The organism is Azospirillum soli (assembly GCF_017876165.1).
GTDB lineage: Bacteria > Pseudomonadota > Alphaproteobacteria > Azospirillales > Azospirillaceae > Azospirillum > Azospirillum soli.
Genome location: NZ_JAGINQ010000009.1, coordinates 1 through 54,479 on the forward strand (window position 1 = coordinate 1; position 54,479 = coordinate 54,479).

Below are 54,479 nucleotides of genomic sequence, written 5' to 3' on the forward strand. Positions count from 1 at the left end.
GGAATACGGCTGGCCCATGGACGCAGACCCTTCGACGGTGTCTCACTCCAACAGCACGGGCCAGCCAAAATGCCGTCTACACCCAAAAACAATCCTCTTTAGCCCGCAGCTTATTTCCCCACCACCTGCATGGACGCAAGAATGCGTTCCACCTCCGGCATGAACTTCTGCTGGTAATGCAGCTTCGGCGCCTGATGGACGACCATGTAGAGCTTGCCGTCCTTTTGCGTGGCCACGGCGACGCCCTCGCGATCGACCTCGTCCTTGCCGACGAAGGAAAACTCGATGCGGACGCCGTCGCCGCCGGACACCGTCACCGGCTTGACGGCGCGGGTGGTGTAGACGGTCGCTGTGTTTACCTTCGTGTAGGCCGCCTCGAACAGGGACACCAGCTCGTCCGTCGTCATGCCCTTGCGGAAGGCCGGCGGTGTTTCCTTGGTGCCGGGTGCGGCGTTGAACAGAGGCTTGCCGTCCTCGACGCCGGACAGCAGCAGGAGGTTGTGCAGCCCCTCGCCGTCGACGGTCCAGACGTCCAGGCGTCCGGTGTCTTCCCAACCGAGTTGGTCGATGCGGTTCCACTCGATGCCGGGTTCGACGACCATGGCATTCTGGACGGTTCTTTTCGCCGGCTGAACCAGCGAATAACGCGCGCAGCCGGACAGCGCGGTGAGCGCCAGCGTCACGGCCAGGACGCGGACGAAGGTCTGCGGCATGCAGGTCAGCTCCCCATGGTGATGTAGCTTTGGATCAGTTCGCGGTCGGTGGCGTTCCGAGCGAGCGCGAGATAACGCTGCAAGGCGTCGGATGCCCGCGCCCCTTCCCTCTGCTGGCGCAGTACGAGCCCCAGCCCCCGCCAGGCTTCCGGCGGAGCGTCCTGCTGTGCGACGGATCGCTCATACCAGCCGCGCGCCCGCTCCAAATCCCCGTTCTCGGCGCGCAGCCGGTAGGTTTCGCCATAGAAATGCATGACGTCCGCGTCCGGCGGCACGTCGGCGCTGAGCCGGTCGAGCAGCACCAGCGTGCGCGGAAACTGCCGCAGGCGCAGTTCATCCTCGAACAGTGTGCGGCGCAACCCGCGCAGTTGCGCGCGGTAGGGCTGCGCGCCGTCGGTCTGCCCCGGCTGGACCAGCGTCTTCGCTTTGGCGCTCAAGGTCTGCTGCCGTTCCTCGGGCTCGGGGTGGGAGGCGAAGAACAGGTTGCGCTCGGCTTCCTCGGCCATCGCCTTCTTTTCGGCGATCAGCTGTTCCCAGACCCGCGCCGCCTCGCCCGGCGCGTAGCCGGCCTTGGCCATCAGAGTGATGCCGATGTCGTCGGCCTCCCGCTCTTGGTCCCGGTTGTAGGAGAAGGCGCTGGCGACCAAAGCCATCTGCGCCACGCCACCGGCAAGCGGCGCGCCGGCCAGCGCCAAGCCCAGCCCCAGGAACGCGGCGAAGTCGGCCTTGGCCCTGGCGTCGCGCCAGCGGTTCAGGGCGTGCTTGCGCAGGAAATGCCCCATCTCGTGGCCCAGAACGGCGGCCAGTTGCGCCTCGTTGCGGGTGCGCAGCAGCAGGCCGGAATAGACCTGCATCATGCCGTTGGGCGCCATGGACGCGTTGAACACCGGCGTGCGGACGACATAGACACGGACGTCCGGGCAGTGGTCGGCGGCCATGCGGCACACGATGTCGCGGATGTAACGGGTCAGCCCCTCATCGCGCACCAGACCGCGGGAACGTTTCAACTCCGCCTCGGTCTTGTCCATGATCTGCCAGAGGCCGCCCTCGTCGGTGGCCAGCGCGGGCTTGTATCCGGGCGCCGTTGCGTCGCCGCCCGTCGTCGTGCACCCGGCAAGCGCCAGCCCCGTGCAGCACCCGCAGCCGGCCAGGAGACTCCGCCGACTGATCGGCGTCATTTCGGGAATTCCGTCAGCAGCACCTTGGCGGTCTCGCGCGCCGGTTCCGCCGTGCGCAGGTCGCCCATGCCGCGCAGCAGACGGTTGAACCAGACGATGTCGCCGTTCTCCAGATCGACCAGCGATGCGAAGCCGATCTGCGAACCGCCCTGGACGCTGACGCCCAGAAGCGCCGCCGCCACCATTAGCGCAACCCGGCCGCCGGAGGAGTAGCTGTCGCGCACCCAGACGAACAGCGCGTAATCGGCCCCGGTCGCCTCCCGCAACGCTCGGGCCGACGGCCCCAGCGACCAGTCGAACTTGCCGCGTTTGCTGGGCAGCTTCAACGGTTCGAAGAAATGATGCATCAGGATCGCGTGCCCGACCTTCGCGTGCAGCTTCTGCAACTGGTGCAGCGTGTCCACGACCTCCGGCTTCATCGCCGCCTCGTCGAAGCCGGCAATCTGCAAACCCAGGTCGCTCTGTTCCGCCTGGAACGCGGCGGCAAGATGCGCGCGCCCCGCCTCCGTCCAGTCGGCCTTCGGTTCCTGCATGCCAGAGGCCGACAGCTCGGCCAATTCCACGTCGAGCGGCATCAGCACGATGCGGGCGTTTCCGCCGGGACGCTTGATCGTCTCCACCTGCTTGGCCGCCGTCTGACAGCCGGCAACACTCAGCGCAAGAAGCAGGACGGCCGCCATTCGGACGAGTGAGGGCGCCGGGCGGAACGACGGAACGGTTGACCACATGCTATCACCTGCGCGCGTTACAAGATTTCATACGCATGACACGCGCACTCTATAGCTGCAAAAATCAGCCTTTCAACCACGTCATAATGTTTCCTTCATGCGACCTTTTCGCACACAGCAAGGTCCCCTGTCCGTCTTCCCCCATGGACGGAGCGCAGACGGAGCCCCACTCTCATGCTACCGTTTGCTCAATTGACGCCGGCAAAGCCCAACAAGGTTAGAGAAAAGCCACCATGGACAAAGGCACGCCCAAGGCCATCCGCCTGCAGGACTACCGTCCGCCCGCGCACCTGATCGACACGGTCGATCTGCATTTCGACTTGGGCGAGGACGCGACCACGGTCCGCGCCGTCCTGTCCCTGCGCCGCAATCCGGCGCGCGACGACGCCGAGAATCCGCCCCTGACGCTGGACGGCCAGCGGCTGGAACTGGTTTCGGTCACGCTTGATGGCAAGGCGCTGTCGCCCGACGACTACACGGTCACGCCCGACCACCTGACCATCCCGCGCGTGCCGGATGCCTTCACGCTGGAAACGGTCGTCCGCATCAAGCCGCAGGAGAACACGGCATTGGAGGGCCTCTACAAATCCTCCGGCAACTTCTGCTCCCAGTGCGAAGCCGAGGGCTTCCGCAAGATCACCTATTTCGCCGACCGGCCGGACGTAATGGCCCGCTACACCACGACCATCACGGCGGACAAGGCACGCTATCCGGTGCTGCTGTCCAACGGCAACCTCGCCGATTCCGGAGAGACCGGCGACGGCCGCCACTGGGCGCGCTGGGAGGATCCGTTCCCCAAGCCCTGCTACCTGTTCGCGCTGGTCGCCGGCAACCTGCGCCACGTCGAGGACCGTTTCCGCACCGCGTCTGGGCGTGACGTGACGTTGCGCATCTACGTGGAGCCGGGGAACGAAGACAAGGTCGATCACGCCATGCGCTCGCTGATCAAGTCGATGCGCTGGGACGAGGAGGTCTACGGCCTCGAATACGACCTGGACATCTTCAACATCGTCGCGGTCGGCGACTTCAACATGGGGGCGATGGAGAACAAGTCGCTCAACGTCTTCAACACCAAATACATCCTGGCGAAGCCGGAGACCGCCACCGACCAGGATTTCCTGGGCATCGAGGCCGTGGTGGCGCACGAGTATTTCCACAACTGGACCGGCAACCGCGTCACCTGCCGCGACTGGTTCCAGCTGTCGCTGAAGGAAGGCCTGACCGTCTTCCGCGATCAGGAATTCTCCTCCGACATGAACTCCCGCGCGGTGAAGCGCATCGCCGACGTGCAGCGCCTGCGCACCGTGCAGTTCCCGGAGGATTCCGGCGCCATGGCGCACCCCGTGCGCCCGGACAGCTATGTGGAGATCAACAACTTCTACACCCCCACCGTCTACGACAAGGGGGCCGAGGTGATCCGCATGATCCACACCCTGCTGGGGCCGCAGGGCTTCCGCAAGGGCATGGATCTGTACTTCCAGCGCCACGACGGGCAAGCGGTGACCTGCGACGACTTCGTCGCCGCCATGGCCGACGCGACCGGCGTGGACCTCTCCCAGTTCAAGCTGTGGTACCGGCAGGCCGGCACGCCGGAACTGGACGTGTCCGGCGCCTATGACGACGCGGCCCGCACCTACCGCCTGACGGTGAAGCAGACCGTCCCGCCCACCCCCGGCCAACCCGACAAGCAGCCGACGCACATCCCGCTCGTCATGGGGCTGCTCGGGCCCGACGGCGCGGATCTGCCGCTCCGCCTGAAGGGCGAGGACGCGCCGGCCGGCACCAGCCGCACCCTGCACGTCACCCAGGCCGAACAGACCTTCGAGTTCGTGGACGTGCCCGCCCGCCCGGTGCCGTCTCTGCTGCGCGGCTTCTCCGCCCCGGTGAAGCTGAAGGCCGACCTGTCGGACGCCGACCTGACCTTCCTGATGGCCAACGACAGCGACGCCTTCAACCGTTGGGAGGCCGGCCAGATCCTGGGCACGCGCCTGCTGCTGTCCCTCGTCGCCGACCAGCAGGCCGGCCGCGAGCTGGTTCTGCCGCAGAGCTTCATCGACGCCGTCGCCGCCGTTCTGAAGGACGCCGACCGGGATCCGGCCTTCGCCGCCCAGGCGCTCGTCCTGCCGACCGAGGCCTATCTCGGCACGCAGATGGAGGTGATCGACCCCGACGCCATCCACACGGCCCGCGAGTTCGCCCGCCGCACGCTGGCCAAGGCGCTGCGCCCCGAATGGCTCGCCACCCATCGCCGCAATGCCGGCAACGAGCCCTTCACCGTGGACGCCGCCGCCATCGGCCGCCGCGCGCTGAAGAACCTGTGCCTCGCCTATCTGATGGCGCTGGAGGACGAGGAGGCGCTCGGCCTCACGCTCGGCCAGTATCACGGCGCGCAGGCGATGACCGACGTGATCGCCGCCCTCCAGTTCCTCAGCAACGCCGACGCGCCAGAGCGCGAGGACGCCATCGCCGGCTTCTACGAGCGCTGGAAGGGCGAGCCGCTGGTGGTGGACAAGTGGTTCGGCGTGCAGGCCACCTCCCACCGCGCCGACACGCTGGAGCGGGTGACCAAGCTTCTGGACCACCCGGCCTTCGAGATCCGCAACCCGAACAAGGTCTACGCGCTGATCGGCGGCTTCGCCGGCGGCAATCCTGTGCGCTTCCACGAGGCGGGCGGGGCCGGCTACCGCTTCCTGGCCGATCAGGTGCTCCGTCTCGACCCGATGAACCCACAGGTGGCGGCGCGGCTGATGGGCCCCTTCTCGCGCCTGCGCCGCTACGACTCCAAGCGCCGCGCCCTGATGCGGGCGGAGTTGGAGCGGATCGTCGCCACGCCGGGCCTGTCCCCCGACGTGTTCGAGGTGGCGAGCAAGAGCCTGGAGGCGGCGGGGTAACACCCCCCAAAACGAAACCGGGCCGGAGATCACCCTCCGGCCCGGCGCGTCGCGGTTATACCCGCGTCAGGCTCACTTCTGCTCGGACAGGAAGGCGATCAGATCGTCAACCTTCTGCGCGTCCTTCAGGCCGGCGTAGGCCATCGTGCCGCCCGGAACGACTTCCTTCGGGGCGGTGATGTAGGCCTTCAGGTTCTCCGGGGTCCAGGTGAGGCCACCGGCGGCCTTCTCCTGCATCGGCTTGGAGTACTTGAAGCCTTCGATCGAGCCGGCCGGGCGGCCGACGACGCCGAACAGCGACGGGCCGACCTTGTTCTTGCCCTGCTCGGTGGTGTGGCAGGCCATGCACTGCTTGAACACGTCCTTGCCGGCGGCGGCATCGGCGGCCTGCGCGGCGCCCGCGCCCATGGCGATGCCGGCGATCAGGGCGGCGCCCAGAAGCTGCTTCTTCATTTGGTTGGTTTCCCTTCCGGAATTTGTTGACCGGCACGAGCGGCCGGCGAGACGTGCGGCAGCATACACATTCTGGGATTTAGGCCAACCCCCCAACATGTGGCCGCAGCCTGATAAACAGCGAAATCGGGTTATTTCATCCATGCCAGCACGGCGAGCAACGCGGCAACGGCGATCAGCGCCGCCCAGGGCACATACAGCCCGCCGCGCCCGCCGGCGCTCTTCCCCTGAACCGCCGGAATCGGCAGCGGAATTTCCGGCGGCGCCTCGGCCACGGCGGGCGTAACGGCAGGCGCTACCGCCGCGCCGACCGGCCGGGCTTCCAGCGGTTCAGCCGATGACTCAGCCGGCGGTTCGGCCGGCGTTTCAGCGCGCGGCGGCTCCTGGGGCGCGGGCGCGCCGACCACGGCGGTGAAGCGCGTGAAGAAGTCGTCGGCCATCTTGCGCGCGGTGGCATCGACCAGACGCGATCCGATCTGCGCCAGCTTGCCGCCCACCTGGGCGTGCGCGGTGTAGGACAGCAGCGTCGCGCTGCCGTCCGGCTCCAGCGCCACCTTGGCCCCGCCCTTGCCGAAGCCGGCGGCGCCGCCCGATCCCTCGCCGGTGATGGTGTAGCCGTTGGGCGGGTCGATGTCGGACAGGGTGACCTTGCCGGAGAACTTGGCGCTGACCGGCCCGACCTTGGCGACCACCTTGGCGGTGAATTCGGTGTCGGAGACCTTATCCACCACCTCGCATCCGGGAATGCACTGGCGCAGGATCTCCGGATCGTTCAGCGCCTCCCACACGCGTTCGCGCGGCGCCTCGATGCGCTGGCTTCCGCTCATCTCCATGACATCGTCCCTCCCAACCCTCGGGGTGCGGCCCCACCCTTCCCGTGGGCGTTGCGGCCAAGCTTACGCCGGACGATACGGCATCCTGGCGTTGCGCGACACCCCCGTTCGATGCTCTGTCTGATGGCCCCCTGACGGCCCCCGTCGATGCGGTCCCGATCAGCGCGGCGGCAGGCAGTTCTGGACGATGGGCGTGCAGGCCGACAGCGGCGCGCTTGCCGGATAGGACAGCTGCTCCACCACGCCTCCGCCAAGCACGAAGGTCGCCTCGCAGCCGCTTCCCCCGTCGGTAAACAGCGGAAAACCGAAGCCGAGCCCAACCCCGACCCCGCTGGAACTGCCGCCGAACCCGCCGATGCCCAAGCTGGTGCTGGGGCTGGCGGCGTAGCTGGGGCGCTGCACGTAGGTGTAATACTCCTTGCCCTCCACGGTCGCCTGACGCTCGGGCACGCCGGCACAGGCGAGCAGGCGCTCCTTCGGCATGCCGACCATTTCAACGCGGGCGCGTTGCGCCAGCTGCGGATCCGGTCCCGTGGCGCACGCCACCAGCAGCGGCCCCGCCGCACCCACAACCAAGGCCGCAACACGCCTCACCGACATCGCCGTCACCCTCCCAAGCACATCGTCCGCGCCACAATGCTCCGTCAAGCACAACCCAGGCCATGGCCTCCCGGTTCCCGACCCGACCCGGAAGACTGCGGGTCGGCAATTCGGAAAACTATCACGCTTTGCCGATTGTGATCGGCCATGGCTGTTGGTATGAGTAGACATCCGTTGGTTTCGACTAACGACTTTTGACGCAAACGACTTTCGACGAAGCAGCGGTCCATTATGACGACGGTCTATCTCGCGCTGGGCAGCAACCTCGGTGACCGCGCCGCCAATCTTGCGGCCGCGCTGCGGCACCTGGAACCGAAGGTGCGCATCGACCGTCACTCGCGCGTCTACGAGACGGCGCCCATGTACGTCACCGACCAGCCCGCCTTCCTCAACATGGCGGTGCGTGGCGAGACGGAACTGGCGCCTTGGGAATTGCTGGGTTTCGTCAAGGAAATCGAGGCCGAACTAGGCCGCAGGCAGGGTGGCTTGCGTTTCGGCCCGCGTCCGATCGACATCGATATCCTGCTCTATGGCGCTCTGGTGATGTATGCGCCGGAGCTGGAAATCCCCCACCCGCGCATTTCGGAACGCGCCTTCGTCCTCTGCCCGCTGGCCGACATCGCGGCAACCGTCCGCCACCCGGCGCTGAACCGCACGTTCGGCGAGCTGCTGGCCGCCGTTCCCGGCAAGGACACGGTGGTTCCGCTGCCTGACGCCCTCCCCGGCATGCTGGCGGAGGCCGTGTAACGGCGATTGCCGTATGGTTGGCCCGTATAGTGGCAAATGCGGGCCGTTGCGCTATAGTGGCCTTCGTTAGAGCGACGATGCGGCCGCCCGGCCAGGGTCCGGCATCGCCAAGGCCGCCGTCCGCGTGGAGACCCGTTTTTGGCCAACGACACCGCTTCCCGACGCGCCGACGCCACCGGCGCGACACAGACCTACACCATCCTGCTTCGGGATTTCACCGCCACCGTGTCGATCGCCGGCCGTCCCGAGCGCTGCCCGGTGAGCATCAGCCTGGAGCTGAAGGTCAGCCATCCCGGCCGGGGCTTTCCCGACGACATCACCGCCGTCATGTCCTATGAGGACATCGTGGAGGATCTGCGCCGTCTCTGCGCCGAAGACGCGATTCCCGGCGCTGACTACCTCGCCGACCGCACCGCCGGCCTGTGCCTGGCCCATGACAAGGTTCGCCGCGTCCGTGTCGATGTGGAGCTTCCGTCCCTGCAACCCGACACCGCCGCGGCCGGCGTGTCGATCACCCGCACCCGTCTGGACGAACCCTGAACCCTACGAGGGGAAAAAGCCTGTAGGCCGTCCTTTGGTTGACCCTACCTCTGCACTTTGGTGTTCGGCGGGCTTTTGCTCATCGTCTTGTGGATGTCTGTTTGAGGCAAGCACCTCTTCTCATCGTCATGCCCGTGCTTGACACGGGCATCCACGCCGGATCGGGAACGCCTATCCATCGCCGTGGATGCCCGGATCAAGTCCGGGCATGACCGAAACGGAAAGCTCCCAGGCCCCTTGGACACAGCACGGCTGTGCTTAAGCCTGTTGTGGGTGCAGGCAAGAACTTTGCCGGATCGCCGTCGCCCAAAACCGGCCATGGCTTATAAAAGGACGGGCTTGCGGTTGAGGAGGCCCACCCCTATCTCCCGTAGGATAACGTCCGGCGGGTGTACCCCTCCTGGGCGGATGGACATTGGACCGGACGTTAGTGCACATAGTCCATAAGGCCGGTCGCCCAAAGCGCTAGTGACAGAATATTACGCAATACCGTATTATTGCGTAATTCTGTTCCGCACATAATCAAAAAGCCGGTGCCTATTCAACGGGATGCCCAGGGAGGGAAACATGGACCATCAGAAGGATCCGACGCTGTTCGAACTCCTGGAAGAGCCGATCGTCATTGCCCTGATGAAGCGTGATGGGATCAGCCGGGAAAACATGCATCAACTTCTTGAACAGGTCCGCCGCAACCTCCGCGCCCGAGAAGAGAGGATGGCCGCCTGATTCTCAAATTCCCCTCTCCCCGCCTCGCTGGGAGAGGGGTGAACACGCTCACTCCCCCAACACCTCGCGCACCGCGTCCATCACCTCCGCCGGGGTGAATGGCTTGCGCAGCGTCTTCTGCGCGCCGAGCGCCTCGGCCACCGGCAGCACGTCCAGCGAGGCGCGCGCCCCGCCGCCCGAAATCGCGATGATCTTGATGCTGGGAAAGCCGCGCCGCAGCTCCATGATGGTCGCCAGCCCTTCCTGATTGGGCATGAAGATGTCGGTGATGACGAGGTCGGCCGGGTTTTCGCGAAAGGCGGCCACCCCTTCGATTCCGTCCCGCGCGCCCACCGCCGTGTGACCGCCGCGTGTCAGCGTGCGCAGCAGCATGGTGCGGACCATGTCGTCGTCGTCGATGATCAGCACATTGGCCATCGCAGCGTGCCCTCCCTTTCCATCGTTACTCGCGCTTCTGCGCCAGCCGCTCGTCGACGAGCTGCCCGGCCAGGGTTACGAACAGATCCGGCACCACCGGCGTGCGCAGGATGCGCGTGACGCCGGCCGCCTCGATCGCGGCTCCTTCAAGGTCGCTGTCCGGGTCGCCGCACACCAGGATCGGGATGCCCGGCGCCGCCGCCGCGAAGGCGCGGGCCAGGGTCAGCAGCTTCCATACCTGGGCAACCGGGCTTTGCGCCAGCACCACGAGGTCGAACCGGTCCGGCGCGATGGTGAACAGCGCCAGGGCGCGCCGGCTGCTGGCCGAGGCGACCACCTGAAAGCCCTGCGACCGCAACAGCCGCCCGGCCATGCTCAGCATGGTCCGCTCGTCGTCGATCAGCAGAATCCGGCCGCGCTCCCGGTCCGCCGCGCGCTGCGGTCCGTTGGGATCGTGCAGCGGCAGGTAAACGGAAAAGGACGCGCCCTGCCCGGCCGTGCTGACCACGTCGATCACCCCGCCATGGTCGGCGACGATGCCGTGCACGGCGGCCAGCCCCAGTCCGGTGCCCTTGTCCACCGCCTTGGTCGTGAAGAACGGTTCGAAGATGCGGTCGATCATCGCCGGGTCCATGCCGGCGCCGGTGTCCGCCACGGTCAGGCAAACGTAGCGGCCGGGGTTCAGCCGCGCCCGCGCCAGCTCCTTCGTGGCGCCCACGGCGGCGTAGGACAGCGACACCACGATTTCCCCCATCGTGTCGCCGCCGCCGCGAAGGTCGTCGCCGCCGATGGCGTCCAGGGCGTTCTTGCACAGGTTGACCACGACCTGATGGATCTGCGTCGGCGCCGCCAGCACCATCATGGCCCCGTCGTCGCTGAGGAAGCGCAGCGTCACGTCCAGCGGCACCGTCGGCTGAACCAGCTGCAACGCCTCCACGACCACAGCGCGCAGGTCCACGACCTCCCGCCCCACCTTCTCCTTGCGCGAGAAGGTCAGCAGCTGCTGGACGAGTCCTTTCGCCCGTTCGGCGGCGATGGTCACCTGGGCGACGTCGTCGCGCACCTCCGACCCTTCGGGCAGGCTGTCCAGCGCCAGATGGCTGTAGCCGAGGATGGCCGTCAGGATGTTGTTGAAGTCGTGCGCGATTCCGCCGGCCAGCACGCCGACCGCCTGCATCTTCTGGGCGCGGCGGAGCTGCTCTTCCGCCTGCCGGCGCTCGGTCACGTCGTCGGCCGTGCCGATGAAGTTGGTGATCCGGCCCAGGGCGTCCTTCACCGGCGCGATGGTGACCGACGCCCAGTAGAATTCGCCATCGCCGCGCCGCGCCGGCAGTTCGCCGTACCACGTCTCACCGCCCGACAGCACGCGCCACATGGCGCGGAACTGGTCGGTTCCCGGTTCCGTGAAGCTCAGCGCGAAGGCCTCCAGATCCGGCACGGCGGTAAGGTCCAGCCCGGTCATGGCGGTGAAGCGCGGGTTGACGTAGGCGGTCTTTCCCAGCGCGTCGGTGATGACGACGGCGACCGGGCTCTGCGCCACCGCCAGCGACAGGGTGTGCAGCGATTCCTCGGCGGTCTTCAGTCCGGTGATGTCGGTGATGAAGCCCTCCACGGCCTCCAGCGCCCCATCCGCGCCCGGAACGCCGACACCCTGCTCCCACACGTGCTTCAGCTCGCCCGCGCGGTCCAGGATTCGGTAGGTCAGCGTGAAGCGGCGGTGACGCGCGATGGCCTCGCGCATCGCCCCGGCGATCCGCGCCCGGTCCTCGGAATGGACAAGGCTGCCGTAGCCCGCCGCCCCGCCGGTCAGTTCCTCCGGGCCATAGCCGGTCAACTGCCGGCATCCCTCGCTGGCGAACAGCATGGTCCAGGCGTCGTCGACCCGGCGGCGGTAGGCCATGCCCGACAGGTTGCCCAGCAGCGTGACGAGCCGCCGCTCGCTCTCGTGCAGGTCGCGCCGGGTGTCCGCCTTGTCGGTTTCCGGCGGCACTGGCCGCTCGTCGGAGTCTTCCGTGACGTCGAAGGCATGGCTGGTGCAGCGGACCGTCCCGCCCGGCTCCGGCCGCAAAAGCGTGACCGTCTGCCACCACGCGACCAGCCCACCGCGCCCGATCACGCGATGGTCGGCGTGCCGCACCCGATCGCGCCCACGCCGCCGCGCCGTGGCGATCTCGTCCAGAAAGCGTTCCCGGTCCGAAGGGTGGAGGATGTCGAGGACGCCGACGTGCTCCCCTTCCACGGCCTCCGCACCAATCCCCAGGAAGCTCAGCGCACCGGGCGAGGCGGCGTCGATCCGGTGACCGGGCGCATCGCGCCACTGGATCACCAGCAGCGCGTCGTCCGAGACCGGAAGGACCGCGTCACCCGCCAACCGCTGCATGCCCCGACCTTATGAAACGCCGGAGCGAACTCTATCCAGGAATGGAACGAATAGGAAAGGGGTGTCGCGGCGGTGGGGATGACCGAAGGCGCATTGTCGCAGCCGCCGCGCCCCCTCCTACTTCACCCACACCACGCGGAAGGGCCGCTGCACCCCGTCATGTTCGGTGATGGAGATGTATTCGCCCTGCACCAGCGTGTGGCGGTCGAAGCGGAAAATCGGCTCGTCGTCGTCCGGATCCTCCTCGTCGTAATCGAACAGCCAGCCCTTGCCACGATGAACCAGCCGGCCGGTCTGCTCGTCCTCGCCGCGCCAGAATCGGCGAACGGTGCAGGCGGTCTTGTGGGCGCGCCATTCCTCGGCGTCCAAATGGCCGTCGCCGGTCAAGGGGGCGGTGAACTCGTAGCCATGGTCGCTGCTGCCCTCCGGATGGTCGGAGGTGCGGGCGAGTTCGAGGCGGATTTTCTTGAGCGGCACGGGCATTCCCTCCAGCTTTTTAGGGAGCGGATGGCAGCGGGGGCGCCCGACGGCTGTTTGCCGGCGGCGCCCCCGCGTTTCCTCCCGAACCTTTAATTCTTCAGCGGCCCGGTTGTTCCTCCGTGGCTCGCCGGCCTCGCCACCTCCCTACATCGTCCCCGCCCGCATGACGGGGTGATGCGCCACGAAGTCCTTCAGGACCACGGTCAGTTGCTGCGCGTGCACCGACTGGCCGTGGCTCGTGGCGCGTTCGATGTCGTCGCGGATGAAACGGGCGATCCGGCGGGGACCGTCGGCGGTGTGGACCAGGCAACAGCCCAGCTCCACGGCCACCATCTCCGGCAGATGCTCATGCTCCGCGATGGCGTCGATTTCATCTTCGGTGAGGTCGCTGAGCGCGATGCAATCCTCGATCGTCAACATGGCGCGTTCCCTTCCCGAGTGCCGGGCCGCCCCGATAAGGGGCGACCCCTGTGGTTCTTGAACCACCGGCGTGGAGGGCGCCTTTAAAAAGACAGCGCCGCGCGTCGGATCTAGTGGGCCATCAGCACGGGCAACCCGGCGTGACTCAGCACATAGCGGGTGACACCGCCCAGGATCATTTCCCGCATCCGGCTGTGCCCGTAGCCCCCCATCACGAGGAGGTCGGACCCAAGCTGCGTGGCCTTGTTGATGATGGCTTGGCCGACGGGTTCCGATCCCGGTGAGACAATAGTTAACTGAACATTAACGTCATGCCAAGCCAGATATTCGGCCATGCGACGACCTGCCGCAGCTTGCGTGGCGGAGGTTTCGGCGGTCAGCACATGGACCACGTCGGCGCTCTGGATGAAAGGCATCGCCCCGGCCACGGCGCGGGCCGATTCGGCGTTTCCGTTCCAGGCCACGGTCACGGTGCGGCCGATCTCGGCCGGCAGGTCCCGGGGCGCCAGCAGCAGCGGCCGGGCGGCACCGAGCAGCGCGGTTTCCACCGTCACATAGCCCTGCGTGTCGCGGTCGAGCGAGGCGTGGGAGAAGACCAGCAGGTCGCTCAGCCGGCCTTCCTGCGGCACCACGTCCTCGACCCGGCCGACCACCTCGCGCCAGCGGACCGAGGGGCCTTCCACCGCCGACGGCGCGTCGCGCAGCTCGACCTGGGCGGCCTGGGCGGCGGCCTCGAAATGGCGGCGGGCGGTGGCCAGATGGACGTTCGCCTCGCCCTCGGCGGCGCGCATGATCTCCTCGACCATGGCGCCCGACATGCCTTCGCCCAGCATCGGGACCGCGTCGCGCGGGTCCAGCTTCACGAACAGCGCATCGACGTGAGCGTCGAAATCGCGCGCCACCTTCAAGGCGGCGTTCAACGCCAGGGTGTCGCTGTCGGTGCCGGCCAGCGGCACGAGAATCGTCTTGAGTGCCATGATCTCCCCCCGGGCCGTTCCGCCGGCCCTTTTGGACGGTGGTTGCGGTGCTCCGCCAGCATGATGTCGCAACATCATACCTCATCGGCGTGCGACGTGCCCGCTCCTCCAGGAATTACGCCAGTCTTTCCAGCGTGGCCGCAAGCGTTTCCCCTGCATCCCTGCCAGAATCGACGCGCGCCCACGACATGGCTCCAAGTTCATAGGATTCCTGGCGTTCCGCCACCTCGGCCGTCGCGTCGGAGGCGTCGCCGCGGCGACGGGACACGCGTGCCACCCGTTGCTCCAGCGGTGCGTCCAGCCACACCCCGTCGAATCGCACGCCCGCGCCGCGCGCGATGTCCTCGATGGCCGCGCGCTCCTCGGGCTTGGCGTAGACCGCGTCGGCGACGACCGCGTGGCCGGCCGCCAGCACCGCCCGCGCCCGCTCGGCCAGTTCGGCATAGACCCGTTCCGACGTTCCCGGCCCGTAGGCCTCCGGCGGCAGCCGCTCCATCTCGCCGACTCCGAACAGCCGCTTGCGCAGCACGTCGGAGCGCAGCACCACCGCCCCCGGAGCCGACCCCAGACCGGGCGCCACCGCCCGCGCCAACTGCGACTTGCCGGTTCCCGACAGGCCGCCGACCGCCACCAGCCGCGCCGGCAGGGGTTCCAGCGCCCGCAGGGCATGGTCCAGATAGGCGACGGCGTCCCGTTTCAGCCCTTCGGCCGCCCCGCGATCCTCCTCCATCGCCGCCATTGTCGCGGCGATCTTCGCCCGCACCGCCGCCCGCGTTGACAAAAACAGCGGCAGCAGCGCCAGCCCGCCGTAATCCTCCGTCGCTTCCAGATAGCGGTTCAGCACCGTGTTCCCGAGCGCGCGCAGCCCGCGATGCTCCAGGTCCATCAACAGGAAGGCCAGATCGTAGCCGACGTCGATGACCGCGAAGGACTCGTCGAACTCGATCCCGTCGAACAGGGTCGGCGTGTCGTCCAGCAGCACGATGTTGCGCAGGTGCAGGTCGCCGTGGCAGTGCCGGACGAAGCCCGCCCGCCGCCGCTCCTCGATCAGCGGCCCCCAGCGGTCCAGCGCCTCCACCGACCGCTGTGTCAGCCGCCCGACCCGCTCCGGCGCGAACAGATCCGGGCGGTCGCGCAGTTCCGCGAGGTTTTCGTCCACCACCGCGCGCATGGCCTCCACCCCGCCGCCGTCGCTGCGGGGCTCCGCCTCCGCATGGAAGGCGGCGATGGCATCGGCCAGATCGCGCATGGTTTCGGCGGTCAGCAGCCCGCGTTCCGCTCGCCGGTCGAACAGCTGGTCCGGCGCAAAGCGCCGCATCACCACCAGCCAGTCGACCGCAAGGCCCTCCCCGCCCAGCCCCAGCGTTCCATCCGCCCGCCGAACCACCGGCGTCACGCCCAGATAGAGCGAGGGCGCTGTGCGCCGGTTCAGCGCCAGTTCCGCCTCGCAGGCGGCCCGCCGCTTCTCCGCCGTCGAAAAATCCAGATAGGGATAGCGCACCGCGCGCTTCAGCTTGTAGGCGCGCTCGCCGGCCAGAAAGACCATGGCCGCGTGGGTGTCGATTCGCTGCACCGCCGCTCCGCCATGGGTGCGCGGGTCTTCAAGAAACGCAGCCACCTCCTGCTGCGTGGCGTGGGGGTCGGCGTGCTGCATGGCAGCATCATAGCACAGGCCAAGCCATCGCCCCCATGTCCCAACGGGGTGATGCGTCCAAATGCGGCGGCGTTAAAGCCACCCCTTCCCGCCGGACTTCCCCCATTGAACCCCAACCGCGCCAACACGACATCAAGGAGGTAGCACGAACAGGCGCTTGCGAAATCGTCGCGCGTGTTCGTTTTGACAGATTTGTAACAGGCCCCGGCGCAGTATATTGGATCAATATAGCTGGGACCGAACGATCGGGAGTGCCGCCGTGAGCCGCAGTTCCTGGTGCCTTTCCATGGTGGCGTTGGCCGTGAGCCTCGCGTTCGCGCACCCCGCGCGCGCGCAGGACGACACGTTGCCGAACGACCGGATCGGCAACTGGAAGATCGGCGCGCTCGCCTACACGACGGGCGAACTTCCGGAGATGAAGGTTTCCGACCTCCACAACAAGGTTCGCATCGGATCGTCCCTGGTGCCGAAGCTGGAGGGATATGCGGAGGTGCGGCCTTGGGTCGCGCTCGGCCCCACCGCCCCGGACGGAACGCTGCACGGCATGGGCGGCATCCTGATCGACGTGCCCATGGGCGCCTTCGTCTTCACCCCCAGCATCGGCGCCGGCACCCTGCCGCGCAGCACGCGGGAACCGGCGGGCGCCGTGGAGTTCCGCTCGCAGTTGGAATTGGGTTACGAGTTCGAGAACAAATCGCGCTTCAGCCTCGGCTACAGCCGCATCGACAACAGCGGTCCTCAGACGGATAGCGCGCCCACCGCGAACAACGTTTTCGGCCTTTACTACCGCCTGCCCTTCGGTGCCTTGTCCGGTCAATGATGAGTCGCCCGCCGCTTTGTTGCAGCGCAATATAAGCGTCATCGAATCACGACATCCCGCATCCATCGTCACGGCTGCACAAAGGGGCGGCCAATTCTCGTCTTAACCACTTCTTAACGACGGGCCGATCTATTGACCTCTGGAATACTGCCGGGGGATCCGATCATGGCCAAGCGCACCACCACCGCCGCGAACACCTCGACCGCCAAAACGGTGAAGCCGGCGGCCGCCAAGACCACCAGAATCTCCAAGGCCAAGGCCGGCGACGTCGCCGCCGAAGCCGCGCCGGCCGTCGAGGATGCGGAGGCGCTCGCCACCGAGACGGGGGCCGAGATCGTCCTGCGCACCAACTTCACGGCGATCGAAGAGGATGCGCTGGCCCTGCTGCACGCCGCCAGTCTGCTGGTCGAGGCCGACACGCCGGAGAAGGTGAACGTCGCGCTCGACCACAATCTCCGTCTCTGGGTCGCCATCAAGACGGTTCTCCAGAACGAGGAGAACACGTTGGACTCGGCCGTGAAGGCAAACCTGCGCAACCTCGCGGCCTACGTGCAGGCCACCACGATGGAAGCGACCCAGGGCACCATCGAGATGCGCAAGCTGGTGTCGCTGTCCCGCATCAACATGCACATCGCCGAGGGCCTGCTGCGCGGTCACCAGAATCGCCTGGTGCAGGAGCGCGCCTATGAGATCTGGGAGCGCGAGGGCCGCCCCGAAGGCCGCGAGATGGACCATTGGCTGCGCGCCGAGGCCGAAATCGCGGACGTGCTGAAGCAGCAGCAGCGCTGATCCCGCTTCCCGCAAGCCGGCCATTCCGCCAAGACATGACCGCCCGCGTCGCGACACCGTGACGCGGGCGGTTGTGCTTTGATACCATTGGTCGGTGACCGCCCCACCGCTCTCCCCCTCCCGCCAGCACATCCGCGTGGACAACACCCCCCTCGGCATCGGGATGATGCTGGGTTCGGTGCTTTTGTTCTCGATGATGAACGTGCTGGTGAAGATCCTCACCGACCGCTACCCGGTGGCTGAGGTGACCTTCTTCCGCAGCGCCTTCGCGCTCGTCCCCGTGGCCGCGGCCATCACGCTGCAAGGCGGATGGGCGACCAGCCTGCGCACGGAACGGCCCTGGGGCCATGTCTGGCGATCGGTGATCGGCCTGACCTCCATGACGATGATGTTCTGGTCGTTCCACCTGCTGCCCCTGGGCGACGCGGTGGCGCTGAACTTCTCCGCACCTCTGTTCCTCACCGCGCTGTCCGTCCCGCTGCTGGGAGAGAAGGTCGGCATCCACCGCTGGAGCGCGGTTCTGGTCGGTTTCGTCGGCGTCCTCATCATGGTGCGGCCGAGCGGCGAGATGTTCATGCACCTCGGCGCCCTGGTGGCCCTTGGCGCCGCCTTCGCGCAGTCCTTCGCCATGGTCGCCATCCGCCAGTTGAGCCGGACCGAGCCGCCCAACACCATCGTCTTCTACTTCACCTCCTTCACCACCCTGATGCTGGCGCTGGCAATGCCCTTCGTCTGGGTGACCCCGACCCTGACCGATCTGGGGCTGCTGGTGGCCACGGGCCTGCTGGGCGGCGGCGCGCAGTTGCTGATGACGCGCGGCTATTCGCTGGCCCCGGCGGCGGTGATCGCCCCGTTCAACTACACCAGCCTTCTGTGGGCAGTGCTGTTCGGCTGGCTGCTGTGGAGCGAGCTACCCTCCGTCTACGTGACCCTGGGCGCCTGTGTGGTGGCGATGAGCGGCCTCTACATCCTTCACCGCGAAACCCGCAAGCGCCTTCCCCCGACACCCCCGGCGCCCTCGGGCGGGGGTGATTGAAGCCCCCTATTCCACGTAGATCATCTTCCGCGTCATTCCGCCGTCCAGCACCACCTCCGTCCCGGTGGCGAATCCGGCCGACAGCAGCCACGTGACCGCGTCCGCCACGTCCCGCGGCGTGCCCACGCGCCCGGCCGGATGCTGCGCGTGGTCGGCCTCGTTCAACACCGCGTCCGGATCCACGTTGATCCAGCCCGGCGACACCACGTTGACCCGCACCTCCGGTCCCAGACTCAGCGCCAGCGCGTGAGTCAGCGCCACGATCCCGCCCTTCGACGCCGCGTAAGCCTCCGTGTCCGGTTCCGACATGTGGGCGCGGGTGGAGGCGATGTTGACGATGCTGCCCCGGTTCGCTCTCAGCAGATGCGCGCAATGCTTGGCGGTCAGGAACGCCCCGGTCAGGTTGGTGCCGATAACCCGGTTCCAGTCCTCAAGCGTCAGTTCGGTCACCGGCTTGCGCACCATGGCCGGCGTTGTTCACCAGCGCGTCCAGCCGCCCGAAACGGTCCGACACGACCCCGGCCAGCCGCGCCACGTCGCCCTCCGCTCCGACGTCGCAGGCCACCGGCACGCATTCCCCGCGCACAGACAGTTCCCGCGCCGTCTGCTCCGCCCGCGCGCCGTCCACCTCCGCGATCACCACGGCCCAGCCGTCCTCCAGCAGGCGTTCGGCAATTCCACGCCCGATTCCCCGGCCACCGCCGGTCACCAGCGCAACCCGCTTGGTCATGATGCCCGCTCCTCCTTTGTGTTATCGCATTTGAATGTCCTTTCCCGATCAGTCGACTGTCTAACCGACAGCCGCTGCTCCTCCTCGTCATCCCCGCGAAGGCGGGGATCCAGAAGTTTGACGTATAAGTTCTTGAACGGACTGGATTCCCGCCTCCGCAGGAATGACGATGGAAGGGTTGTTTCCACACGGGAAGCAGCTTCAACGGTCAAATGCATAGCCCTGCCGCTACGTTCTTGCTTGGTTCCGATCTCTTCGGTATCCTTCGGCGATCAACAGCCGAATGGCATCCATGATGCCAAGGCAACGTTCATCGAACGCGCGTCGCACTCCGCTTCATTCGTTCACAAATCGTTGTGCAGTCGATGCACAATGGCCGTGCACGAACAAATGCCGATAACGCGCTGACAGCAAAGACGAAAAGGCCGATTTTTTCCGTTGTGCAGATTCGCGGATCCGCAAAATCTGCACAACGATGCACAATCGGGGTCCCGCACGCTCCGCATGGCGACGGTCACGGTGGACAGGACGCCTGTGCCTGGGGCAGAAACGGGCCATGCCGCTGCTGCCTCCCTTCCCCAGTTCACCCGCCACGCACCGTCTGCCGCTGATCGATGCGGCGCGCGGCGTGGCGTTGCTCGCCATGGCCGTCTATCACGCCTCCTGGGATCTGACCTTCCTGGGGCTGGCGACATTCGACCTGCTGACCGACCCGCTATGGCTCGCCGCACGGACGGCGATCCTCGGCAGCTTCCTCGTCCTGGCGGGCGTCAGTCTCGCGCTGGCGACCGAACGCGGGCTCGACCGGGCGCGGTTCCTGCGGCGTCTCGCCCTGCTGGTGCTCGCCGCCGCCGCCGTGTCGGCGATGTCCTACGCCATATTCCCGGACAGCCCGATCTTCTTTGGCGTCCTGCACCACATTGCCGTGGGGAGCCTGTTGGGCCTCGCCTTCGTCCGGCTGCCTTGGCCGGTGACGCTGGCGCTCGGAGTCGCGGTGATCGCGGTCGGCAAAACGGTGGCTCTGCCGCTGTTCGACACGCCTTGGCTGCGCTGGATCGGGCTGATGACGTTCGAGCCGGAGTCCAACGACTATGTGCCGCTGTTCCCCTGGTTCGGCGGCGTGCTGATCGGCATCGCGCTCGGCCGGCTGTGGCGCCCCCGGCGCGGCGAGGCCGGCCCCGTAACACGAGGCTTCGCCTGGGCCGGCCGGCACAGCCTTGCCATCTACCTGATCCACCAGCCGATTCTGTTCGGCGCCTTCTCGCTTGTGGCGCTTGGCATCGGGGTGGAACCGCCGGACGTGCGGAACTTCCTGTCCACCTGCGTCTCGTCCTGCGAAAACGGCGGCGGCAACCCGCAGGTCTGCATGGCGAGTTGCCGTTGCGTCGTCACGGACCTGGAACGCGCCGGCATCTGGAAGGACTTTCTGGCCGACCGTCTGAGCGCCGCCGACCAGAAGACCTTCGCCCAGACCGTCCAGGCCTGCGGCAAACCGCAACACTAGGCCCGGCAACACTAGGCCCGGCGCTGCCCCACGGTGTCGGCCACATAGGCGTCGCGCTGGCCCAGCGGCTTGTCGCCGCGTCCGTCCTCTTCGGTGGTGTCGTTGGCGGTCTGGTGCTCGATCTCCGCGTTCAGCTCGGCACCCGCCAGAATGACGTAGGATGTCAGGTTGAACCACAGCAGCAGAACGACGACCGCGCCGACCGACCCGTAGGTCTCGTTGTAGCTGCCGAAGTTCGACACGTAGATCGAAAAGCCGACCGAGGCGAGGATCCACAGGGCCGTCGCGATGCCGGAACCCCAACTGACCCAGCGCCATTTCGGCTCCCGCCGGTCGGGCGCGTAACGGTACAGCGCGGCCAGCGCGATCATGATCGCCACCGCCAGGATTGGCCAGCGCGCGAGGCTGGCGACCCAGCCGATGGGCGTGTCCTTCAGCCCCAGCAGGTTGATGGCGGCCGGCACTGCGACGATCAGGCCCAGCGTCACGATCAGGAACAGCAGCCCGGCCAAAGTCAGTCCCAGCGACACGAAGGCCAACTTGATGAAGCCGCGCCGCTCATCCTCGCCATAGGCGATGTTGAGGGCGGTGATCAGCGAGTTGGTGCCGCGCGACGCGCTCCACAGCGTCAGAAGCAGACCGAACAACACGCCGAAGCCCAGCCCCTGCGGCGGCGCCGACGCTACGCTTTTCGCCTGATCGCTGATGATCTTCAGCGCGTCGGGCGGCAGCAGCCCGGCGAGGCTTTCCACCTGCCGCTCCACCCCCACCGGGTCGGCGACGAGGCCGTAGAGCGACACCACCGCGGCGACGGCGGGAAAGATGGCCAGCAGGGCGTAGTAGGCCACGCCCGCCGCCACCATGGAGATGTTGTCCTTGCCCAGCTCGTCCCAGGTGCGCCAGAGGATGTCCTTCCAGCCCAGCTTGGGAATATCCGTGGGCCGGTCCGCCGACCGCCCCCGTCCGGGCTCCCGAGCATCCAACTGGCGACCGTGCATCTGGACACGCGGGTACTGGTAATGGTGGCGTCGGCTCAGCCCCAGCATGCAGCCCGCCCCCTCACGCCACCGCTTCGCGCAATGCGCCGACCCGATGGCGCACCGTCTCGATCTCATGGAAGTGGGCGCCGACGATCACCCGCAGTTCCTCCGGCAAATCCTCGTGCAGGCTTTCGCGGAACAGGGCGAGTGTCCCGTCCACGCCGCGCTCCAGCCCGCCCAGCACCGCGCCCCGCGTCCGGCCGCCGCCCAGCTCGGTGTGCAGGTCCTGCCAGACGGGATGCACCGGCCCTTCGGCGTCCGGCATGCCGCCGCGCCGCCGCAGCTCGTCGTCCAGGGACGCAGCGCTGCGGTCGAACTGCGCCGCGACCTGCGTCAGCCGGGGCGTCAGGCCGGGATCGTCCAGGATCAGGTCGGCTTGGCGGAAGCCCGTCGCCCCCTGGCGGCAGGCGTTGACCAGACCGGTCAGCAGGATGCGGATGCGCTGGTCGGAGATGGTCCCATGGCCGTGCGGCGTGGCGACCACGACCTCCGGCGTGCGCGAGACGTTCCAGGCCAGCCACAGGGCGCCGGCGGCCATCACCGCCAGGGGCCAGGGGTTGGACCGGATGGCGCGGGCAACGCGCGAGGGGTTGCCCTGCACCACGTCGCGGGCGACATCGATCAGGCCGCCGGACAGCTGGCCGGGCGACAGGCGGAACTCGATCTCGTCGAGAACCGCGTCCATCCGCGCCCGGATGTTGTGAATATCGTGCTCGATCTCGTCCGGTCCGCGCCGATCGCGCGCGGACACGGCGGTATCCCCGGTGGTGACGACCGTGTCGGTGGCTCGGTTCATGCCGGCGACTCCCCTCTTGAGGCTGCCGCCAAGGAACACACACCAAAGGCCGAAGGTTCCGGGGTTAGAACGGCCCAGCCGCCGCCACGATCTCGATGCTGCCGCGCCAGATCATCTCCAGCGCGACATAGGCGATCACCGCCAGACCGATGTAGGCAATCCAGTGGAAACGGTTCAGCAGCCGCGCGATGAAGCTGGCCGCCGCCCCCATCAGCGCGACCGACAGCAGAAGGCCCAGCGCCAGGATGTAGGGATGCTCGCGCGCCGCCCCCGCCACGGCCAGCACGTTGTCCAGCGACATGGACACGTCGGCGATGATTACCTCCCACACGGCGGTGCGCACCGGCTTGGTGCCCCCGGTCGGGACCGGTTCGGCCTCTGCGTTCTCTTCTTCCGAAACCAGGGCGGCGGCCATGGCCTCTTCCCGCTGGGCGCGCAGTTCGCGAAACAGCTTCCAGCAGACCCACAGCAGAAGCAGGCCGCCCGCGAAGGTCAGGCCGATGATGTTCAGAAGATGCGTGGTGATCAGGGCGAAGAGGATGCGCAGCACCACCGCCGCCGCGATGCCCCAGAAGATGACCCGCGCGCGTTTTTCCTTCGCCACGCCGGCCGCCGCCATGCCGACGACAATGGCGTTGTCGCCCGCCAGGACGAGGTCGATGAAGATCACTTGGCCGAGCGCGGCCAGTTCTGGAAGAAACGAGTCAAGCACGGGCGTGTCGTCCTCAATCCGGGCGTGTGCGGTGCCCTATATGCCCCATCGAACAACGGCGCAACCCCACTTGGGTGCAGAACAGCGGCGCGTCTCATGCGGATGCACCGGCACATCCCCACAATGGATGAGACCACGCCGTGTTGCACAACCTTGGCATTTCGGTAGGATGGCGACCCAAAACAAGAAACGTCAGCGACACATCATGAAAATCGGTCTTGTCCGCCACTTCGAAGTGAAACTCAACATTCCGAGCCGTCAATGGATGACGCCGGAACAAATCTCCCAATGGATGGCCGACTATGACGGCGCGGAGGTGAATCTTGGCAGCGTGGACCTCGGCGGCACTTCCTGGGCACGCTGCATCTCCAGTGACTCCCCGCGCGCCCAGAAGACCGCGCAGGCCATCTACAGCGGCCCCATCGAATACACCCCCATGCTGCGCGAGCCCGCGCTGAACCAGATCGCGCGCACGAACCTGCGGATGCCCTTCCAGTTCTGGAAGATGGTCCTTCGTGTCGCCTGGATGACCTCGCACAAGTCGCAGTTGGACGCCAAGACGGCCTTCCTCGCCAACGTGCGGACCTTCGCCCACGAGGTCCTGCCAACCTGCCGGGAGGACACGCTGGTGGTTGGCCACGCCGGCTTCATGATGTTCCTGCGCAAGGAACTGCTGCGCCAAGGCTTCAAGGGGCCGAGGTTCACTCTGCCGGAGAACGGGCGGCTGTACGTCTTTGAAAAGCCCTAACTTTCAGCAACCATGAGGTCGCCGAGCTTGGCGAGCAGGTAGTCCAGGTCCTCCGGCGCCAGATCCTCATACTGGGTGAGGATGCGTTCGATGACCCGGCGGCGGTGGCGTTCGATATCCTGCGCCTCGCCGTCGTAGGGGGTTTCCTTCAGCACATCGAGCGCGATGCGGCAGGCGGGCAGCAAAGCCGGCGGCAGCTTCGCCTTGTCGTAGATGGACTTCAGCCCCAACCGTCCGGCGTCATGGATCAGCAGACGGGCGTTGGTCAGCGGAACGTTCGCCATATGGGACATGGCCGTCTCGAAGAAGGCCACGTCGCCCATGCACAAGGCCCGGATCAGCAGCGACGGCGTCAGACGCCCGGTGCGCGACAGTTGGGCGACCAACCGTTCCAGCGCGCCCTCGTCGCTCTCGCCGCTGAACAGGGCGACGGTGGCCCGCTCGCGGCTTTGCAGGATCAGGTCGGAGGCGACCTGCGCCGGCAGCTCGTGGTTGGTGACGAGGTGCTGTTGCAGCTTTTCCGAGACGACCGCGACCAGCCGCTCGGCGATGGTGATCGGCAACCTGGAGCGGTGAACCAAGGGTTCCTGCACCGTTTCGCTGCCGCCGAACCGGTCGATCACGCGGGTCAGGCTGTGCTCGCCCAGCTCCGCCCCCTCGTTGGCGACCAGCGCGGCGACGGCCCCTTCCGACGCCGTTTCGATCAGCGCGTCGGCAACGCTCGCCGACACGGTCGGCCGCTGGGCGATCGCGGCGTGCTTGGCGTCAGTGCCGCTGTGGACGATCTCCACCAGATCGGCGTCGGTCAGAACGGTGGAGACGCTCAGCACCGGAATGGCGACCGCTTCCACGTCGCGCGCCAGCATCAGCGCCACGTCGCGCGGCAGCGACGGGCTGGCCTTCAGGTTCTCGGCCAGCGACTGGCGCACCCGCAAGACCGCGTCGCGGGCCATCACACGGATGATGTCCTCGGCCAGCTTGCGCTCGGAATCCGACAGGGCCGCCCCGTCGAACTGCTTGGCGACTTTGACGGCCAGATCGGAACGGCTGTTCGGGGACGGGTCCGACAAGAGTCGGGAGACGTCGTCCTTCGTCAGATGCTCGGTCATGGGTCCTGGACCCTTCCTGCCCCGGTGTGTTCCCTTATTTTTAGCGGGAACGAATTCACACAACCCATGATCGGCTCAAAGCGTTGAGTCTTCCTTAACGCTGTCAGGGGGCAACGTAGCGCGGCGGCTCCGGCAGGACCGACAGGCGGCGGCGGGTGCCGCGCAGGGCCAGTTCCACGGCGGCAACCTGCTCGTCCACCGAAATCACGATCTGTGAGGTGACCTCCAACTCCCGGTCCTCGTAGACGTAGGTTCCCGGATGCTGCTCCGCCCAGCGGCGGATGGTCTCGTCCCGCTCGCGCAGCAGGGTGCGGATCTGCGGGCGGAACAGGCGCATCATCGCGGTGATCCAGCGGTTCGCCGGCCAGGATGGGCGGGCGTGGTCCACGACGAAGGTCTCGATCATCCGGGTCACGTCCTCGGCCGCGTACCACGTCTCGCCGGTGACCCAGCGGTTGGTGGTGAACAGCCGCACCGGCTGCCCGGCAAGGTCCATGGCGATACCAATCAGATGGGACAGCGCGTCGTTGTCGGAGTCCGGCTCCTTGAAGTCCGGCAGAGGCACCGGGCGGACGCCGTCCGGCATGCCCAACGGCCGCAGGAAGGTGTGGAAATGCCCATGCTCACCCTCGGGCCGCTCGCCCTCCGGGTGGCAGTGGTAATAATACTGGGCATGATATTCGGCGTCGTAGACGTCGCCCGGAGGGTAGTGCCGCCACTCGTACAGGGTGCCGTGCCCGCGCAGCAGTTCCCCGACCACCGTGTCGCCGGTCTTGGCGAGTGCGCGCTGGCACGCCCGCACTTCGCGCGCGGCCTCGGCCATTTCTTCGAGGTCCTCGCGGGGCAGCCCCGAAAGCTCCGTTCCCGAAAACTCAGCCATCGGCCGATCCGCCCCGTCGCCGCTACGCTTGCAAGACTTCCATTACGTATGAGGATGCCGAGGCTTCGCAAGCGGCATTTTCAGCTGGTCCGCCCAGCACCCGCGCGGAACACGGACGTGCCGTTGCGCAGGGTCCATTCCACCAGCTGATTCTGCACCTGACCCAGCGCCTCGTTGAAGGCGGCGACCACATCGGTGAAATCGCGGCCGCGCACGGGCACGACGGCCTCGAAGGTCTCGCCCGCCTCGATTGTCCGGCGCGGCATGGCGACCAGCTTGGCGGCGATGCGGATATGCACCCGCTCCGGATGGGCGGAGGTCGGCGTGGCGTATTCCGCCTGGAAATCGCGCAGGTCAGTCTTCAGCACGAAGTCGGAGCGCAGGCCCACCGTGTCGCGCCCGACCGACACGATCCGCCCGCTGTCCTCGAAGGACTGGACGATCAGCCCGTGGATCATGTTGGGCGCGCGGTCGGCCCAGGACACATCGGCGAAATAGTCGATGGAGGTCGGGGAGCGCGCCACAGCGATGCGCGGCGTGTCGATGGCGCCGCTCGCCACCGGCGCTTCGACCAGCAACTGCCATTCGGCGCGCGGGATGCCGGGATCGACGGTGGCGCGCGGGGTCAGCGTGTAGAGGTTGGGCGCGGTCGGGTTGATCGCCGCGCAGGCCCCCACGGCCAACGCCACCAGACCCGCACAGGTCATCCTGATCCACCGGCCCGTCATTTCCCGCGCACCTCCACGCCCTGCCGCGTCCCGCCGAACAGGAAATTCGACGGATCGTTCTCAATCCGCGTGACGACGCGGGACAATTGCCCGGACAGGTCACGCAACTGGGTGATCAACAGCGTCAATTCATACAGCCCCGTCGCGGTAAAGTCGCGCACCGGTTCGCGGTTCTCGTTCACCATCGCGTTCAGCTGGTTGGTGGTCTTGGTCAGCGCCACCGTGAGGTCGTGCAGATCACCGGTCAGAGTCTTTGTGCCGGTCTCTACGGCGGACAGGGTGCGCTGCGCCTGCCCGACGGTCTGGCTCAACTGCGGCGCCAGCGGCTCGAAGGACTGCAAGGTGCGGTTGGCCTGCGCCATGGTGGCGTCCAGCCCCTTGCTCGCCTTCGCCAGCTCGGCGGTCAGAACGCGGGTGTTCGCCAGGATTTCGCCGAAGGCGGCTTGATTTTGCGGAGTCAGCAACTCGGTCAGGCGGTTGCTCACGTCCAGCGCCCGGTTCAGCAATTGCGGTGCCGCGTCCACCACCACGGTCAAGGAGGACGGGCGCGACGGGATCACCGGAACTCCATTGTCGTGGGCGGTGCGCAGCAGCTCGCTCATCTCCGTGCCGCCGGAGATCTGGACATAGGCGCCGCCGGTGATGCCCTGCACCTCCAACGAGGCGATGGAGTCCGTCTTGATCGGCGTCCCCTCCTGCACCTCGACGGTCACCTGCACGCGGGTGACGTTGCTGGGGTCCAGGCGGATGTCGGTCACCGTGCCGACGGAGATGCCGCGGTAGCGCACGGGGCTGCCCACCTGCAATCCGGTGACGGAGCCGGTGAAGAAGATGTGATAGGGCTGGCGCGTCTCCTCCAGCTGGACCTTGGCGACCCAGGCGGTGAAGACGAACAGGCCGGCGAGCAGGGCCAGCACGAAGCTGCCGACCAGGATGTAGCTGGCGCGGTTTTCCATGGCGTTCGGTCAGGCCTCCGCATGGCGCGCGGCGCGGCCGCGCGGTCCGTGGAAATAGTCGTGGATCCAGGGGTGTGAGTCGTTCAAATGCTGCTCCAGCGTGCCGACGCGGATGCGCTTGTCCACCAGCACGGCGATGCGGTCGCAGATGGAGGTCAGGCTGTCCAGATCGTGCGTGACCATGAAGACGGTCAGGCCCAGGCTGCGCTGAAGGCTGCGGATCAGCTGGTCGAAGGCCGCCGCCCCGATGGGATCGAGGCCGGCGGTCGGCTCGTCCAGGAACAGGATCTCCGGATCCAGCGCCAGCGCGCGGGCCAGCCCGGCGCGCTTGACCATGCCGCCCGACAGCTCCGACGGGTATTTCGGCCCGGCGCCCGGCGGCAGGCCGGCCATGGCGATCTTGATGCGGGCGATCTCCGCCGCTAGGGCCTGCGGCAAGTCGGTGTGCTCCTTCAACGGGACCATGACGTTTTCCGCCACGGTCATGGAGCTGAACAGCGCCCCGTTCTGGAACAGCACGCCGGTGCGAGCCTGCACGGCCACCCGCTCCGCCTCCGACAGCTGGCCGATGTCCTTGCCCAGCAGCTCGATCGACCCTTCCGCCGGCCGGATCAGCCCCAGGATTTCCTTCAGCAGGACCGACTTGCCCGTGCCGGATCCGCCGACCACGCCCAGCACCTCGCCCCTCAGAACGTCGAGGTCCAGGCCCTCGTGCACGACCTGCTTGCCGAAGCGCGTGGCGAGCCCGCGCACGCGGATCACCACCCCATCCCCGCTGCTGGAATCGAAGGACGGCACGGCTCGTCACACCCTCAGGACGGAGAAAAGGACGGAGAACATGGCGTCCAGCACGATCACCAGGAAGATGGACTCGACCACCGACTTGGTGGTCAGCGTGCCGACGCTCTCCGCGCTGCCGGAGACCTTCAGCCCCTCGTAACAGCCGACCATGGCGATGACGAGCGCAAAGACCGGCGCCTTCACGATGCCGACCAGAAAATGCGGCAGGGTGACCGCTCCGTGCAGCTGCCGGATGAAGGTGCCGAAGGTGATGTCCAGCGTCGCGTAGCTCATCACGGCCCCGCCGATCAAGCCCATGATGTCGGCGTAGAAGGCCAGCAGCGGCAGGCTGATCATCAGCGCCAGCGCGCGCGGCACGACCAGCAGCTCCACCACGTCGAGGCCCAGCGTGCTGATGGCGTCCACCTCCTGGTTCACCTTCATCGTGCCGATCTGCGCGGTGAAGGCGGAGCCGGAGCGTCCCGCTACGATGATCGCGGTCATCAGGATGCCGATCTCGCGCAGGATGGAGACGCCCAGCAGGTTCACCACGAACAGCTCCGCCCCGAATCGGCGCAGCTGGTCCGCCCCCTGGAAAGCCAGGACCACACCGATCAAGAAGGACAGCAGCCCCAGGATCGGCAGAGCGTTCAGCCCGGTCTGCTCGATGTGGAACAGCACCGCCCGGCCGCGCAGTCGGCTGGGATTCAACAGCACCCGCCCGAAGGTGATGGTAACGAGGCCGAGGAAGCCCAGCAGGTCCAGCCCCTCCCGCGCCGCGTCCACGGTCGCCCGGCCGGTGCGCTCCAGCATCTCCAGAATCGGATGGGAGGGCGGAAGCAGAGGCTCGGCGGGGGGCTGCCCGGCCTTGCGCACGGCGTCGAACAGGGCGGCGTGCTCCGGCCGGACGCCGGTCACCGACACCGCGTTCCCGGCCGCCGTCAGGCGGTCGGCAAGGCGCGCCAGGAGGTAGGCGCCCGCCGTGTCCATGGCGTCGAGCCGTGAGAGGTCCAGCCGCAGGGGCCCTCTTCCGTCACCGGGGCTGAAGGACTCCAGCTCGCGTGCCAAGCCGCCGGCCGCCTTCAGGTCCCAGCGCCCGAGCGCCGTGACCAGCCAGCCGCCGTCATGCTGGTCGCCGTCGCCGATACGCGACGCCTCCACCCAGGCCCCTTCGCGAGCCATCGCTCCGCCACCCTGTCCCGTTTACCGAAAAGGCTTAGTCCAAACTGATTTCGTTCGAACTTGGCCGCAAGCGACGGCGGCGGTCAACCGTGGGGCGGGCATGGCTGCGACGCAGCGGTGGTTTGCACCGGACGGGCGCGGTCGATAGTATGCCACCGCTTTTGCACAGGAACACGCCGACCATGTCGAACGCCATCAAGCTCAAGGAGCACATCCGCGGCATTCAGGATTTCCCGAAGCCCGGTATCCTTTTCTACGACATTTCCCCGCTTCTGGCCCACGCCGAGGCGTGGAAGGAGGCCATCAACCAGCTGGCCGACGCGATCCGCCCGCACAAGCCGGACCTGCTGGTCGGCATCGAGTCGCGCGGCTTCCTGATCGCGGCCCCGCTGGCCCTGGCGCTCGGCACTGGCTTCATCATGGTGCGCAAGCACGGCAAGCTGCCCGGCGACAAGGTCGCCCACTCCTACGACCTGGAGTACGGCACCGACACCATCGAGGTGCAGGCCGACGCGGTGAAGCCCGGCCAGCGCGTGGTGGTGCTGGATGACCTGCTCGCCACCGGCGGCACGATGGTCGCGGCGATCAACCTGCTGCGTCAGGTCGGCGCCGACGTCCGCGCCGCCGCGTTCCTGGTCGAGCTGACCTTCCTGAACGGCCGCGAGAAGCTGGACGTCCCCAGCGTCTCCCTGATGGCGTACGACTCGTAAAAGAATGGTCTGAAACGCAACACGGCCCGGCCGTCCTGGGACGACCGGGCCGTGGCTTGCCGTAAAACCTGCCAGGGCGTTAGGCGGCGAGCGGCTTGGAGAGCTTCTCGACAGCCACGTTGATGCGGGCGCTCAGCGGGGCGATGGCCTCGTTGGTGACGCGGGTCGAGAGGTCCTGGATGCGGGTGGCTTCGGACACGAAGGACTCGAAGCTGGACTTGAAGAAGTCGGTCTGGAGATCGACGACCTCCTTCAGCGACTTGGCGGTCAGCAGGGACTTGCCGGTGGTGATCGACTTGTCCAGCGACGCCTGGGTGTAGGCGACGACCTCGCGGCCGAGGTCCTGGGCGCCCTGCGAGGCGATCGTGCCGCTCTGGACCAGAGCGTCCACGTTGCCCTTGCTCAGCTCCTGGAAGTCGGCATAGCTCTTCAGCAGTTGGGCGGAGATCTTCTCGACCTGCTCCTTGGCGGCCGCGGCGGTCTGCTCGAACTGCTTCACGGCCTGCTCCTGGCCGGCCTTCACGAAGCCCTCGACATGCTCCTTGGTCTGGGCGGCAACATCCTCGAAAGCCTTGGTGGCGGGCTTCGCCTTGGTCGCGGTGGTCATCGTCTGCGTTCCTTCCTTGTCAAAGCCCGGCGTACATCCCCTTTGCAAAGGTTGGAGGCTTGCGGGCGGCGATTCTCCATCCCCACCCCGTCCCCCGGAGCGAGAATGCTGCACTGCAGCAATGGCTAATTTATGAGCACTCGTTTGTGGAGTCAACAGAGATTTTTGTGCAGTGCACAATGGGCGTGAGCCCCCTTGTCCGCCCAACCACCAGGGCGCGCAAGCCGCCGGATTTCGCGCGCAACCGGGCTACCCTTAACGGAAGCTTTACCGCCGGTCGTGCCTGATCCTACCGCAGTCGCCGAACGGATGCGCTTCGGCCAAAAGTCAGCAAAACTGCGGCAGGATGCCGCAGCCTTTCAGCGTGGGGACGCCCGTTCATGACCTATTGCCTCGGCATCAAGACCCGCGACGGCCTGATCGGCCTGTCGGACGGCCGTATCACCAGCGGCTCGCAGCTGTCCTCGGCGCGCAAGGTGACGATGGTGGGAAGCGGCGGCGACCGCTTCTTCATCATGAACTCCGGCCTGCGCAGCGTGCGCGACAAGACGCTGGCTTACCTGCGCCGCGACATGGCCAAGCGCCGGGGCGAGACCTATCCGACCATGCTCGACGCGCTGTCGGCCTTCACCGCCTGCCTGCGCCAGGTCGCGGCCGAGGACAAGGAGTCGCTGGAGGCGTCCAAGTTGCACTTCAACCTGCACGCCATCATTGGCGGGCAGTTGGCCGAGGACCGCGAACCCTACATGTTCCTGGTCTATCCGGAGGGCAACTGGATCGAGGTGGACGAGCGCACGCCCTACCTGTCCATCGGCGCCACCGCCTACGGCAAGCCGATCCTGGACCGCGCGCTGACCTACAACACCGACATGCAGACGGCGCTGAAGATCGCCTACCTGTCCTTCGACAGCACGCGCTTCTCGACCAACGACGTGGGCTTCCCCATCGACATGGTCTCCTACCACGCGGCGGAGCGAAACTGGCGCCAGTCGAACTTCGATTACGACGATCTGGTCGAGCAGCGGCTGTGGTGGAACCGGAACATCACCGAACTGGCCCGCCGCATGCCGGACGGCCCGTGGGTGGACACGCTGGTGCCGAACGCGCTGCGCAAGGCCGTAACCGAGGAGCCGGCGTAACCGCCCTTACCGCTGGGCGCCGGCGAACAGCCAGGCGCCGAACAACGAGGTGGGGCCGACCAGCCCGCGCGGCCCCACCTGCACCTCGAACAGCGGGCCGGCGCTGTCGACCCGGCCGCCGGTCGGCAGGGTGCGCGGGGCATCCTCGGGTTTGGGCAGCGTTGGAAAGGCGACGCCGGTCTGGTCGGCTTCCCGCAGCGGCTCGATAAAGCGGATGTCCTGGAAGCGGTCGGACGGATAGGGGTAGGCGTTGAAGAACCAGTTGCCGCCCCGGCAGCCGTTGACCAGCCAATAGACCCCGTTGGACGGCAGCCGCATGCCGCTGGGCGCCGGGTCGAAGGCGCCACTCTCGTAAAGGCGCAGCACGAACAGCGCGAACTGCCGGGGGGTAAGCTGGACCCGCCCGACCGGCCCGCGCCCCGCCGCCAGCGGGTCGTTCAGGTCCATGCGGGTAAGGTCGGTCGCCTCAAGAACCCGCGCCTCGACGATGGCGCCGCCCTTCGAGGCATCGCCAACCACGTCGTAGGTCCGGACGTGCTTGTTGTAGTCGGCGTTGAAGACCAGCCGGTAGTGGTCGCTTCCGCCCTTGCCGCAGGCCGCGCGCAGGTCGTCGCCGTTCAGGTAGCTGATCCAGGTGAGCTTGCGGGCGACAGGATTGTCAGTCGGGCCCGTCGAGGCGCAGCCGGCCAGAAGCAATCCCGCCAAGGTTCCCACCATCACCCCACATCGTGCGCGTGCCTTGCGCGGCGTCGGTTCGTGCATGGGAAGCCTCGCGTCCGGTAGGAGGAGCCGGGTGGCCGGCGGCGGTGGATGGGAGTGCGCCTGCTGTCGGACAACACGGTGCATCGCCGCGCGGTCCCACCGTACCCCATTTTCGTCACAGCCTCGCCAAAGAAGTCGAAGGCGTAAATTAACGAATTCACGCTAGACACTGATTCATCAAGAATTTACCATTGCACCAAACAGCAAGTATTAGCCTTTGGCGGGGGCATCATGAGCTTGACGCGCAGCGTCGTTCGAACCGGTCTCTTTCCGTTCGCCTTTGGCGCGCAGGAAAAAGAAGGGGAGCGAGGCAGGAAGTGGCGTGAGGGCGGGCGCTTGACGCGCGTTCTGTTCGCCGCAGTGGCGCTGTCGGGCGCGATGCTGGCCTCGGTGCCGGCGCTGGCGGCGAAGTACGCGGCAATCGTCGTGGACGCCCGGACGGGTGAGGTTCTGCACGAAGAGAACGCCGACGTTATCACCTACCCGGCGTCCCTGACCAAGATGATGACGCTCTACCTGACCTTCGACGCGCTGGACGAAGGTCGGCTGACGCTGGACCAGGCGCTGCCCGTGTCGTCCTGGGCCGAGGCGCAGTCGCCGACCAAGCTGGGCCTGCGCGCCGGCCAGAGCATCCGCGTGGAGCAGGCGATCCTCGGGCTGGTGACCAAGTCGGCCAACGACGCGTCGGTCGTTCTGGCCGAAGCGCTGGGCGGCAGCGAGGCCCGCTTTGCCGAGATGATGACGCGCAAGGCCCGCGAAATGGGCATGCGCAACACCGTGTTCCGCAACGCCAACGGCCTGCCGAACATGGAACAGGTGACGACCGCGCGTGACTTCTCGATCCTGTCGCGGGCGATGCTGTCCGACCATTCCAAATACTACCCGTATTTCGCCCGCCGCAACTTCGTCTACGGCGGCCGCAGCCTGCACAACCACAACCGTCTGATGTCCCGGTACGAGGGCATGGACGGCATCAAAACCGGCTACACGGTCGCCTCCGGCTTCAACCTAGCGGCGTCGGCCGTGCGCGACGGGCGCCGTCTGGTGGCGGTGGTTTTGGGCGGCAAGTCGGCGGTGTCGCGCGACAACCGCATGGCCGCGCTGCTCGACAAGGCCTTCGGCAAGGCGGGCAGCGATCCGGACGCGCCGGTCGTCGCCCGCGCCGGGAAGGCCGCCCCGCAGGTGGTTAGCGCCGCGCCGGACGAAGACGACACCCCGCCAGCGAAGAAGCCGGCCAAGGCCACGACCTCCGCGAAGGGCAAGCCCCCGGAGAAGCCGGCCGCGCAGTTGGCCTCCGCCACCAGCACCCCGGCCGTCGCCAAGGGCCGCGACGGCAACGTCTGGGGCGTGCAGGTCGGCGCCTTCTCCACCCGCGACGCCAGCAGCAAGGCGCTGGTTCAGGCGAACAAGCAGGCCCCCTTCCTGCTGCGCAACGCCAAGAAGACCATCGTCGAGGTGAAGACCGGCGACACCAAGGTCTTCCGCGCCCGCATGACCGGCCTGGATGAAAAAACCGCCCGTCAGGTCTGCTCGGAACTGACCCGCCACGGCCACCGCTGCGTGCCCGTGTCCCCGAACGAGAAGCTGTAAGGAAGCGCAGCCTCTCTCCATTGGCCCCTCCCCATGCCGGAGGGGGGCTTTTACTGGACGCTCGCCACCCTCACGGCGGCGTCCAGCAGGGCACCGTCCCCGCCGCGCCGGGCGATCAGCGACAACCCAACCGGACAACCGTCCGCCTCTCCCAACGGGAGCGTCACCTGCGGCAGACCGGCCAGTCCGGCGATGCAGGTCAGGCACAGCGTCCGCGCCCGATACGCCTCCAATTCCTCCGCTGAGGCGTTGCGCGCGGGCGCCAGGGTCGGCGCGGTCGGCAGGCACAGCACCGCCCCGCCCGCCAACAGCCGCTCCAGTTCCGCCGTCATGCGCGCCCGCACCTCGTTGGCGGCGCGCTCCATCGCCTCCGTCACCGTGGAGGCCCAGGCGAAGCGTTGCGCCACCGGGGCGCTGAAGCCCGGCCGCGCCTCGGCGATCCAGGCGCCGTGCGTGCGCCATGCGTCGCGCGATTGCAGCACCCGGAACACCTCCCGCCAGCCGGCGAAGCCGTCGCGGCTCAGCGTCACGTCGCGCGGCGGTCCCAGGACCGAGGTCACCGCGTCAAGCGCCGGTCCTAGAGCATTCCGCACCGGTGCGTCGGCCGCGCCGAACGCGTCCTCCACCACCAGCACGCCGGTCGGCGGAGCCTCCTCCCACACGCCCAGCAGCGCGCGCCCGACCGCCGCCAGCGGGCCGGCCTCGCGCGCGAACCAGCCCACCGTGTCGAAGCTGGGGGCCAGCGGCACCACGCCCACATCGCTGACCCGCCCATGGCTGGGCCGGAAGCCGTACAGGCCGCAGAAGCTCGCCGGAATCCGCACCGACCCGCCCGTGTCGGTTCCCAGCGCGATGTCCGCCAGACCACCAGCCACGGCTGCCGCCGATCCGCTGGACGACCCGCCCGTGAAGCGCAGCGGCGTCCTGGGGTTGGTCGGCGCGCCGTAGTGGGCGTTCTCCCCGGTCAGGCCGTAGGCCATCTCGTCCATCACCGTCTTGCCGACGATGGAGGCTCCGGCATCGAGCAAGGCGCGCACGGCCGGTGCCGTGTCCCGCGCCGCGTCTTGCGAGGCGAGCCATGCCGGGCAGCCAGCCCCGGTCCTGTAGCCCGCGATGTCGAACAGATCCTTCACCGCCAGCCGCAAACCGGCCAGCGGGCCGGCCGGCGCGCCCGCCACGGTCACGCTGGCGTGCCCGCAGAAGGCGCCCAGGAAATCTGTCGAACCAAAATCCGTTGAACCAAAATCCGTTGAACCAAAATCCGTCGAGCCCAAACCCGTCGCGCTCACGCCCGCCTCCCCTCCATGCCCTTGCACAGCATTCAAGCATGAGATTGCCCGTCTGACGAGCGGCCAGCCCAACAGGCGGGCGCATGCCCATTGTTTGAGCGGGTCATTTCTCGTCTTTCCGCCCATTTTCCACGCTCCCGGCCATGGCACGGGCTTTGCCACGCGAAGCCGTTCAACTTCGCTCGGTAGGGCGACCATGACCCATCTGGCTCCGGTGACCCTCGAACCGCCTCCCCTTCTCGCCGTCAGGCCGCCCGAGACCGTGTCCATGCGCACGCGGGACGGGGTGCGCCTCGACGCCGACGTCTACCGTCCCGATGCCGAGGGCGCGTGGCCCGTGCTGCTACTGCGCGTGGCCTGCGGGCGGCGCACGGCCCTGACCAGCCAATACGCCCACCCTCGCTGGTTCGCGGCACGCGGCTATGTGGCGGTGGTGCAGGACGTGCGGGGCTGCGGCACGTCGGAAGGCCGTTTCCACCCCTTCGAGGCCGAGCGCGAGGACGGCGCCGACGCGGTCGCCTGGGCGGCCTCCCTGCCGGGCTCGAACGGAGCGGTCGGCATGTACGGCTGCGGCTACGCCGGCATGGCGCAGTTGCTGGCGCTCGCCGAGCGGCCCGATGCCTTGCGCGCCATCGTGCCCGCCCTTGCCGGCTGGGATGTCTTCACCGACTGGGCGACGGAGGGTGGCGCCTTCCGCCTTGCCGACGCAATGGGCTGGGCCTTGCGGTGCGCCGCCGAGTCCGCCCGCCGCGTCGAGGACGGTGCCGCCTACGGCGCGTTGCTGGATGCCATCCGCGCCCTGCCGCTGAAGGACGAGATCCCCTCACGCCCCAAGGTTCTGCGCGAGTATGCCCGCCACTGCCATTATGACGACTGGCTGACCACCCCCGGTCCGGGGCCGAGCTGGGATGCCCTGTCCCCCCGCGCGGTGTTGGACGGATTGGCCGTGGACGTTCCCATTCTTCAGATCGGCGGCTGGTACGATCCCCGGCTGGCCGGGACGCTGGACGCGCACGAGGCGCTGTCCGCGAACGCGACAGCTCCGGTGCGCCTGCTGGTCGGCCCCTGGACCTCGGCCGGCACCGCGCCCGACGCGCCATCCCTCGACAGCCTGCAACTGGCCTGGTTCGAGCGCTTCCTGAAGGGCGAGCCCAACGGCGCCGAGCGCGCCGGCCCCGTCCGCCTGTTCGACGTCGTCGCCCGGCGCTGGCGCGATCTGCCCGCCCTGCCGCCCGCCTCCGTCCCGTTCCACCTCGCCAGCGACGGCCTTGCTACCCGCCGCGAGGGCGGAGCGCTTCAGGATCGCGCGCCGGCGGAATCCTTCCTCGACGTGGTGGTGCACGACCCGCGCGACCCGGTTCCGGCGGTGGGCGGGCACGCGGTCCCCGACGCCGGGCCACGGGACCGCGCCGCCATCGACGCGCGCCCGGACGTCGCCATCTACACGACGGCGCCGTTAGCGGCTCCGCTCGCCCTGTCCGGCCGGGTGGCGCTTGATTTGTGGGTGGAGGCCGATGCGCCGTCCTTCGACGTCAGCGCGGTGCTGTCGGTGGTGATGCCCGATGGGCGGGTGCTGCCGCTGACCCAGAGCCACGCGCGGGTCGAGCCGGGCGGGTCGCAGCGCCCGCTGCCCATCGCCCTGCGGGCGGTCTGCGCGACGCTGGAGGCCGGTTGCGCGCTGCGCCTCAGCCTTGCCGGCGCCTGCTACCCCGCCTATCCGGTCAACCCCGGCACGGGCGCGGAACCCGGCGAGACCCGCCTCGTGGACGCCCAGCCGATCACACTGCTCATCCACGGCGGCGGCGACCGCCTGTCACGCCTGCTGTTGCCCATGGAGACCTTCTAGGTCGTTACGCGTCCTCGTCCAGCTCGGCGCCCGCGAGGTCGGCGACCTTCTTGGCCGCGCCGATCAGGCAGACGTCCAGGCTCTGGTCCAGCAGGCGCATCATCAGCTCCCGGAAGGGCGCCTTGTCGCCGACCGACCAGGCGCGCTCCACCATGTCGCGGTACAGGTCGCGGTCGTCCGGCCGCACCACGACCGGCGGGTAGCCGGCGCGGTTCAGGATCAGGTTGCACAGCAGCAGCGCCGTCGCCGCGTTGCCCTCGTAGAAGGGGCGCACGCTCATCAGGCGGTGGTGCGCCTCGAAGGCGGTTTCCGGCCCGGCGTCGGTCCGGCGCAGCCAGCCGGACAGCGCCGACATCGACACACGCACCTTCGCCGGATCGGGCGATGCGCCGACGCCACCGTCCTTCAACGGGCCTTCCCGGTACTTGCCGGCCGCTTCGTCGATGCCCTGGTAGAGCACGCCGTGGAAGGCGGTGACGGTCCGCTCGGTCACCACGCCGCCGGGCTGGAAGGACAGGCGCGCCATCAGTTCCAGCGCACCGCGATGGTTGAGGACGAGCCGTTGCGCGGCGGGGGGGCGGTGCCGCAGGATCGCTCCACGGTCGAGCACCGTGCGCACCTCCTCTGGCTTCAGGTCCCCGCCTTCGACCGTGTTGCAGGCGGTGGTCAGCTCCAGCTCGAACCAATCGGCCAGATCGCGCACGACGGTCATCGGCAGCGGCCTGGCACTGTCCAGCGCACGCTTCTTTTCATTGATGTCGTCGAGCAGAGCCATGCCCAGCAACTCCCCCGGTCCTACACGAAGTCACATGCCTGCGGTTTTTTGCCGCTTTGATCGGCACCGTTGCCGGTTTTAGAATCCCTGTCAAGAATGGAGCGGCTTCAATATTATTCATCCATTCCATCGCCCCGGGGAGGAAAGACGTCATGGACCATGTCGCCTGGGACCCAACAATGAGCGTTGGCGTCGAAATCCTCGACGACGACCACAAAAAATTGATCGGCATGCTGACCGTTCTTCTGGAAGATGGCGTTGCGTCGAAGAACCGCGACGATCTGGTCCGGCTGCTGAATGGCCTGCTTGAGTACACGAGCGTTCACTTCGCGCGCGAAGAAGATCTGATGGATCGCCAGGGTTATCCGGACCTGGATGCCCACAAGGCCGCCCACCGCTACTTCGTGGACGAGGTGCGGAAGCTGTCTCGGGAGTATGACGAGAGCAACACGATGATGCTGCGCATCGACCTGATCCTGCTGCTCAAGGAATGGCTGATCGAGCACATCCAGTCGGTGGACATGCGCTACAAACCCTTCATGGCGGAGTCCGCCGGAACCGCCACGGCTCACTGAGCAGCGCGGGGAAAACCCCTCCCCCGAAAACCCCTCCCCCTAAGAAGGAAGAGGGGCTCGTCGCGGTTACCGGGTCGTGGTGGTGGAGCGCGTCGTGTCGGTGGACGTGCCCGTGGTGCCGCTGGTTCCGGTGGTCGAGGCGGTCGTGCCCGTACCGGTGCCGGCCCCGGTCGTAGACCCCATGCCGGCCATGGCCGAAGCGCCGGCCGTCGTCGTGCCGGTCCCGGTCAGGCCGCTGCCGGTCGTGCCGGTGTGCTGGCGGACGCGCAGGTTGTTCTGCACGTGCCGCACGCCGGAGATGGATTCCACGATGTCCTCCGCCCGACGGCGGGTCATGCGGTGATCGACCGTTCCGGACAGCGTCACCTCGGCGTTGCTCACCGTCACGTCGATTTCCGACGCGTCGATGTGCGGGTCGTCGGTCAGCCGGTCGTTGACGTCCTCGCGGATGCGATCGTCGGAACGGGTGTAGCCGCGCGGGCCACGGCCGCGATGCTGCGCGCGCATCTCGTCATCGCGCCGGCGGCGTTCAGCGTCCTCGTCGCCGAACCAGGAGGCGATCTCGTCGCCCGCCCGCTCCAGGAAGCCGCGATCCTCGCCATAGCCACGGCTCGACTCACGGCTGCGCCGCCAGTCGCTGCGGCCCCAATCGCTGTCGGTGCTGCCCCAGCCCCGCCCACGGTTGCGGTCCTCGCCATAGCCGTATTCCGTGCCCATGCCGCGATAACCGGCAAAACCACGGCCCTGGCCGTAGCCTTCGTACCGGTCCGACGAACGCCCGTAATCGCCGCGCCCGTAGTCGCTGCCGGAACTCATGCGGCCCCAGTCCGACCGGCTGCCATAATCACGGTCCATGCCGTAATCGCGTCCCATGCGGTCCTCGCGCGCGTAGCCGGACCCGCCATAGCCGCCGAAGCTGCTGGAGCCCTGCCGGCCGGAATAACTGCCGGAGCCGTAATCCTGCCGCCAATCGTCGTCGCGCCCTGTCCAGCGGCCGGAATCCGCGTAGGTCTCGCGTCCACCCTGCCAATCTGACATGCCACGGCCGGACATGCCACCCCGGCCATAATCACGGCTTTCGTTGTCCCGGCTGCCCCAGTCCCGGCTGCTGTAGTCGCGGCTTCCATAATCCCGGCTGCCTTCCCGGCGTCCGTAATCGCCCACATCGTAGGCGCCGCGCCCATAATCGCCGCGTCCGTAACCACGGCTTTCATCCTGATCGTAAACGCCGGCGTTGCGGTTCTGTCCGCTCCAGCCACGGCCTTCGTTCCGCCAGCGATCGTCGTCGCTCCAGCCGCGGCCCTCGTTCCTCCACCGATTTTCGTTCTGCGCCATGGTGCAAGGCTCCCGTTTCTCGTTGAGCTCCGTCCTCCGTGACGGTCTCCGGTCAACAGCCCCTTGACCTCGGGCGTTCCCCTTTCATCCGGCACGCAAATTGCTGATACCCGATCATTGCTGATGTCCGATCAGTCATCCACGCACACTTCGGCCCCGGTTCCTCGAACCGGGGCCGCCTTTTTCCCCGCTTCAGCCATCGCGCCGCATGCGTTAGCCTCAACGCACGCCCAGGGGAGATGCGGACATGCACGCCACTACGCTGGGGCACACGCGCCACAGCTTTCCCGATCTGAAGGCCCTGCTCGCGGCGGCCAGCCCGCACCGTTCGGGCGACGCGCTGGCCGGCATCGCCGCCGACAGCGACGAACAGCGCGCCGCCGCGCGCTTTATCCTCGCCGACCTGCCCCTGAAAACCTTCCTGGCCGAGCCCCTCATCCCCTATGAGGAGGACGAGGTCACCCGCCTGATCCACGACAGCCACGACGCCGACGCCTTCGCCCCCATCGCGTCCCTGACGGTCGGGCAGTTCAGGGAATGGCTGCTGTCGGAATCCGCCGACAACCCCACGCTGGCCGCGCGCGCCCCCGGCCTGACGCCGGAGATGGTCGCGGCGGTGTCCAAGCTGATGCGCAACCAGGATCTGATCGCGGTGGCGCGCAAGGCCCGCGTCACGGCGGCGTTCCGCAGCACGCTCGGCCTCCCCGGCCGGCTGTCCGTGCGGCTTCAGCCCAACCACCCGACCGACGATACAAAGGGAATCGCCGCCAGCATCCTCGACGGGCTGCTGATGGGCTGCGGCGACGCGGTGATCGGCATCAACCCGGCAACGGACAGCATCCCCAACACCATCCGCCTGCTGGAACTGGTGGAGGGCATCCGCACCCGCTACGCCATTCCCACCCAATCCTGCGTGCTGGCCCATGTCACCAACACCATCGCTGCCATCGAGCGCGGCGCGCCGGTGGATCTCGTCTTCCAGTCCATCGCCGGAACGGAGGCCGCCAATCGAGGGTTCGGCATCGACCTCGCCATCCTGAAGGAGGGGCGCGAGGCCGCCCTGTCGCTGAAGCGCGGCACGGTCGGCGACAACGTCATGTATTTCGAAACCGGCCAGGGTGCGGCGCTGTCGGCCGACGCGCACCACGGCGTGGACCAGCAGACGGTGGAGGCGCGCGCCTACGCCGTCGCCCGCGCCTTCAAGCCGCTGCTCGTCAACACGGTGGTCGGCTTCATCGGCCCCGAATACCTCTACGACGGCAAGCAGATCATCCGCGCCGGGCTGGAGGACCATTTCTGCGGCAAGCTGCTGGGCGTGCCGATGGGCGTGGATGTCTGCTACACCAACCACGCGGAGGCCGACCAGGACGACATGGACACGCTGCTGACCCTGCTGGGTGTCGCGGGCGTGAATTTCGTCATGGGCGTGCCGGGGGCGGACGACGTGATGCTGAACTACCAGAGCACATCCTTCCACGACGCGCTGTATCTCCGCTCCGCCCTGAACCTGCGCCCGGCCCCGGAGTTCGAACGCTGGCTGGAGGGCATGGGCCTGCTGCGCGCGGACGGCGGCATCCGCGACCTGCCCGCCCCCGCCCTGACCAACCTGCTGGGCCAAGCGGAGGCCGCGGAATGAGCGATGCACCGGCCAACGACCCCTCAACCAATGATCCCTGGGCGCGCCTGCGCCTTGCCACCCGCGCCCGCATCGGCCTGGGCCGCGCGGGCGATGCCTTGCCGACCGGCGCCTTGCTGGATTTCCAGCTCGCCCACGCCCGCGCGCGGGACGCCGTGCACACGCCCTTCGACACCGACGCGCTCGCCGCCCAGTTCGGCAATGTGCCGGTCGTCCGCGTGGTCAGCGCGGCCCCGTCACGGGCGGTCTATCTGCAACGCCCCGACCTCGGCCGCCGTCTGTCGCCGGAAAGCGCCGCCGCCCTACCCCCCGGCCTCTTCGACGTGGCGTTCGTCATCGGCGACGGCCTGTCGGCCACCGCCGTGCACGCGCACGCCGTTCCGACGCTGAAGGCGATTCTGACCCGTTTGGATGGATGGAGCGTCGCCCCTGTCGTTCTGGCGACCGGCTGCCGCGTGGCGCTGGGGGACGACATCGGGGCAAGGCTGGGCGCCGGGATGGTCGCGGTGCTGATCGGCGAGCGGCCGGGGCTCAGCACCGCCGACAGCCTGGGCATCTACCTGACCTACGAACCCAAGCCCGGCCGCCGCGATTCGGAGCGCAACTGCATCTCCAACATCCACCCGCCGGACGGGCTCGGCTACGAGGCGGCGGCCGACAAGCTGGCGTGGCTGATGCGCGAGGCGCGCCGGCTGAAGCTGACCGGCGTTTCTCTGAAGGACGACGCGCCGGCCCTGGACGCGCGCCCCTGAACGCGCCGTAGACGCCCTATGCGGTCGTCGGCAGTTCCAGCAGGCGTGCCACGACGCCCCGCAACTCGTCGTTCATGAAGGGTTTGTAGAGGACGGCGTCCGCGTTGAACATTTCGGTCATCTTCAACACGTAGCCGGCCGGCAGGTTCGGTGCGCCGCCGGACATCGCCACCACGCTGGTGCCGGGGTAACGCGACCGCACCGCCTTGATGACCTCGACACCGTCGACCTCCGGCATCAGAACGTCGGTGACGACGAGATCGAAGGTGCTCTTTTCCAACTCCGCGATGGCGATGCGTCCGTTTTCCGCCTCCACCACCTCAAGGCCAAGCGCCTCCAGCACATCGACGACCGACAGCCGCACCGCCGGTGCATCTTCGACGACCAGAACCTTCGCCATGACCACGCTCTCGCCTGAATTCTTGTTGTTGTTCAATATCCAGGGAATTACGCGGGTGTGGTCAAGCGCTTTGGCCGATTGCGGCGTTTTGCTGCAGACCGAGCGTGGAACGGACGGTGTCGACACGGAACTGGTTCAGGCGGCGGCGACCCAGCGGCGAATGGGCGTGCGCGACAGGGAGGAATTGCTGTAGGCCGCGACGTGGGAGATCTCCGCCCCGACCCAGCCGGGCAGCGGCACCAGCTGGTCGGGATGGGACAGTTCCACCTCCGCGATGACCAGCCCGGCGTTGTCGCCCTCGAACACATCGATTTCCCAGCACAGGCCGCCATAGGTGACCCGATAACGGGTTTTCTCGATCAGCCCTTCGCGGCAGGATTCACGCAGCAGACGCGCGGCGTAATCGGCCGCGATCGGGTATTCCAACTCTTCCCGGCACAGGCCGCGACGGCGGCTTTTCACCGTGATGGTGCCATGGTCTCCGGCCAGCCGGACCCGGACCGTGTTCTCGCCATCGGAAGGAAGATAGCCTTGAACGATGCGGACACCGTCCCGGCAGAATCGGCGGACGTCCTTGCGGACCAGAAACCGTCGCTCGATCTCGATCGCCATGGCTCTCGCCTTTCGGCATATTCCGTCGCCCGAAGGCTATCCGGATCGATGTGGCGGCGCAACAATGCGGGGCGCACATGCCGGTCGGCGCAGCCATGCGGTATTACCACTTCTCCCCACAATCCGGCACGCGCGCCCGGCACGCCGACTCCGAACATCAAACCCGATTTCGTGTAGAGTGGGGCCATGTCCTTCGATCCGACCCCCTGGCTGATTCTGTTCGCGCTGTACGGCGCCCCCCTGCTGCACATCCTGCTGTCCCCGCGCGGCGGGCCATGGCGGCCGCCGCCTGGATCGCGCTGCCCCTTCGGGCCGCGGGTCGGGTGGCTGGTGATGGTGCTGATGCTGGGGCCGGTCGGCTGGCTTCTGTTCGCCCTGCGCCGCCCCCAACGCCGGGGCTGAGAACGACTCGGCGGGAGTCCCCGGACCTGCGGCCCGCTGGCTCCCGCCGAATCGAAACTCCCATCAAGCACAGGCCGTCGAACGGCCGTTGATCGCCTTTCTTACCGCAGACCCAGGAAGGACAGGATCAGCAGAACAACGACGATGACACCGATGATGTAGAAAATGTTGGCCGGCATTCTTGAAGTCTCCTCCATCGATTGCCCCGTGAAGGGGCGGTTCTCGCCACGGTGGGCGGCATCGCACGGACAACGGGGCGCCGCCCCGGACGTTCCGGCCCGGCGATTTCGTCGCTAGATCCGTCCCATCAGCAGCAGGACGATCAGGATGATCAGCAGCACGCCGACGATCCCGCTCGGGCCGTAGCCCCAGGAGCGGCTGTGCGGCCATGCCGGAACCGCACCAAGAAGCACCAGGATCAGGATGATCAGCAGTATGGTGCCGACGCTCATGGCATCCTCCGATATGACGGAAACACAATGAGCAAAACGCGAACTCGACTTTTTTGTTCCTACAATGCGCGAGTGCTTGGCCTCGACGCAGAACGATAGGGCGAATTGGAACATCGCCTTCGGGTGCCGAAATTACGTCATCCAATCGGCCCGCCGCGTCGCGGCGACCGCTTCCACAGTTTGAGGAACAGCGACAGCTTCTCCCGCCCGTCGAGCCGTTCGTCCGACAGCGCCTCCAGAAAATCGGCCAGACGCTTGGACTTCACGACGCTATAGACGATCAGCCCCACCGTCGGCACCAACACCGCCAGGAACAGCAGGACCCGCGTCGCCAACGGCTCGTCCGCCGACGCGATCAGGTTCATGCCGAGGAAGCCGGTCACCAGCGTTCCGATGGTGCTGACCACCGTCACCACGGTCAGACGCAGCACCGTGTTGGCCTGTCGGCGCAAGCCGTCGCTGTCGAGATAGTCGCTCATATCCTGCACCTCGTCGCGGATCTCGGCGTAGAGGCGCTCCGTCGCCAGATGCCCGGACCACAGGCGGAACAGGTCGCGCAGCGGTCCCTGGATCGACAGTTCATGGAACCAGTAGCGGTGGGTGAAGCGCAGGAAAATTTCGAACACCTGCCGGATGTCGCGCTTGAAGACCTTCACCGTTTCGACTTTGCCGATATCCAGCCGGCTGACCGCCATCACCAGACGGTCCGATAGCATCAGCAGCGCAGCGCGGTGGAAATGCGCGACCAGCCCCAGCAGGAAATACTGGTGCCGGAACTGCCCGAGCAGCCCCGTTTCGCCATCGGTGTAGAAGGGATCGCCGTCCGGCCCGACCATGACCATCGCGTGCCCGCAGCACAGGATCCGGCTGCGCGTCCAGCCGCCCTCGACCGCCGGATCCCAATAACGGTCGTAGCAGTAACGTTGCTCGAACCCGTCCAGAAAGTTCGGCGCGAAGGGCAGCCTGTCCCTTTCCCCCGGCGCCGTCGCGAAGGCCAGCCGCACCCAGTCGGCACGCGTCAGCCGCTCCGGCTCGTCCAGCGACAGATAGGCGACCGCCGGCATCCGCTGATACTCCAACGGCCGGTAGCGCAGCAGCCCCGGCTCGCCCGAATGGTGCAGCACCAGTGGACGCAGCAGGAAAGCCCAATGCGCCGCGATGTAGGGCGCCCGGTTCCGGCAGACGAAGGACAGGTACTTGTCCTTGCACTCGTAGTCGGAGACGGCCAGCACCGTCCCGTTCACGCCGATCCATTCCACCAGATGCGGGCACTGCACGCCGGCGCCATCCGCGCTCCACCCCGACGGGTAGGTGCGGCCCAGCCGGAACAGCGTGTCCTGCACCTGGGGCAGCGGCATGTCCTCGCCCACCACCTCCACCACCAGAATGGCGATGTCCACGTCGTGGAAGAAGTACAGGTCCACATGCGCGATGCCGAGGGTCAGCACCGCCTCTCCCCTGCGCAGGGTGACCCTGACGCCGGCCACGTCCCGGCGCCGGAACACCCGGATCGGTGAGCCGCCGTAGCCCGGCCGGAGATCGCCCGTGGTGCCTTCGCCGTACAGGAAGCGCTGCACATAAGGCAGGAAAGCGACGAATTCGCTGTAATGCCGCTCCTTGAAGTCGGCGGGGTCGAGGGTGAACTCGTCCACCACCTCCTGCCACGCGCAATCGGGGCCACCCAGCCATTCCCAATGGTTCTGGATTTGAGCGTCCGCTTTCAGCGGCATCAGCTGCACGGGCCACAGCAGGATTTCCCGGAACTTGCGCACCCGAATCTTATCGTCCGTCATGGCGCACCTCCCCCGCTTGGGATCCTAACAGCCCGACGTACAAAGGAGGGAATTTTGCGACACGGCCGCGCGGCAATAGCTCGTTAACCATAACGGCGGATGGTCGGCTCAAATTTTAACCAAAGCAGCCCCTCCGCGAGATTGCTCATGGCCGTAAAGCCCACCGCCGCCGGGCCCACCTCCACCGGACTTTTCGCCCTCTACGCCCGCGTGTTCCGTGAAGCGAAACGTTTCCGTCCGCACCTGACGGGCCTGCTTCTGCTCGGCATGCTCGGCACGCCCATCGGCCTGCTGATGCCGCTTCCGGTGACCATCGCCGTGGACAGCGTGATCGGCGGCAAGCCGTTGCCCGGCGCGGTGGCGTCTTCGGTGCCGGCGGGCCTGCTGGACAGCCCGCTGCTGCTCGCGGTGGGGCTGGTGGTGTTCGTGGCGCTGCTGACCCAGTTGCACGGCCTCGCCGACCGCCTGCTGCGCGACTGGACCGGGCAGCGCATGGTCGCCGACTTCCGCGCCAAGCTGTTCCTGCACGCCCAGCGCCTCGCCCTCGTCCGCCACGACAGCAAGGGCATTTCCGACGCGCTGAACCGCATCGAGGACGACGCCAGCGCCATCCAATGGCAGATCAGCCATGTCATCCTGCCCTTCGTTACCTCGGCGGCCTATTTCGTCGGCATGGTGTGGGTGACCGCCCTCATCAACCCGAAGCTCGCCATCGTCGCGCTGGCCGTGTCGCCGCTGTTCGCGCTGCTGACCGCCCTGTCGCACCACCGCCTGCGCAGCCGCTGGGACGCGGTGTGCGAGAAGGACAGCGCCGCCAAGTCGGTCCTGCACGAAACCCTGTCCGCCCTCCGTGTCGTCCGCGCCTTCGGCCAGGAGGAGCGCGAGGTGAAGCGTTTTGCCGAGCGCACCGACGACCTGATCCGCAGCTTCATGCGCGCCGCTGTGGCGGAAAGCGGCCTGGGCTTCCTGGTCTCCGTCCTGCTGGCCTCCGGCACGGCCGCCGTTCTCTACATCGGCGTCACCGACGTGCAGGCGGGCGTGCTGACCGTGGGTGAACTGCTGCTGGCCCTGTCCTACCTCGCCCAGCTCTATCAGCCGCTCCAGAACATGGGCCATCAGGTAGCCGCCCAGCAGAAGCTGATGGCCAACCTGCGCCGCGCCTTCACTCTGCTGGACGAGACGGCCGACCCGGCCGAGCGACCGAACGCCAAGCCGATGCTGCGCGCCATGGGCGACATTGCCTTTTCCGACGTGTCGTTCGACCACGGCACCGGCCGTTCGATCCTGCGCGACATGACCTTCGCCATCCCGGCCGGCAGCCGTGTGGGCATTGTCGGCAAGTCGGGCGCCGGCAAGTCGTCCATGATCGGCCTGCTGACCCGCCTCTACGACCCGAAGACCGGCGGCGTGTACCTCGACGGCAAGGATCTGCGCGACCTGCGGCTGGCCGACCTGCGCCGCCAGTTCGCCATCGTCGGGCAGGACACGATCCTGTTCTCGACCACCGTCGCCGCCAACATCGCCTACGGCCGCCCCGACGCGACCATGCGGGAGATCGTCGCCGCCGCGAAGGCCGCCGACGCGCACGACTTCATCATGCGCCTGCCGGAGGGTTACGACACGCCGGTGGGCGAGCGCGGCATGCGCTTCTCCGGCGGCGAGCGCCAGCGCATCGCGCTCGCCCGCGCCTTCCTGTGCGACGCGCCGATCCTGATCCTGGACGAGCCGACCAGCGCTGTGGACCAGCGCACCGAACAGGCCATCATGGACGGCGTGGAGCGCCTGATGGAGGGCCGGACCACCTTCATGATCACCCATCGCCTCGCCACGCTGCGCGACTGCGACGTGCTGATCGAGATGGAAGCCGGCCGCATCACCAACGTCACAACCGATGTTCGCCAGTGGGTGTCCGGAATGAGTCTGGCCGCGTGATCTCACGGCGGCAAGACCGGCAGGCCGTGACATCGCGTACGCGTTAACCTTCACGAAAGCCGCCGCCTTCTACCGTTTGCGTTCGAACAGCCTCGGGACGGATGGAGCTTCGGGAATGGCGCGCTGGTTTGGGCTTCTGCTGCTCGGCTTCCTGCCCTTTGGCACCGCCCTGGCGGACGAGCCACCGGCCACGACCTGCGCCGGTGATGGTGGCGGGCGCCGATGCACAGCCTCCATGGTGCAGAGCTTCGCCAACAACCGGGGCGGCCTCAACGAGGTCAGCGTCAGCGTCGTGCGCGACGCCGCCTGCACCACCCTGCACATCGTCTTCGACGCGCCCATCGCGCTCGACCGCCCGGTGTCGCTGACGGCGGACGGCGCCCCGCCGCAGCGCTTCTACACGCCGGGCGAACTGGCCGACCTCGCCCGCGCGCTGGACGGCGGCGCTCAGCCCCTGTCGCCCGCACCGGAGGTCGCCAGCTTCCTGACCCAGGTTTCCACCGGCGCCATCGCTGACGCCGATGCCGGCCCGGAGATGATCAAGCGCTTCGCCGCCATCAAGGAACCCCGCCGCGTCGGCCTCACCTGCGGGCCTATGGAGCGACTCCAGCCATTGATTCACGCCGGCCACCCGCTGCGCCTGGAATTCCAAGTGGAGCCGCGCGCCGTCACCCAGGTCTATCACTGGCCGAGCTTGGGAACACGGACGGTGGATCTGCGCCTGGAGGAGCTTCTGGCCTCCCTCGATGTGGCGATGCCCGGTTCGTGAGGCTGAACCCCATCGCTTTTGAGGGTTAATCGAATTGCCTCCTTGACATATCCCTGTATTCTCGACGGAAGTACACAGTTGTGATGGGTGGAGCGCGCCCTTCGGCGCCCCCATCATCACAGCTGCCGGTATGAGGACACCGGCATACAGGGTCATCACGCGGGAGGGGGGCGGACGGTGTTCGGCTTTGCGCGCAAACTGTGGTCAGAGCCGGAGCCCATCGCGGCGTCGGTGCCGCGCGGGGTGCGTGTCTACGCCGTCGGGGACATCCACGGCCGGCTCGACCTTCTCGACCAGATGCTTGGACAGATCGAGCGCGACGCCGCAACGGCAGGCGATCTCGTCAAATACATCGTCTTTCTCGGCGACTATGTGGACCGTGGCCCGCATTCGAGCACGGTGATCGAGCGGCTGGCCGGCGGTCCCTCGCCCGGCTTCGGGGCCATCCACCTGCGCGGCAACCACGAAGCCGCGATGCTCGACTTCCTGGAGGACATTCGGGTCGGGCCGAGCTGGATCACCTACGGCGGCGGCGCCACGCTGGGCAGCTACGGTGTCATGCCGCCGGCCGAGGATGCCCCCGCCGAGGTTCTGGCCGCCGCGCAGGAGCAGTTCCGCGCCGCCCTGCCCGCTCATCATCGGACGTTCCTGAAGGGCCTGCGGAACAGCGTCACCATCGGCGACTACATGTTCGTTCACGCGGGCGTCCGCCCCGGCGTGCCGCTGGACCGCCAGGACTCGCTGGACCTCATCTGGATTCGCGACGAGTTCCTGAAGTCCCAGACCGACCACGGCAAGGTCGTCGTTCACGGCCACACCATTGCGTTGCAGCCGGAAATCCGGCCGAACCGCATCGGCATTGACACCGGTGCCTTCGCCACCAACCGGCTTACCGCCCTGGTCCTGGAAGACACCGACCGCCGCTTCCTCTGTACGGTTTGAAGACCGTCACGCCGACGGCGTCTCCGGCACGCCCTGGGTCAGCAACGTGGTCAGCCAGCGGAAGTCGTTGGGCACGTTGTTGGCCCTGAGGGCACTTTCCACCACCTGAAGGGCTTCCTCGGGCTTCGGCGGATGCGGATCCGGAGTCTGCGCACCATCGCCTCCGTCCGCCTCGCCGACGCTCTGGGCAAAAACGCTGACCGCGCCGACACCAAGACGGTGCTGGACCGTGGGAGCGGGTGACACCGACGTCGCCAGCATCTCGGCCGGCTCGGCACCGGCCGACGCGCCGACGCCGTTTAACTGCTCCAGCATCGCCGAGAATTGACCGGCCAGGTCCCCAGCCTGACGAGGCGCACCCGTGCCTTTGCGCTCCAGAAGCTCTTCAGCCCGGATGCGCATCAGCTGGGTGGCGTCGCTGTTGGCCATCATCGTCATGGGAACTACCCTGCGGCGTTCGGCAACCACGACGAACTAAGCAAAAACCGGACCACGGAATGTCACAAGGGAACGCCAAACGTTCGGCGCGGCCTTATCCCTCAACTCGGCAGAATTTTCCGCCTTACCCGGCAAAAACGTCCACAGGGGTGGGCAGTTTTCTCCCACCCCCAAGTCGACCTTTAATCGCGAAAGTTGATGTATTGAAGCGGTTGTTCGATCTTCATGTTGCGGACCAGCTGAATGGCCTCTTGCAGATCGTCGCGCTTCTTGCCGGTGACGCGCAATTCATCCCCCTGGATGGAAACCTGGACCTTCATCTTGCTGTCCTTGATCCCCTTCACAATGGTTTTGGCGAGGTCCTGGGCAATGCCCTGCTTGACCGTGACCACGTGACGCAGTGCGTCTCCCGCGGCGCGCTCCGGCTTCTTGGAGAAATCCAGCGCGGCCGCTTCCAGCTTGCGGCGCGTCACGTAGACGCGCAGCAGTTCCTGCATCTGCTGAAGCTTGGGCTCGTCGTCGGCCAGCAGGGTGATGTCGTTCTCGTTGCGCTCGACGGTGCAGCGGGAACCCTTGAAGTCGAACCGGGTCTCGATCTCCCGGCGGACACCGGCGAGGGCGTTGTCGATTTCATGGATGTCGGTCTTGGACACGATGTCGAACGACGGCATGGCGGCTTCTTCCCTTGAGGGCTGTCGATTTTGCCGGAACCGTAGACGAGGCCGCCCCCTATCTCAAGTCGCCCTTATGTTGGCTGCCCCGGATGCTGGAACTCGATGCCCGGTCCGCCGTTGCCGGGGCTGTTCTGATAGGGTTTGTCCGGCATCTTCGGCTGCGGCTGCGCGTAGAAGCGCGGTTCGCGGTCGTCCCAGGACCGCTCGAACGGAAGACGCATCATCGGCTGCGTGCCGTTGCGCTGAGCCTCGCGCTGGGCCTCCTGAAGCTGTTCGGCCATCCGGCGGTCCCAGGGCAGCCGGTACAGGTTCGGCTCCTGCTGCCACAGCAGCGTCAGATAGATCGCCTCGTTCTCCACCACGGTGGAGCTGAGCACCGTCGCCTCCTCCACGTGGGCGCCGAGCCACTCCAGAGTTACCGGCTTCGCCCGGCCGAGCAGCGTGGCCGGCGCGGCGTAGACCGCCGGCAGCATCAGCGCGAACAGCACCAGAATGATTGCCCGCGCCATCCGGTGGCGCGCCCAGCGCAGGGCCGACAGCACCAGAAGCAAGGCGACGATGGCGACGAAGCCGAACAGAACAGTGAGGCTTTCCATGGCACACCCCGAGAAAGGCGGGTGAACGGACGACGGATCAACTCTTCGCGGATCGCAACGGCTTGAACAGCGCGTGCAGGGAGCCCGGCACCAGTTCGCCCCGCTCGGTCAGGGAGAAGCGGAAGGCCGTGACCTCCTGCCCCTCGTGGTCGAGCCGGACGCGCGTGGCGGCGATGGTGGCCGCGCCCGACTCGTGCTCCGCCTTCACGCGGGCGACCACCCGCACCCAGATCGGAAACACGTTGTCGAGGTTGCGGAACAGGTGGACGTTGACCGTGTACTCGCCGGGTGGAATCCCGCGCGAGAAGGAGGTTTCGAAATTGATCTCGGTCGGATCGGCGTAGCTGCCCAGATCGTCGCGCAGCAGATTGAAGATCAGGCCCGACTTGTTGGAATAACCGACCGGCACGTCGCCCGGCGCCTGCACCCACAAATCCACGTCGGTGCGCAACTTGTCGTCCCAGCGGGCTTCGACGATGACGTTGCCGGGAGGGTCTTCCGACGACGTGCCGGTGCCCTCCTTTCCCTTGGGATTGATGTGCGGCAGCAGCAGCAGGACCATGCAGATAAAGCCGGCGAGCGCCAGCGTGATCATGTCCCGGAACACCGTGCCGGTGTCGTCGCCCTCGTGCCAGGGGTCAAACATGGGCGGCCCCGCCGCTCAACTCGGCGTGCGGACCAGCCTGGGGTCTCGGAATGGGAACGCCGGCCCCGCCTTCGGGACCGTCACCGTGCGCCGCGTCGATCAGAGCCGCCGCCAGATTGGCGGTTCCCGTCGCCAGCAGCTGGTAGTTGGCGGTGAGCCACAGATTCAGCACCGAGCCGACCAGCGTGGTGTAGAGCGCAATGCCCATGCCGTGGATCATCGTGCCGACCATGCCGCCGATGGCCCCGGCGTCCGACGCCTGCCCCGGATTGACGCCGTTCAGCGCCTCGACGAAGCCGACCACCGTGCCGATCAGGCCCAGCATGACCAGCGCGTTGCCGATCTGGCGGATGAAGATGATGCGCCCGAACAGCCGCAGTTCCAGCGCGCGGGTGGCGTTGGCGCTGCCCGAGACGGCGATGGCCTGCCGGTAGGCGTCGAGCCGGCCGCCATGCCCGCGCTCGATATGGTCCAATTCGACCGTCACCTTTTCGATCCGCCACGCCACGGCGACCAGGGCGGCCAGGAAAAGCAGAAAGATGATGATGCAGATCCGGCTGCTGTCAGCCCGGATGATGGTTTCGATCCAGCCGTTCATCCACGCCAGCGCAAGGCCCGCCGCGCCGAACAGGTTGATGGCGGCGAAACGGCTCCACAACAGCCATTGGTTCATCGGCGCACCCTGCCGGAATTGCACGGTTACGGAGCCGTGTGACGTTGGCCCGTCCAGCAATGAACCCCGGCCCCTCGGCAAGAGTTCCACGCGCACGCGGTGCCTTTACGGGCATTTCCCATGGAACTTTCGGACAGGTATCCGGTTCTTTGCGCGGTCCCAGCGATGCGACATGAGGGAGGGAGTCATGCAGATCCGGGAAATCATGACCCGGCAGGTCGAGCTTGTGAACCCGAACACTCCGTTGAAGGAAGCGGCACGCATGATGCGCGACGCCGACATCGGCTTCCTGCCGGTCGGTGAGAACGACCGCTTGGTCGGCACCCTGACCGACCGCGACATCGCCATCCGGGCTGTGGCGGAGGGCAAGGATCCGAACAACGCGAAGGTGGCCGACGCGATGACGCCGGAAATCGCCTACGCCTTCGAGGATCAGGACAGCAGCGAAGCCGCGCAGATCATGGCCGAGAAGAAGATCCGCCGCCTGCCGATCATGAGCCGCGAAAAGCGCCTCGTCGGCGTTCTGGCCATTGGCGACCTCGCCACCAAGACCGGGGACGACGATGTGGTCGGCCAGACCGTCCAGGATGTGAGCGAACCCGGCAAGGGCCGCCGGTAAGCAAAAGGCAGACAAAACGCCCCTCCCCGTCTTCAAATGGGAGGGGCGTTTTTATGCCCGCGTCTTACTTGATACCCTTGGAGTTCAGGAACGGGCCGTACTTCTTGTCCGTGCCCTGGATGTGCTTCACCAGCCAGTTCTTCAGGAAGTTCATGACCTCCATGCTGAGCGTGGCCGTGGCGCCGGCATGGTACTTCTTCTGGACTTCGATCACCTGCTTGGCGAGCGCATCGTGCTCGGCCTTGTGCTGAGCGTAGTCGCCATAGCCGTGCTGCTGAAAATAGCGCTCCTCGTTGGCGAAGTGCGTCTTGGTGTAGGCGATCAGCCCGTCCAGGATCTTGCCCAGCGCTTCCTTGCCGTGCCCGCCCTGCACCGCGTCGAACAACTCGTTGACCATGGCGACGAGCTTCTTGTGCTCGTTGTCAAACTGCGTCACGCCGACGCTCAGCTTGTCGTTCCACTCCATCAGCGGCATTTTTGTTTTCCTTTCTCGCAACGAGAAGAAAATTACGTCCTGGCGGGTAAAAAACCCCTGCTTTTGCAAAGGTTACGCGCTTTGCCGCTTGGATTCAACGGGTGGTAGGTCCGAAGGAGCATGCTGGGGGCGCGGCACCGCGTCGCTGGCAATATTTCTTCTTTTCCGCACACTCGTTTACAAATTATTCACCTGAAGATGAAGAAAATTTCTCACAACGCAATCTTTGGCGGTGGAGGTGACGGTGGAGGTCAAGGCGTATGAACCGGTCACTCTCCCGGTGACCAGCAAAATCACGATATCGAACCCGGCTGCGGCTGTTGTCGGCACGGCTCCCCACACCGACGGCGACACCGTGACCCTGTCGGACCGGGCCCGCCGCCTGCTGACCGAGGCCCCCGCACCGTCACAGGAAGACCTCGACCGTCTCGCCAAGCGCATCGCCGAACCGGTCCGACTGACCCGAGAGCCGGATCTTGCCAGCCTCGGCGAA

The 54,479-nt window shown here is 67.2% G+C and carries 58 protein-coding genes and 1 pseudogene (1 of these 59 running past the window's edge); 22 read left to right on the top strand and 37 right to left on the bottom strand.

The features are described 5' to 3' along the window. Positions 1-110 precede the first annotated feature (110 nt). The 3 genes from J2852_RS15405 to J2852_RS15415 are packed head-to-tail and all read right to left on the bottom strand — an operon-like array spanning position 111 to position 2,619. Positions 111-713: a hypothetical protein gene (locus J2852_RS15405; RefSeq protein ID WP_209877015.1), complete on the bottom strand. Its 603-nt coding sequence runs from the start codon at positions 711-713 to the stop codon at positions 111-113. 5 nt (positions 714-718) lie between these two features. Next, the gene (locus J2852_RS15410; protein ID WP_209877017.1) at positions 719-1,891 is read right to left on the bottom strand and encodes a M48 family metallopeptidase; all 1,173 of its coding nucleotides are present in this window, start codon (positions 1,889-1,891) and stop codon (positions 719-721) included. Further along, complete coding sequence (locus tag J2852_RS15415) at positions 1,888-2,619, bottom strand: hypothetical protein (protein ID WP_209877019.1); 732 nt, start codon at positions 2,617-2,619, stop codon at positions 1,888-1,890. The genes J2852_RS15410 and J2852_RS15415 overlap by 4 nt, the downstream gene beginning before the upstream one ends. Before the next feature lie 233 nt (positions 2,620-2,852). Between J2852_RS15415 and pepN the strand changes: the two genes are divergently transcribed. After that, the gene (pepN, locus tag J2852_RS15420; protein WP_209877021.1) at positions 2,853-5,510 is read left to right on the top strand and encodes an aminopeptidase N; all 2,658 of its coding nucleotides are present in this window, start codon (positions 2,853-2,855) and stop codon (positions 5,508-5,510) included. Positions 5,511-5,582: 72 nt separating this feature from the next. Here pepN and J2852_RS15425 read toward each other — a convergent pair whose 3' ends face one another. The 3 genes from J2852_RS15425 to J2852_RS15435 form a co-directional block, all read right to left on the bottom strand. Then, positions 5,583-5,963: a c-type cytochrome gene (locus tag J2852_RS15425; RefSeq protein WP_209877023.1), complete on the bottom strand. Its 381-nt coding sequence runs from the start codon at positions 5,961-5,963 to the stop codon at positions 5,583-5,585. A 131-nt stretch (positions 5,964-6,094) separates the two neighbouring features. Then, on the bottom strand, positions 6,095-6,796 hold the full coding sequence (locus J2852_RS15430; RefSeq protein WP_209877025.1) for an SRPBCC family protein: 702 nt from the start codon (positions 6,794-6,796) through the stop codon (positions 6,095-6,097). Between the two features lie 159 nt (positions 6,797-6,955). Next, complete coding sequence (locus tag J2852_RS15435) at positions 6,956-7,396, bottom strand: hypothetical protein (RefSeq protein WP_209877027.1); 441 nt, start codon at positions 7,394-7,396, stop codon at positions 6,956-6,958. Positions 7,397-7,627: 231 nt separating this feature from the next. Between J2852_RS15435 and folK the strand changes: the two genes are divergently transcribed. The 3 genes from folK to J2852_RS15450 all read left to right on the top strand — a co-directional run bounded on the left by folK (position 7,628) and on the right by J2852_RS15450 (position 9,409). Further along, the gene (gene folK / locus J2852_RS15440; RefSeq protein WP_209877029.1) at positions 7,628-8,143 is read left to right on the top strand and encodes a 2-amino-4-hydroxy-6-hydroxymethyldihydropteridine diphosphokinase; all 516 of its coding nucleotides are present in this window, start codon (positions 7,628-7,630) and stop codon (positions 8,141-8,143) included. A 138-nt stretch (positions 8,144-8,281) separates the two neighbouring features. Then, complete coding sequence (locus J2852_RS15445; protein ID WP_209877030.1) at positions 8,282-8,683, top strand: dihydroneopterin aldolase; 402 nt, start codon at positions 8,282-8,284, stop codon at positions 8,681-8,683. Positions 8,684-9,250: 567 nt separating this feature from the next. Beyond that, on the top strand, positions 9,251-9,409 hold the full coding sequence (locus tag J2852_RS15450) for a hypothetical protein (RefSeq protein WP_209877033.1): 159 nt from the start codon (positions 9,251-9,253) through the stop codon (positions 9,407-9,409). A 48-nt stretch (positions 9,410-9,457) separates the two neighbouring features. On the opposite strand, the gene J2852_RS15455 is transcribed toward J2852_RS15450, so the two are convergent. The 6 genes from J2852_RS15455 to J2852_RS15480 form a co-directional block, all read right to left on the bottom strand. Further along, a complete protein-coding gene (locus J2852_RS15455; protein ID WP_209877035.1) occupies positions 9,458-9,826 on the bottom strand; it encodes a response regulator in 369 nt (122 codons plus the stop codon). A gap of 25 nt (positions 9,827-9,851) precedes the next feature. Further along, complete coding sequence (locus tag J2852_RS15460; RefSeq protein WP_209877036.1) at positions 9,852-12,206, bottom strand: PAS domain-containing sensor histidine kinase; 2,355 nt, start codon at positions 12,204-12,206, stop codon at positions 9,852-9,854. 117 nt (positions 12,207-12,323) lie between these two features. After that, positions 12,324-12,683, bottom strand: coding sequence for a hypothetical protein (locus J2852_RS15465; protein WP_209877037.1), 360 nt, complete (start codon positions 12,681-12,683; stop codon positions 12,324-12,326). Between the two features lie 147 nt (positions 12,684-12,830). After that, complete coding sequence (locus J2852_RS15470; RefSeq protein WP_209877038.1) at positions 12,831-13,106, bottom strand: hypothetical protein; 276 nt, start codon at positions 13,104-13,106, stop codon at positions 12,831-12,833. A gap of 110 nt (positions 13,107-13,216) precedes the next feature. Then, complete coding sequence (locus J2852_RS15475) at positions 13,217-14,083, bottom strand: universal stress protein (protein WP_209877039.1); 867 nt, start codon at positions 14,081-14,083, stop codon at positions 13,217-13,219. Between the two features lie 115 nt (positions 14,084-14,198). Next, entirely contained in the window at positions 14,199-15,737 is a 1,539-nt protein-coding gene (locus tag J2852_RS15480; RefSeq protein ID WP_209877040.1) for a bifunctional aminoglycoside phosphotransferase/ATP-binding protein, read from the bottom strand. Positions 15,738-15,996: 259 nt separating this feature from the next. Between J2852_RS15480 and J2852_RS15485 the strand changes: the two genes are divergently transcribed. The 3 genes from J2852_RS15485 (at position 15,997) to J2852_RS15495 (ending at position 18,382) form a co-directional block, all read left to right on the top strand. Then, the gene (locus tag J2852_RS15485; RefSeq protein ID WP_343206753.1) at positions 15,997-16,557 is read left to right on the top strand and encodes a hypothetical protein; all 561 of its coding nucleotides are present in this window, start codon (positions 15,997-15,999) and stop codon (positions 16,555-16,557) included. A 165-nt stretch (positions 16,558-16,722) separates the two neighbouring features. Continuing rightward, the gene (locus tag J2852_RS15490; RefSeq protein ID WP_209877041.1) at positions 16,723-17,346 is read left to right on the top strand and encodes a DUF2934 domain-containing protein; all 624 of its coding nucleotides are present in this window, start codon (positions 16,723-16,725) and stop codon (positions 17,344-17,346) included. A gap of 94 nt (positions 17,347-17,440) precedes the next feature. Beyond that, positions 17,441-18,382 carry a DMT family transporter gene (locus J2852_RS15495; RefSeq protein ID WP_343206754.1) on the top strand — a complete coding sequence of 314 codons (942 nt, stop codon included), beginning with the start codon at positions 17,441-17,443 and terminating at the stop codon, positions 18,380-18,382. 6 nt (positions 18,383-18,388) lie between these two features. Here the strand turns inward: J2852_RS15495 and J2852_RS15500 are convergent. After that, a pseudogene (locus J2852_RS15500) lies at positions 18,389-19,112 on the bottom strand (SDR family oxidoreductase). Between the two features lie 556 nt (positions 19,113-19,668). Here J2852_RS15500 and J2852_RS15505 point away from each other — a divergent pair. Continuing rightward, the gene (locus J2852_RS15505; RefSeq protein ID WP_209877042.1) at positions 19,669-20,616 is read left to right on the top strand and encodes an acetyltransferase domain-containing protein; all 948 of its coding nucleotides are present in this window, start codon (positions 19,669-19,671) and stop codon (positions 20,614-20,616) included. Between the two features lie 11 nt (positions 20,617-20,627). On the opposite strand, the gene J2852_RS15510 is transcribed toward J2852_RS15505, so the two are convergent. The 3 genes from J2852_RS15510 to J2852_RS15520 form a co-directional block, all read right to left on the bottom strand. Further along, the gene (locus tag J2852_RS15510) at positions 20,628-21,662 is read right to left on the bottom strand and encodes a YihY/virulence factor BrkB family protein (RefSeq protein WP_209877044.1); all 1,035 of its coding nucleotides are present in this window, start codon (positions 21,660-21,662) and stop codon (positions 20,628-20,630) included. Positions 21,663-21,675: 13 nt separating this feature from the next. Then, positions 21,676-22,452 carry a DUF3618 domain-containing protein gene (locus tag J2852_RS15515; RefSeq protein ID WP_209877046.1) on the bottom strand — a complete coding sequence of 259 codons (777 nt, stop codon included), beginning with the start codon at positions 22,450-22,452 and terminating at the stop codon, positions 21,676-21,678. A gap of 64 nt (positions 22,453-22,516) precedes the next feature. Further along, on the bottom strand, positions 22,517-23,164 hold the full coding sequence (locus tag J2852_RS15520; RefSeq protein ID WP_209877048.1) for a TerC family protein: 648 nt from the start codon (positions 23,162-23,164) through the stop codon (positions 22,517-22,519). Between the two features lie 265 nt (positions 23,165-23,429). Between J2852_RS15520 and J2852_RS15525 the strand changes: the two genes are divergently transcribed. Further along, a complete protein-coding gene (locus J2852_RS15525) occupies positions 23,430-23,912 on the top strand; it encodes a histidine phosphatase family protein (RefSeq protein ID WP_209877050.1) in 483 nt (160 codons plus the stop codon). Here the strand turns inward: J2852_RS15525 and spbR are convergent. The 6 genes from spbR to J2852_RS15555 all read right to left on the bottom strand — a co-directional run bounded on the left by spbR (position 23,909) and on the right by J2852_RS15555 (position 29,547). Further along, on the bottom strand, positions 23,909-25,021 hold the full coding sequence (gene spbR / locus J2852_RS15530) for a SpbR family protein (protein WP_209877051.1): 1,113 nt from the start codon (positions 25,019-25,021) through the stop codon (positions 23,909-23,911). The two genes, J2852_RS15525 and spbR, sit on opposite strands and share 4 nt — an antisense overlap. A gap of 103 nt (positions 25,022-25,124) precedes the next feature. Continuing rightward, complete coding sequence (locus J2852_RS15535; protein WP_209877054.1) at positions 25,125-25,901, bottom strand: DUF6969 family protein; 777 nt, start codon at positions 25,899-25,901, stop codon at positions 25,125-25,127. Positions 25,902-25,981: 80 nt separating this feature from the next. After that, entirely contained in the window at positions 25,982-26,608 is a 627-nt protein-coding gene (locus tag J2852_RS15540) for an ABC-type transport auxiliary lipoprotein family protein (RefSeq protein ID WP_246499697.1), read from the bottom strand. 17 nt (positions 26,609-26,625) lie between these two features. Continuing rightward, on the bottom strand, positions 26,626-27,585 hold the full coding sequence (locus tag J2852_RS15545; protein WP_209877057.1) for an MlaD family protein: 960 nt from the start codon (positions 27,583-27,585) through the stop codon (positions 26,626-26,628). A 9-nt stretch (positions 27,586-27,594) separates the two neighbouring features. Continuing rightward, positions 27,595-28,383: an ABC transporter ATP-binding protein gene (locus tag J2852_RS15550; protein ID WP_343206755.1), complete on the bottom strand. Its 789-nt coding sequence runs from the start codon at positions 28,381-28,383 to the stop codon at positions 27,595-27,597. Between the two features lie 6 nt (positions 28,384-28,389). Then, the gene (locus J2852_RS15555) at positions 28,390-29,547 is read right to left on the bottom strand and encodes an MlaE family lipid ABC transporter permease subunit (RefSeq protein WP_209877059.1); all 1,158 of its coding nucleotides are present in this window, start codon (positions 29,545-29,547) and stop codon (positions 28,390-28,392) included. Positions 29,548-29,741: 194 nt separating this feature from the next. Between J2852_RS15555 and J2852_RS15560 the strand changes: the two genes are divergently transcribed. Beyond that, on the top strand, positions 29,742-30,257 hold the full coding sequence (locus tag J2852_RS15560) for an adenine phosphoribosyltransferase (protein WP_209877477.1): 516 nt from the start codon (positions 29,742-29,744) through the stop codon (positions 30,255-30,257). Between the two features lie 79 nt (positions 30,258-30,336). Here J2852_RS15560 and J2852_RS15565 read toward each other — a convergent pair whose 3' ends face one another. Then, entirely contained in the window at positions 30,337-30,864 is a 528-nt protein-coding gene (locus J2852_RS15565; protein ID WP_209877061.1) for a phasin family protein, read from the bottom strand. Positions 30,865-31,244: 380 nt separating this feature from the next. Here J2852_RS15565 and J2852_RS15570 point away from each other — a divergent pair, with 380 nt between their 5' ends. After that, positions 31,245-32,003: a proteasome-type protease gene (locus J2852_RS15570; protein WP_209877063.1), complete on the top strand. Its 759-nt coding sequence runs from the start codon at positions 31,245-31,247 to the stop codon at positions 32,001-32,003. Positions 32,004-32,009: 6 nt separating this feature from the next. On the opposite strand, the gene J2852_RS15575 is transcribed toward J2852_RS15570, so the two are convergent. Further along, the gene (locus tag J2852_RS15575; RefSeq protein WP_209877065.1) at positions 32,010-32,720 is read right to left on the bottom strand and encodes a hypothetical protein; all 711 of its coding nucleotides are present in this window, start codon (positions 32,718-32,720) and stop codon (positions 32,010-32,012) included. Between the two features lie 381 nt (positions 32,721-33,101). On the opposite strand from J2852_RS15575, the gene J2852_RS15580 reads away from it, so the two are divergent. Then, complete coding sequence (locus J2852_RS15580) at positions 33,102-34,355, top strand: D-alanyl-D-alanine carboxypeptidase family protein (protein ID WP_246499699.1); 1,254 nt, start codon at positions 33,102-33,104, stop codon at positions 34,353-34,355. Between the two features lie 50 nt (positions 34,356-34,405). On the opposite strand, the gene J2852_RS15585 is transcribed toward J2852_RS15580, so the two are convergent. Continuing rightward, a complete protein-coding gene (locus tag J2852_RS15585; RefSeq protein WP_343206756.1) occupies positions 34,406-35,914 on the bottom strand; it encodes an amidase in 1,509 nt (502 codons plus the stop codon). Here J2852_RS15585 and J2852_RS15590 point away from each other — a divergent pair. Beyond that, positions 35,841-37,490, top strand: a complete 1,650-nt coding sequence (locus J2852_RS15590; protein ID WP_209877072.1) for a CocE/NonD family hydrolase — start codon at positions 35,841-35,843, stop codon at positions 37,488-37,490. The genes J2852_RS15585 and J2852_RS15590 overlap by 74 nt on opposite strands. 4 nt (positions 37,491-37,494) lie before the next feature. Here J2852_RS15590 and J2852_RS15595 read toward each other — a convergent pair whose 3' ends face one another. Further along, positions 37,495-38,265 carry a Fic family protein gene (locus J2852_RS15595; protein WP_209877074.1) on the bottom strand — a complete coding sequence of 257 codons (771 nt, stop codon included), beginning with the start codon at positions 38,263-38,265 and terminating at the stop codon, positions 37,495-37,497. Positions 38,266-38,417: 152 nt separating this feature from the next. On the opposite strand from J2852_RS15595, the gene J2852_RS15600 reads away from it, so the two are divergent. Next, positions 38,418-38,840 (top strand): bacteriohemerythrin, encoded by a 423-nt coding sequence (locus J2852_RS15600; protein WP_209877080.1) that lies wholly within the window; start codon positions 38,418-38,420, stop codon positions 38,838-38,840. A gap of 66 nt (positions 38,841-38,906) precedes the next feature. Here the strand turns inward: J2852_RS15600 and J2852_RS15605 are convergent, their stop codons facing one another. Beyond that, entirely contained in the window at positions 38,907-40,175 is a 1,269-nt protein-coding gene (locus J2852_RS15605; RefSeq protein ID WP_209877082.1) for a BON domain-containing protein, read from the bottom strand. Positions 40,176-40,422: 247 nt separating this feature from the next. Between J2852_RS15605 and J2852_RS15610 the strand changes: the two genes are divergently transcribed. Both J2852_RS15610 and eutC read left to right on the top strand, forming a co-directional pair. Continuing rightward, positions 40,423-41,811: an ethanolamine ammonia-lyase subunit EutB gene (locus tag J2852_RS15610; RefSeq protein WP_209877084.1), complete on the top strand. Its 1,389-nt coding sequence runs from the start codon at positions 40,423-40,425 to the stop codon at positions 41,809-41,811. After that, positions 41,808-42,563, top strand: coding sequence for an ethanolamine ammonia-lyase subunit EutC (gene eutC, locus J2852_RS15615; RefSeq protein ID WP_209877086.1), 756 nt, complete (start codon positions 41,808-41,810; stop codon positions 42,561-42,563). Before J2852_RS15610 ends, eutC begins: the two co-directional genes overlap by 4 nt. Before the next feature lie 16 nt (positions 42,564-42,579). Here eutC and J2852_RS15620 read toward each other — a convergent pair whose 3' ends face one another. Then, the gene (locus J2852_RS15620; RefSeq protein WP_209877088.1) at positions 42,580-42,963 is read right to left on the bottom strand and encodes a response regulator; all 384 of its coding nucleotides are present in this window, start codon (positions 42,961-42,963) and stop codon (positions 42,580-42,582) included. A gap of 135 nt (positions 42,964-43,098) precedes the next feature. Next, the gene (locus J2852_RS15625) at positions 43,099-43,575 is read right to left on the bottom strand and encodes a CYTH domain-containing protein (RefSeq protein WP_209877090.1); all 477 of its coding nucleotides are present in this window, start codon (positions 43,573-43,575) and stop codon (positions 43,099-43,101) included. A gap of 186 nt (positions 43,576-43,761) precedes the next feature. On the opposite strand from J2852_RS15625, the gene J2852_RS15630 reads away from it, so the two are divergent. Then, positions 43,762-43,977, top strand: coding sequence for a hypothetical protein (locus tag J2852_RS15630; protein ID WP_209877092.1), 216 nt, complete (start codon positions 43,762-43,764; stop codon positions 43,975-43,977). A 293-nt stretch (positions 43,978-44,270) separates the two neighbouring features. Here J2852_RS15630 and J2852_RS15635 read toward each other — a convergent pair whose 3' ends face one another. Both J2852_RS15635 and J2852_RS15640 read right to left on the bottom strand, forming a co-directional pair. Then, positions 44,271-44,429 (bottom strand): DUF3309 family protein, encoded by a 159-nt coding sequence (locus J2852_RS15635; protein WP_209762500.1) that lies wholly within the window; start codon positions 44,427-44,429, stop codon positions 44,271-44,273. Positions 44,430-44,566: 137 nt separating this feature from the next. Next, positions 44,567-46,222, bottom strand: a complete 1,656-nt coding sequence (locus J2852_RS15640; RefSeq protein WP_209877094.1) for a CorA family divalent cation transporter — start codon at positions 46,220-46,222, stop codon at positions 44,567-44,569. A 147-nt stretch (positions 46,223-46,369) separates the two neighbouring features. On the opposite strand from J2852_RS15640, the gene J2852_RS15645 reads away from it, so the two are divergent. From J2852_RS15645 to J2852_RS15655, 3 genes are all read left to right on the top strand, one after another. Then, the gene (locus J2852_RS15645; protein ID WP_209877096.1) at positions 46,370-48,154 is read left to right on the top strand and encodes an ABC transporter ATP-binding protein; all 1,785 of its coding nucleotides are present in this window, start codon (positions 46,370-46,372) and stop codon (positions 48,152-48,154) included. A gap of 115 nt (positions 48,155-48,269) precedes the next feature. Further along, the gene (locus tag J2852_RS15650; protein ID WP_209877098.1) at positions 48,270-48,923 is read left to right on the top strand and encodes a hypothetical protein; all 654 of its coding nucleotides are present in this window, start codon (positions 48,270-48,272) and stop codon (positions 48,921-48,923) included. A gap of 177 nt (positions 48,924-49,100) precedes the next feature. Beyond that, positions 49,101-49,865: a metallophosphoesterase family protein gene (locus tag J2852_RS15655; protein WP_209877101.1), complete on the top strand. Its 765-nt coding sequence runs from the start codon at positions 49,101-49,103 to the stop codon at positions 49,863-49,865. A gap of 6 nt (positions 49,866-49,871) precedes the next feature. On the opposite strand, the gene J2852_RS15660 is transcribed toward J2852_RS15655, so the two are convergent. From J2852_RS15660 to J2852_RS15680, 5 genes are all read right to left on the bottom strand, one after another. After that, positions 49,872-50,303: a hypothetical protein gene (locus J2852_RS15660; RefSeq protein ID WP_209877102.1), complete on the bottom strand. Its 432-nt coding sequence runs from the start codon at positions 50,301-50,303 to the stop codon at positions 49,872-49,874. Positions 50,304-50,485: 182 nt separating this feature from the next. Continuing rightward, on the bottom strand, positions 50,486-50,974 hold the full coding sequence (locus tag J2852_RS15665; protein ID WP_209877104.1) for a YajQ family cyclic di-GMP-binding protein: 489 nt from the start codon (positions 50,972-50,974) through the stop codon (positions 50,486-50,488). Positions 50,975-51,048: 74 nt separating this feature from the next. Next, entirely contained in the window at positions 51,049-51,573 is a 525-nt protein-coding gene (locus J2852_RS15670; RefSeq protein ID WP_209877106.1) for a hypothetical protein, read from the bottom strand. Between the two features lie 37 nt (positions 51,574-51,610). After that, positions 51,611-52,219 carry a hypothetical protein gene (locus J2852_RS15675; protein WP_209877108.1) on the bottom strand — a complete coding sequence of 203 codons (609 nt, stop codon included), beginning with the start codon at positions 52,217-52,219 and terminating at the stop codon, positions 51,611-51,613. Further along, entirely contained in the window at positions 52,212-52,892 is a 681-nt protein-coding gene (locus tag J2852_RS15680) for a MotA/TolQ/ExbB proton channel family protein (protein ID WP_246499701.1), read from the bottom strand. The genes J2852_RS15675 and J2852_RS15680 overlap by 8 nt, the downstream gene beginning before the upstream one ends. 187 nt (positions 52,893-53,079) lie before the next feature. On the opposite strand from J2852_RS15680, the gene J2852_RS15685 reads away from it, so the two are divergent. After that, positions 53,080-53,511 (top strand): CBS domain-containing protein, encoded by a 432-nt coding sequence (locus J2852_RS15685; RefSeq protein WP_209877109.1) that lies wholly within the window; start codon positions 53,080-53,082, stop codon positions 53,509-53,511. A 64-nt stretch (positions 53,512-53,575) separates the two neighbouring features. Here J2852_RS15685 and J2852_RS15690 read toward each other — a convergent pair whose 3' ends face one another. Then, positions 53,576-53,986 (bottom strand): bacteriohemerythrin, encoded by a 411-nt coding sequence (locus J2852_RS15690; protein WP_209877111.1) that lies wholly within the window; start codon positions 53,984-53,986, stop codon positions 53,576-53,578. A 280-nt stretch (positions 53,987-54,266) separates the two neighbouring features. On the opposite strand from J2852_RS15690, the gene J2852_RS15695 reads away from it, so the two are divergent. Next, positions 54,267-54,479, top strand: the beginning of a protein-coding gene (locus J2852_RS15695) for a hypothetical protein (RefSeq protein WP_209877113.1). It continues 594 nt past the right edge of the window; 213 of the gene's 807 nt are visible here — the first part of the coding sequence; the start codon lies at positions 54,267-54,269; its stop codon lies off the right edge, out of view.

What these genes read in the sequence shown, in the direction of transcription:
- J2852_RS15405 (WP_209877015.1), bottom strand. Translation starts at nt 713, where the DNA reads ATGCCGCAGACCTTCGTCCGCGTCCTGGCCGTGACGCTGGCGCTCACC.
- J2852_RS15410 (WP_209877017.1), bottom strand. Translation starts at nt 1,891, where the DNA reads ATGACGCCGATCAGTCGGCGGAGTCTCCTGGCCGGCTGCGGGTGCTGC.
- J2852_RS15415 (WP_209877019.1), bottom strand. Translation starts at nt 2,619, where the DNA reads ATGTGGTCAACCGTTCCGTCGTTCCGCCCGGCGCCCTCACTCGTCCGA.
- pepN (WP_209877021.1), top strand. Translation starts at nt 2,853, where the DNA reads ATGGACAAAGGCACGCCCAAGGCCATCCGCCTGCAGGACTACCGTCCG.
- J2852_RS15425 (WP_209877023.1), bottom strand. Translation starts at nt 5,963, where the DNA reads ATGAAGAAGCAGCTTCTGGGCGCCGCCCTGATCGCCGGCATCGCCATG.
- J2852_RS15430 (WP_209877025.1), bottom strand. Translation starts at nt 6,796, where the DNA reads ATGGAGATGAGCGGAAGCCAGCGCATCGAGGCGCCGCGCGAACGCGTG.
- J2852_RS15435 (WP_209877027.1), bottom strand. Translation starts at nt 7,396, where the DNA reads ATGTCGGTGAGGCGTGTTGCGGCCTTGGTTGTGGGTGCGGCGGGGCCG.
- folK (WP_209877029.1), top strand. Translation starts at nt 7,628, where the DNA reads ATGACGACGGTCTATCTCGCGCTGGGCAGCAACCTCGGTGACCGCGCC.
- J2852_RS15450 (WP_209877033.1), top strand. Translation starts at nt 9,251, where the DNA reads ATGGACCATCAGAAGGATCCGACGCTGTTCGAACTCCTGGAAGAGCCG.
- J2852_RS15455 (WP_209877035.1), bottom strand. Translation starts at nt 9,826, where the DNA reads ATGGCCAATGTGCTGATCATCGACGACGACGACATGGTCCGCACCATG.
- J2852_RS15460 (WP_209877036.1), bottom strand. Translation starts at nt 12,206, where the DNA reads ATGCAGCGGTTGGCGGGTGACGCGGTCCTTCCGGTCTCGGACGACGCG.
- J2852_RS15470 (WP_209877038.1), bottom strand. Translation starts at nt 13,106, where the DNA reads ATGTTGACGATCGAGGATTGCATCGCGCTCAGCGACCTCACCGAAGAT.
- J2852_RS15475 (WP_209877039.1), bottom strand. Translation starts at nt 14,083, where the DNA reads ATGGCACTCAAGACGATTCTCGTGCCGCTGGCCGGCACCGACAGCGAC.
- J2852_RS15480 (WP_209877040.1), bottom strand. Translation starts at nt 15,737, where the DNA reads ATGCAGCACGCCGACCCCCACGCCACGCAGCAGGAGGTGGCTGCGTTT.
- J2852_RS15490 (WP_209877041.1), top strand. Translation starts at nt 16,723, where the DNA reads ATGGCCAAGCGCACCACCACCGCCGCGAACACCTCGACCGCCAAAACG.
- J2852_RS15505 (WP_209877042.1), top strand. Translation starts at nt 19,669, where the DNA reads ATGCCGCTGCTGCCTCCCTTCCCCAGTTCACCCGCCACGCACCGTCTG.
- J2852_RS15510 (WP_209877044.1), bottom strand. Translation starts at nt 21,662, where the DNA reads ATGCTGGGGCTGAGCCGACGCCACCATTACCAGTACCCGCGTGTCCAG.
- J2852_RS15515 (WP_209877046.1), bottom strand. Translation starts at nt 22,452, where the DNA reads ATGAACCGAGCCACCGACACGGTCGTCACCACCGGGGATACCGCCGTG.
- J2852_RS15525 (WP_209877050.1), top strand. Translation starts at nt 23,430, where the DNA reads ATGACGCCGGAACAAATCTCCCAATGGATGGCCGACTATGACGGCGCG.
- spbR (WP_209877051.1), bottom strand. Translation starts at nt 25,021, where the DNA reads ATGACCGAGCATCTGACGAAGGACGACGTCTCCCGACTCTTGTCGGAC.
- J2852_RS15535 (WP_209877054.1), bottom strand. Translation starts at nt 25,901, where the DNA reads ATGGCTGAGTTTTCGGGAACGGAGCTTTCGGGGCTGCCCCGCGAGGAC.
- J2852_RS15540 (WP_246499697.1), bottom strand. Translation starts at nt 26,608, where the DNA reads ATGACCTGTGCGGGTCTGGTGGCGTTGGCCGTGGGGGCCTGCGCGGCG.
- J2852_RS15545 (WP_209877057.1), bottom strand. Translation starts at nt 27,585, where the DNA reads ATGGAAAACCGCGCCAGCTACATCCTGGTCGGCAGCTTCGTGCTGGCC.
- J2852_RS15555 (WP_209877059.1), bottom strand. Translation starts at nt 29,547, where the DNA reads ATGGCTCGCGAAGGGGCCTGGGTGGAGGCGTCGCGTATCGGCGACGGC.
- J2852_RS15565 (WP_209877061.1), bottom strand. Translation starts at nt 30,864, where the DNA reads ATGACCACCGCGACCAAGGCGAAGCCCGCCACCAAGGCTTTCGAGGAT.
- J2852_RS15570 (WP_209877063.1), top strand. Translation starts at nt 31,245, where the DNA reads ATGACCTATTGCCTCGGCATCAAGACCCGCGACGGCCTGATCGGCCTG.
- J2852_RS15575 (WP_209877065.1), bottom strand. Translation starts at nt 32,720, where the DNA reads ATGGTGGGAACCTTGGCGGGATTGCTTCTGGCCGGCTGCGCCTCGACG.
- J2852_RS15590 (WP_209877072.1), top strand. Translation starts at nt 35,841, where the DNA reads ATGACCCATCTGGCTCCGGTGACCCTCGAACCGCCTCCCCTTCTCGCC.
- J2852_RS15585 (WP_343206756.1), bottom strand. Translation starts at nt 35,914, where the DNA reads ATGGACACGGTCTCGGGCGGCCTGACGGCGAGAAGGGGAGGCGGTTCG.
- J2852_RS15595 (WP_209877074.1), bottom strand. Translation starts at nt 38,265, where the DNA reads ATGGCTCTGCTCGACGACATCAATGAAAAGAAGCGTGCGCTGGACAGT.
- J2852_RS15600 (WP_209877080.1), top strand. Translation starts at nt 38,418, where the DNA reads ATGGACCATGTCGCCTGGGACCCAACAATGAGCGTTGGCGTCGAAATC.
- J2852_RS15605 (WP_209877082.1), bottom strand. Translation starts at nt 40,175, where the DNA reads ATGGCGCAGAACGAAAATCGGTGGAGGAACGAGGGCCGCGGCTGGAGC.
- J2852_RS15610 (WP_209877084.1), top strand. Translation starts at nt 40,423, where the DNA reads ATGCACGCCACTACGCTGGGGCACACGCGCCACAGCTTTCCCGATCTG.
- eutC (WP_209877086.1), top strand. Translation starts at nt 41,808, where the DNA reads ATGAGCGATGCACCGGCCAACGACCCCTCAACCAATGATCCCTGGGCG.
- J2852_RS15620 (WP_209877088.1), bottom strand. Translation starts at nt 42,963, where the DNA reads ATGGCGAAGGTTCTGGTCGTCGAAGATGCACCGGCGGTGCGGCTGTCG.
- J2852_RS15625 (WP_209877090.1), bottom strand. Translation starts at nt 43,575, where the DNA reads ATGGCGATCGAGATCGAGCGACGGTTTCTGGTCCGCAAGGACGTCCGC.
- J2852_RS15630 (WP_209877092.1), top strand. Translation starts at nt 43,762, where the DNA reads ATGTCCTTCGATCCGACCCCCTGGCTGATTCTGTTCGCGCTGTACGGC.
- J2852_RS15635 (WP_209762500.1), bottom strand. Translation starts at nt 44,429, where the DNA reads ATGAGCGTCGGCACCATACTGCTGATCATCCTGATCCTGGTGCTTCTT.
- J2852_RS15640 (WP_209877094.1), bottom strand. Translation starts at nt 46,222, where the DNA reads ATGACGGACGATAAGATTCGGGTGCGCAAGTTCCGGGAAATCCTGCTG.
- J2852_RS15645 (WP_209877096.1), top strand. Translation starts at nt 46,370, where the DNA reads ATGGCCGTAAAGCCCACCGCCGCCGGGCCCACCTCCACCGGACTTTTC.
- J2852_RS15650 (WP_209877098.1), top strand. Translation starts at nt 48,270, where the DNA reads ATGGCGCGCTGGTTTGGGCTTCTGCTGCTCGGCTTCCTGCCCTTTGGC.
- J2852_RS15660 (WP_209877102.1), bottom strand. Translation starts at nt 50,303, where the DNA reads ATGACGATGATGGCCAACAGCGACGCCACCCAGCTGATGCGCATCCGG.
- J2852_RS15665 (WP_209877104.1), bottom strand. Translation starts at nt 50,974, where the DNA reads ATGCCGTCGTTCGACATCGTGTCCAAGACCGACATCCATGAAATCGAC.
- J2852_RS15670 (WP_209877106.1), bottom strand. Translation starts at nt 51,573, where the DNA reads ATGGAAAGCCTCACTGTTCTGTTCGGCTTCGTCGCCATCGTCGCCTTG.
- J2852_RS15675 (WP_209877108.1), bottom strand. Translation starts at nt 52,219, where the DNA reads ATGTTTGACCCCTGGCACGAGGGCGACGACACCGGCACGGTGTTCCGG.
- J2852_RS15680 (WP_246499701.1), bottom strand. Translation starts at nt 52,892, where the DNA reads ATGAACCAATGGCTGTTGTGGAGCCGTTTCGCCGCCATCAACCTGTTC.
- J2852_RS15685 (WP_209877109.1), top strand. Translation starts at nt 53,080, where the DNA reads ATGCAGATCCGGGAAATCATGACCCGGCAGGTCGAGCTTGTGAACCCG.
- J2852_RS15690 (WP_209877111.1), bottom strand. Translation starts at nt 53,986, where the DNA reads ATGCCGCTGATGGAGTGGAACGACAAGCTGAGCGTCGGCGTGACGCAG.